The sequence below is a fragment of the Sphingobium sp. MP9-4 genome (assembly GCF_005281675.1).
GTDB lineage: Bacteria > Pseudomonadota > Alphaproteobacteria > Sphingomonadales > Sphingomonadaceae > Sphingobium > Sphingobium yanoikuyae.
In genome coordinates, this window is sequence record NZ_LUFI01000021.1 from 1 (window position 1) to 57385 (window position 57385).

At 64.5% G+C, this 57385-nt stretch carries 53 protein-coding genes, 2 tRNA genes and 1 pseudogene (1 of these 56 cut by a window edge); 18 read left to right on the plus strand and 38 right to left on the minus strand.

Translation table 11 applies throughout. The annotated features are described in order from the left end of the window. Window positions 1-295 precede the first annotated feature (295 nt). The 5 genes from A0U87_RS04880 to A0U87_RS04900 all read right to left on the minus strand — a co-directional run bounded on the left by A0U87_RS04880 (window position 296) and on the right by A0U87_RS04900 (window position 4958). Window positions 296-1150, minus strand: coding sequence for a hypothetical protein (locus A0U87_RS04880; protein ID WP_017498995.1), 855 nt, complete (start codon window positions 1148-1150; stop codon window positions 296-298). A gap of 104 nt (window positions 1151-1254) precedes the next feature. Then, window positions 1255-1848 (minus strand): histidine phosphatase family protein, encoded by a 594-nt coding sequence (locus tag A0U87_RS04885; protein ID WP_048939347.1) that lies wholly within the window; start codon window positions 1846-1848, stop codon window positions 1255-1257. Then, entirely contained in the window at window positions 1845-2645 is an 801-nt protein-coding gene (gene kdsB, locus A0U87_RS04890; RefSeq protein WP_048939348.1) for a 3-deoxy-manno-octulosonate cytidylyltransferase, read from the minus strand. The genes A0U87_RS04885 and kdsB overlap by 4 nt, the downstream gene beginning before the upstream one ends. 8 nt (window positions 2646-2653) lie before the next feature. Further along, window positions 2654-3661, minus strand: coding sequence for a KpsF/GutQ family sugar-phosphate isomerase (locus A0U87_RS04895; protein WP_004208270.1), 1008 nt, complete (start codon window positions 3659-3661; stop codon window positions 2654-2656). 298 nt (window positions 3662-3959) lie between these two features. Beyond that, entirely contained in the window at window positions 3960-4958 is a 999-nt protein-coding gene (locus A0U87_RS04900) for an NAD-dependent epimerase/dehydratase family protein (protein WP_048939362.1), read from the minus strand. A gap of 172 nt (window positions 4959-5130) precedes the next feature. Between A0U87_RS04900 and A0U87_RS04905 the strand changes: the two genes are divergently transcribed. Next, on the plus strand, window positions 5131-6267 hold the full coding sequence (locus tag A0U87_RS04905; RefSeq protein WP_048939349.1) for a GNAT family N-acetyltransferase: 1137 nt from the start codon (window positions 5131-5133) through the stop codon (window positions 6265-6267). Further along, complete coding sequence (locus tag A0U87_RS04910; protein ID WP_048939350.1) at window positions 6264-7136, plus strand: cupin-like domain-containing protein; 873 nt, start codon at window positions 6264-6266, stop codon at window positions 7134-7136. Before A0U87_RS04905 ends, A0U87_RS04910 begins: the two co-directional genes overlap by 4 nt. On the opposite strand, the gene A0U87_RS04915 is transcribed toward A0U87_RS04910, so the two are convergent. From A0U87_RS04915 to bla, 3 genes are read right to left on the minus strand one after another with little or no spacing between them, the layout of a single operon-like run. Beyond that, window positions 7114-8184 carry a GNAT family N-acetyltransferase gene (locus A0U87_RS04915; RefSeq protein ID WP_048939351.1) on the minus strand — a complete coding sequence of 357 codons (1071 nt, stop codon included), beginning with the start codon at window positions 8182-8184 and terminating at the stop codon, window positions 7114-7116. The genes A0U87_RS04910 and A0U87_RS04915 overlap by 23 nt on opposite strands. A gap of 53 nt (window positions 8185-8237) precedes the next feature. After that, window positions 8238-8603 (minus strand): DUF962 domain-containing protein, encoded by a 366-nt coding sequence (locus A0U87_RS04920; protein ID WP_048939352.1) that lies wholly within the window; start codon window positions 8601-8603, stop codon window positions 8238-8240. A 31-nt stretch (window positions 8604-8634) separates the two neighbouring features. Further along, a complete protein-coding gene (gene bla, locus A0U87_RS04925) occupies window positions 8635-9702 on the minus strand; it encodes a class A beta-lactamase (protein ID WP_048939363.1) in 1068 nt (355 codons plus the stop codon). Window positions 9703-9798: 96 nt separating this feature from the next. On the opposite strand from bla, the gene ung reads away from it, so the two are divergent. Further along, entirely contained in the window at window positions 9799-10491 is a 693-nt protein-coding gene (gene ung / locus A0U87_RS04930; RefSeq protein ID WP_004208277.1) for a uracil-DNA glycosylase, read from the plus strand. Further along, window positions 10488-11564, plus strand: a complete 1077-nt coding sequence (locus A0U87_RS04935) for a biotin carboxylase (protein WP_048939353.1) — start codon at window positions 10488-10490, stop codon at window positions 11562-11564. The genes ung and A0U87_RS04935 overlap by 4 nt, the downstream gene beginning before the upstream one ends. Window positions 11565-11655: 91 nt before the next feature. On the opposite strand, the gene rpoZ is transcribed toward A0U87_RS04935, so the two are convergent. After that, a complete protein-coding gene (gene rpoZ / locus A0U87_RS04940; protein ID WP_004208279.1) occupies window positions 11656-12000 on the minus strand; it encodes a DNA-directed RNA polymerase subunit omega in 345 nt (114 codons plus the stop codon). An 87-nt stretch (window positions 12001-12087) separates the two neighbouring features. On the opposite strand from rpoZ, the gene A0U87_RS04945 reads away from it, so the two are divergent. After that, on the plus strand, window positions 12088-13317 hold the full coding sequence (locus A0U87_RS04945; RefSeq protein ID WP_048939354.1) for a phospholipase D-like domain-containing protein: 1230 nt from the start codon (window positions 12088-12090) through the stop codon (window positions 13315-13317). Here the strand turns inward: A0U87_RS04945 and A0U87_RS04950 are convergent. Continuing rightward, on the minus strand, window positions 13277-15328 hold the full coding sequence (locus A0U87_RS04950) for an FUSC family protein (protein WP_137405261.1): 2052 nt from the start codon (window positions 15326-15328) through the stop codon (window positions 13277-13279). The two genes, A0U87_RS04945 and A0U87_RS04950, sit on opposite strands and share 41 nt — an antisense overlap. Window positions 15329-15683: 355 nt before the next feature. Here A0U87_RS04950 and A0U87_RS04955 point away from each other — a divergent pair, with 355 nt between their 5' ends. Further along, the gene (locus tag A0U87_RS04955) at window positions 15684-17117 is read left to right on the plus strand and encodes a M20/M25/M40 family metallo-hydrolase (protein WP_137405262.1); all 1434 of its coding nucleotides are present in this window, start codon (window positions 15684-15686) and stop codon (window positions 17115-17117) included. Window positions 17118-17180: 63 nt separating this feature from the next. On the opposite strand, the gene A0U87_RS04960 is transcribed toward A0U87_RS04955, so the two are convergent. The 6 genes from A0U87_RS04960 to ald all read right to left on the minus strand — a co-directional run bounded on the left by A0U87_RS04960 (window position 17181) and on the right by ald (window position 22756). Then, window positions 17181-17573, minus strand: a complete 393-nt coding sequence (locus A0U87_RS04960) for a hypothetical protein (RefSeq protein ID WP_004208283.1) — start codon at window positions 17571-17573, stop codon at window positions 17181-17183. A gap of 175 nt (window positions 17574-17748) precedes the next feature. Continuing rightward, window positions 17749-18312 (minus strand): hypothetical protein, encoded by a 564-nt coding sequence (locus A0U87_RS04965; protein ID WP_026108717.1) that lies wholly within the window; start codon window positions 18310-18312, stop codon window positions 17749-17751. After that, complete coding sequence (locus A0U87_RS04970; protein ID WP_048939357.1) at window positions 18305-19657, minus strand: HAMP domain-containing sensor histidine kinase; 1353 nt, start codon at window positions 19655-19657, stop codon at window positions 18305-18307. Before A0U87_RS04970 ends, A0U87_RS04965 begins: the two co-directional genes overlap by 8 nt. Then, entirely contained in the window at window positions 19650-20348 is a 699-nt protein-coding gene (locus A0U87_RS04975) for a response regulator transcription factor (RefSeq protein WP_048939358.1), read from the minus strand. The genes A0U87_RS04970 and A0U87_RS04975 overlap by 8 nt, the downstream gene beginning before the upstream one ends. A gap of 102 nt (window positions 20349-20450) precedes the next feature. Then, window positions 20451-21281, minus strand: coding sequence for a sulfite exporter TauE/SafE family protein (locus A0U87_RS04980; protein WP_004208288.1), 831 nt, complete (start codon window positions 21279-21281; stop codon window positions 20451-20453). A 359-nt stretch (window positions 21282-21640) separates the two neighbouring features. After that, window positions 21641-22756: an alanine dehydrogenase gene (gene ald / locus A0U87_RS04985; RefSeq protein WP_048939359.1), complete on the minus strand. Its 1116-nt coding sequence runs from the start codon at window positions 22754-22756 to the stop codon at window positions 21641-21643. A 175-nt stretch (window positions 22757-22931) separates the two neighbouring features. Between ald and A0U87_RS04990 the strand changes: the two genes are divergently transcribed. Continuing rightward, window positions 22932-23399, plus strand: a complete 468-nt coding sequence (locus tag A0U87_RS04990; protein ID WP_017498975.1) for an Lrp/AsnC family transcriptional regulator — start codon at window positions 22932-22934, stop codon at window positions 23397-23399. Here the strand turns inward: A0U87_RS04990 and A0U87_RS04995 are convergent. Beyond that, a complete protein-coding gene (locus A0U87_RS04995; RefSeq protein WP_048939360.1) occupies window positions 23396-24298 on the minus strand; it encodes a peptidylprolyl isomerase in 903 nt (300 codons plus the stop codon). The genes A0U87_RS04990 and A0U87_RS04995 overlap by 4 nt on opposite strands. A 138-nt stretch (window positions 24299-24436) precedes the next feature. On the opposite strand from A0U87_RS04995, the gene A0U87_RS05000 reads away from it, so the two are divergent. From A0U87_RS05000 to A0U87_RS05010, 3 genes are all read left to right on the plus strand, one after another. Further along, window positions 24437-24527, plus strand: a tRNA-Ser gene (locus tag A0U87_RS05000). Between the two features lie 121 nt (window positions 24528-24648). Then, complete coding sequence (locus A0U87_RS05005; protein WP_313039313.1) at window positions 24649-26004, plus strand: integrase arm-type DNA-binding domain-containing protein; 1356 nt, start codon at window positions 24649-24651, stop codon at window positions 26002-26004. A 37-nt stretch (window positions 26005-26041) separates the two neighbouring features. After that, a complete protein-coding gene (locus tag A0U87_RS05010; RefSeq protein WP_137405275.1) occupies window positions 26042-26263 on the plus strand; it encodes a hypothetical protein in 222 nt (73 codons plus the stop codon). A 366-nt stretch (window positions 26264-26629) separates the two neighbouring features. Here the strand turns inward: A0U87_RS05010 and A0U87_RS05015 are convergent, their stop codons facing one another. Beyond that, on the minus strand, window positions 26630-27253 hold the full coding sequence (locus A0U87_RS05015) for a hypothetical protein (protein ID WP_137405263.1): 624 nt from the start codon (window positions 27251-27253) through the stop codon (window positions 26630-26632). A gap of 233 nt (window positions 27254-27486) precedes the next feature. On the opposite strand from A0U87_RS05015, the gene A0U87_RS05020 reads away from it, so the two are divergent. Together A0U87_RS05020 and A0U87_RS05025 are read left to right on the plus strand one after the other, a co-directional pair. Then, window positions 27487-27960 carry a hypothetical protein gene (locus A0U87_RS05020; RefSeq protein ID WP_137405264.1) on the plus strand — a complete coding sequence of 158 codons (474 nt, stop codon included), beginning with the start codon at window positions 27487-27489 and terminating at the stop codon, window positions 27958-27960. Beyond that, window positions 27960-28691 (plus strand): hypothetical protein, encoded by a 732-nt coding sequence (locus tag A0U87_RS05025; RefSeq protein WP_122928232.1) that lies wholly within the window; start codon window positions 27960-27962, stop codon window positions 28689-28691. The genes A0U87_RS05020 and A0U87_RS05025 overlap by 1 nt, the downstream gene beginning before the upstream one ends. 61 nt (window positions 28692-28752) lie before the next feature. On the opposite strand, the gene A0U87_RS05030 is transcribed toward A0U87_RS05025, so the two are convergent. Then, window positions 28753-29016, minus strand: a complete 264-nt coding sequence (locus tag A0U87_RS05030) for a hypothetical protein (RefSeq protein WP_122928233.1) — start codon at window positions 29014-29016, stop codon at window positions 28753-28755. 243 nt (window positions 29017-29259) lie between these two features. Between A0U87_RS05030 and A0U87_RS05035 the strand changes: the two genes are divergently transcribed. Further along, window positions 29260-29336: transfer RNA gene (locus A0U87_RS05035), tRNA-Met, on the plus strand. A gap of 35 nt (window positions 29337-29371) precedes the next feature. Here the strand turns inward: A0U87_RS05035 and A0U87_RS05040 are convergent. From A0U87_RS05040 to A0U87_RS05050, 3 genes are all read right to left on the minus strand, one after another. Then, complete coding sequence (locus A0U87_RS05040; RefSeq protein WP_137405265.1) at window positions 29372-29776, minus strand: hypothetical protein; 405 nt, start codon at window positions 29774-29776, stop codon at window positions 29372-29374. Window positions 29777-29914: 138 nt separating this feature from the next. Then, window positions 29915-30601: a glycoside hydrolase family 19 protein gene (locus A0U87_RS05045; protein WP_137405266.1), complete on the minus strand. Its 687-nt coding sequence runs from the start codon at window positions 30599-30601 to the stop codon at window positions 29915-29917. A 17-nt stretch (window positions 30602-30618) separates the two neighbouring features. Next, on the minus strand, window positions 30619-31041 hold the full coding sequence (locus A0U87_RS05050; protein WP_137405267.1) for a hypothetical protein: 423 nt from the start codon (window positions 31039-31041) through the stop codon (window positions 30619-30621). Window positions 31042-31134: 93 nt separating this feature from the next. Between A0U87_RS05050 and A0U87_RS05055 the strand changes: the two genes are divergently transcribed. Beyond that, on the plus strand, window positions 31135-31344 hold the full coding sequence (locus A0U87_RS05055; RefSeq protein ID WP_048938495.1) for a hypothetical protein: 210 nt from the start codon (window positions 31135-31137) through the stop codon (window positions 31342-31344). Between the two features lie 17 nt (window positions 31345-31361). Here A0U87_RS05055 and A0U87_RS05060 read toward each other — a convergent pair whose 3' ends face one another. From A0U87_RS05060 to A0U87_RS26635, 3 genes are read right to left on the minus strand one after another with little or no spacing between them, the layout of a single operon-like run. Then, the gene (locus A0U87_RS05060; protein ID WP_122928238.1) at window positions 31362-32123 is read right to left on the minus strand and encodes a hypothetical protein; all 762 of its coding nucleotides are present in this window, start codon (window positions 32121-32123) and stop codon (window positions 31362-31364) included. Between the two features lie 11 nt (window positions 32124-32134). Then, a complete protein-coding gene (locus tag A0U87_RS05065; protein ID WP_137405268.1) occupies window positions 32135-34168 on the minus strand; it encodes an SGNH/GDSL hydrolase family protein in 2034 nt (677 codons plus the stop codon). Continuing rightward, entirely contained in the window at window positions 34165-34779 is a 615-nt protein-coding gene (locus A0U87_RS26635) for a sigma factor (RefSeq protein ID WP_240626725.1), read from the minus strand. Before A0U87_RS26635 ends, A0U87_RS05065 begins: the two co-directional genes overlap by 4 nt. A gap of 179 nt (window positions 34780-34958) precedes the next feature. Between A0U87_RS26635 and A0U87_RS05075 the strand changes: the two genes are divergently transcribed. The 3 genes from A0U87_RS05075 (at window position 34959) to A0U87_RS05085 (ending at window position 39224) form a co-directional block, all read left to right on the plus strand. Continuing rightward, entirely contained in the window at window positions 34959-35465 is a 507-nt protein-coding gene (locus tag A0U87_RS05075; protein ID WP_048938492.1) for a sigma-70 family RNA polymerase sigma factor, read from the plus strand. A gap of 129 nt (window positions 35466-35594) precedes the next feature. After that, window positions 35595-36572 (plus strand): FecR domain-containing protein, encoded by a 978-nt coding sequence (locus A0U87_RS05080; RefSeq protein WP_048938491.1) that lies wholly within the window; start codon window positions 35595-35597, stop codon window positions 36570-36572. 135 nt (window positions 36573-36707) lie between these two features. Further along, entirely contained in the window at window positions 36708-39224 is a 2517-nt protein-coding gene (locus A0U87_RS05085; protein WP_048938490.1) for a TonB-dependent receptor, read from the plus strand. 231 nt (window positions 39225-39455) lie between these two features. Here the strand turns inward: A0U87_RS05085 and A0U87_RS05090 are convergent, their stop codons facing one another. From A0U87_RS05090 to A0U87_RS05150, 13 genes and pseudogenes are all read right to left on the minus strand, one after another. Further along, a complete protein-coding gene (locus tag A0U87_RS05090) occupies window positions 39456-40697 on the minus strand; it encodes a TolC family protein (protein WP_048938489.1) in 1242 nt (413 codons plus the stop codon). Then, window positions 40694-40993 carry a DUF3240 family protein gene (locus A0U87_RS05095; RefSeq protein ID WP_048938488.1) on the minus strand — a complete coding sequence of 100 codons (300 nt, stop codon included), beginning with the start codon at window positions 40991-40993 and terminating at the stop codon, window positions 40694-40696. The genes A0U87_RS05090 and A0U87_RS05095 overlap by 4 nt, the downstream gene beginning before the upstream one ends. After that, window positions 40990-44061, minus strand: coding sequence for a CusA/CzcA family heavy metal efflux RND transporter (locus tag A0U87_RS05100; RefSeq protein WP_137405269.1), 3072 nt, complete (start codon window positions 44059-44061; stop codon window positions 40990-40992). The genes A0U87_RS05095 and A0U87_RS05100 overlap by 4 nt, the downstream gene beginning before the upstream one ends. A 6-nt stretch (window positions 44062-44067) precedes the next feature. Beyond that, on the minus strand, window positions 44068-45168 hold the full coding sequence (locus tag A0U87_RS05105) for an efflux RND transporter periplasmic adaptor subunit (protein WP_048938486.1): 1101 nt from the start codon (window positions 45166-45168) through the stop codon (window positions 44068-44070). A gap of 55 nt (window positions 45169-45223) precedes the next feature. After that, window positions 45224-46243, minus strand: a complete 1020-nt coding sequence (locus tag A0U87_RS05110) for an ATP-binding protein (protein ID WP_048938485.1) — start codon at window positions 46241-46243, stop codon at window positions 45224-45226. Continuing rightward, the gene (locus tag A0U87_RS05115; protein WP_048938504.1) at window positions 46240-46917 is read right to left on the minus strand and encodes a response regulator transcription factor; all 678 of its coding nucleotides are present in this window, start codon (window positions 46915-46917) and stop codon (window positions 46240-46242) included. The genes A0U87_RS05110 and A0U87_RS05115 overlap by 4 nt, the downstream gene beginning before the upstream one ends. Before the next feature lie 63 nt (window positions 46918-46980). Then, a pseudogene (locus A0U87_RS05120) lies at window positions 46981-47319 on the minus strand (ArdC-like ssDNA-binding domain-containing protein); the annotation flags it as partial. A 544-nt stretch (window positions 47320-47863) separates the two neighbouring features. Beyond that, a complete protein-coding gene (locus tag A0U87_RS05125) occupies window positions 47864-49357 on the minus strand; it encodes an alpha-N-arabinofuranosidase (RefSeq protein ID WP_240700506.1) in 1494 nt (497 codons plus the stop codon). Between the two features lie 112 nt (window positions 49358-49469). Then, window positions 49470-50336, minus strand: coding sequence for an NAD(P)-dependent oxidoreductase (locus A0U87_RS05130; protein ID WP_234415729.1), 867 nt, complete (start codon window positions 50334-50336; stop codon window positions 49470-49472). Continuing rightward, window positions 50333-51511 (minus strand): L-rhamnonate dehydratase, encoded by a 1179-nt coding sequence (locus A0U87_RS05135; RefSeq protein WP_137405271.1) that lies wholly within the window; start codon window positions 51509-51511, stop codon window positions 50333-50335. Before A0U87_RS05135 ends, A0U87_RS05130 begins: the two co-directional genes overlap by 4 nt. After that, window positions 51508-52767: an MFS transporter gene (locus tag A0U87_RS05140; protein ID WP_240626726.1), complete on the minus strand. Its 1260-nt coding sequence runs from the start codon at window positions 52765-52767 to the stop codon at window positions 51508-51510. Before A0U87_RS05140 ends, A0U87_RS05135 begins: the two co-directional genes overlap by 4 nt. 10 nt (window positions 52768-52777) lie before the next feature. After that, complete coding sequence (locus A0U87_RS05145) at window positions 52778-54460, minus strand: beta-xylosidase (protein ID WP_137405272.1); 1683 nt, start codon at window positions 54458-54460, stop codon at window positions 52778-52780. A 26-nt stretch (window positions 54461-54486) separates the two neighbouring features. Then, window positions 54487-57171 carry a TonB-dependent receptor gene (locus A0U87_RS05150; protein WP_240700503.1) on the minus strand — a complete coding sequence of 895 codons (2685 nt, stop codon included), beginning with the start codon at window positions 57169-57171 and terminating at the stop codon, window positions 54487-54489. A gap of 183 nt (window positions 57172-57354) precedes the next feature. Here A0U87_RS05150 and A0U87_RS05155 point away from each other — a divergent pair, with 183 nt between their 5' ends. Continuing rightward, on the plus strand, window positions 57355-57385 hold the beginning of the coding sequence (locus tag A0U87_RS05155) for a FadR/GntR family transcriptional regulator (protein ID WP_017498927.1). The gene runs 698 nt beyond the window's last position; the window shows 31 of its 729 coding nt (coding positions 1-31); the start codon lies at window positions 57355-57357; the stop codon falls past the right edge of the window.

The following is a 57385-nucleotide window of genomic DNA, read 5'->3' on the forward strand; positions in this document are numbered from 1 at the left end:
CAAACAGTGCGGCTCAATCTTCGCCCATTGGGCGTCGGTCAGTACAAAGCGATCCATCCGCAGTGTGAATCACATCTGCTGGTAAATGGGAATCCTAAATCCCCACAGGCCTTAATTTACCGCTTGCATCCGATGGAGCGACCACAGATACTATTCCGCTAACCACCCATCGTGCCCATTCAGCTGGCATCATGTCGCGGCCGTCCCATATCTGGGGTAGTCGTCTCACGGCTCCGAATGTTGTTTGCTCCGCTCCAGGGACGCTGGCCTTCGGCTTAGCCGGCTGGGAAGCCCGCTATTTCTTCGGGAACAGCAGGGTGAAGATCATGCGGATGCCCCATTCGGGGCCGCCGTCGGGCGAGACGGCATAATATTTGCCGCCAAGGCCCACCTGCACCGCCTGATCGCCGACCTTGGTCAGTTGCGTGACGGTGAGATTGACCGGGATCAGCCAGTCCTTGCCCTTCCAGTCATAGGCGGCTTCGGCATTGATGCCATAGGTGGTGGCGTGGGACGTGGTGTGGCTGAAGAAGGGCTGCATGAAGCTGGCGCTGACGTCGGAACGGTCGTCCTTGCCGGCGATCGACCAGATATGATTGCCGAGGAAACCGACCGTGTTCTGGCCCATCTGCTTGAGCAGCACGACGGTCGGGCCGGCGCCCCACTTGTCCCCGCCCAGATAGCGATCGGTTGCCGAGGGATAGAGGATGGCGGGGCCCACGCCCCAGATGATGCCCTTATTCTCCTTGGGCGAGAAGAAGAAGCTCTGGGTGATATCGCCAAGGCCGAAGGCATCCGTGCCCGGTCCCTGATAGCTATTCTGCGCGACGACCGGCACGATGGTGCGCACGATCATGTTCCAGTCCTTGCCGACGCTGATCGGCACCACCGGCTGGATATTCAGCGTCGACTTGATGCCATCATCCCCGGCGCCGAAGTCGAGATTTTCCTGGAACGGCACGCTGATCAGCGAGGCGACCGGGTTGGACAATTGCAGCGCCAGATCCTGGTCGCTGCCGCCCGCCGGCGGTGGGCCGGAGGTGATGGCAGGCGCTGCCGGCGATCCCGCATCCTGCGCGATCGCCGGCAGCGGCGCCATGGCGACCAGGCCTGCGAGCCAGGCGATCTTGCGATGATATCCGGTCTGCATGGCCAAGCGCCTTCCCCTTTCGAACATTCTGCGCGGGGACAGAATGACCCGATCAAGAGCGGGGGCCAATCGCGGGCTTTGCGGAGATCGGCCGGGAATAATCCTTAGGGGCGCTCGTCCCAGCGCAACAGCCGCACCTGGCCCGGCGCATCGACGACCAGTTCGCCAAAGGCCCCGGTGCGCAGCTTGAGCTGGCCATAAGCGAGGCCCAGCGCCAGCACGGCGAAGCGGGCGGCGCCGTTGCTGGTGACCAGCAATTCCGTCCCCTCCCCTTCCGCGGCGAACCAGGTGCGCCAGGCAGCGATGCGTGCGGGGGCGTCGACGGTCCAGCCATCGGGCGCGATCCCGTCCCGGTCCCAGGCGGCGATCGCCGCTTCGCCGAGCCGCGCAACGACGGTCGCCTCGGGCTGCCCCTCGTCCGGGCCATGGTCGATCTCGTCGAGCCAGGGCAGGATGGCGTCGATCGGATGGTCGAGCGCGGCCGCGATCGGCGCCGCAGTCTGGCGCGCGCGCTGCAACGGGCCGCTGTAGAGGCGCACGGCGCCCAACGACCGAGCCGCGAAATAGCTGGCGAGACGCTGGGCCTGGGCCATGCCACTGTCGACCAGCGGAATGTCGGTGCCGGCCCCGACCCGGCGCGCATCGGCGCTGGAGGCGAAGGTGTTGCCGTGGCGGATGACGAAGATGCGCCGGCTCATGACAGGGCCGGCGTCGGGTCTCCATGGGCGGCAATCAGCGCCTCGACCCGCTGGATATCGGCCTCGGTATCGATGCCGCTGCTGTCGAAAACGGGCAGATCGACCGGGACGGTCATGATATCGATGCCCAGTTCCAGCAGCCGCAACTGCTCCAGCCCTTCCAGATTTTCGAGCGCCGTGGGCGGCGATGCCTCGAACCGGGCAAGCGCGTCATAGGCATAGCCATAGAGGCCGACATGACGCCAGACGGGGGATATGGGACCGGCTGCGCGCAGCCTGTTCTCGTCGCGGATGGCGGGAATGATCGTCTTGGAGAACCAGAGCGCCCGGCCATCCGCACCGCGCGCGCAGGTCGTGCCGCTGAAGGGCGAGCGTTGCTTATGCTCGCGCAGCGCATCGAGCGCGGCCCAGTCGAGCCCGATCACCGGGGTCGCGACCTGCGCGCCGGCATCCAGCGCCTCGATCACCGCGCCCAGCGCTCCCTTGGGCTGGAAGGGCGAATCCCCCTGGAGATTGACGACGAAGTCGGGCTGGGTGGCCTGCGCGCGGGCAGCAGCGAGCGCGCGGCCGGAGCCGGTAGCGATCGCGCTGTCGGTCATCACCGCGTCGCAGCCGGCGGCCTGCGCATGGGCTGCAATCTCGTCATCATCGGTGGCGACGACCAGAGCGACGCCGGCGCGCGAACCGATCGCCGCGCGCGCCATGGCGATCGTGCGATGCAGCAGGCTGCGCCCCGCAATGAGGCGCAGCGGCTTGCGCGGCAGGCGGGACGAACCCGCCCGCGCCGGAATGACCACCAATATGGTCAGGCGACCCCGGCGTGCAGCAGATCATGCATGTGAAGCGCGCCGACCAGATCGCCATCCTCGCACACGAACAGCAGGGTGATGTTGCGATCGTGCATGATGCGCAGCGCTTCCGACGCCAGTTCGTCGGGACCGATCGACTGCGGCGTCACGGTCATGAAACGGCCGACCGCATCGGTCAGATTCTGCTTGCCGGTCACGGCCCGGCGCAGATCGCCATCAGTGAAGGCGCCGATCAGTTGGCCACCCTGGTCGACGATGGCCGTGCCGCCAAGGCGCGCACGGGTCATCTCGATCGTGGCGTCGAGCAGCGAGGAATCCTCGCACACCCGCGGCACGTCGCTGCCCGCCGACATCAGTTCGCGCACCTTGACGAGCTGTGCCCCGAGACGGCCATTGGGGTGGAATTTGTAGAAATCGTCGGCCGAAAAGCCGCGCATTTCCATCAGCGACATCGCCAGTGCGTCACCAAAGGCCATCTGCAAGGTGGTCGATGTGGTGGGCGCCAGCATGTTGGGGCAGGCTTCGCGCACCGCCGGCATCAGCATGCAGACATCGGCAGCCTCGGCCACGGTGCTCTGCGCCTGCGCCGTCATCGCCAGCAGCGGGACGCCGAAGCGCTTGCAATAATGGATGATCGGCCCGAGTTCGGTGGATTCACCCGAATGGGACAGCATCAGCACGACATCGTCCGGCGTCACCATGCCCAGATCGCCATGGCCGGCATCGGCCGGATGCAGGAACAGCGCCGGCGTGCCTGTGGAGGTGAGCGTCGCCGTCATCTTGCGCGCGACGATGCCGCTCTTGCCGATGCCGGTGACGATCACCCGTCCCCGGACATTGATGATGATACCGACGAGCCGCAGGAAGGCGGCGGAAAATTCCCGGTCGGAAAATTTGGCTTCGAGTGTATTGAGCCCCCTGGCTGCCAGGGCGAGACTGCTGCACGCCGTCTCCACAATATGCGCACCCGAGCCGAAAGGAACGATCTTCGAAACTGTCGACACGCTTCTTGCCCTTTTTTCCGCGTATCGCCGCCGACATGCTCCGGCTGACGCCCGCGGTGTCGATGCGCCTTGCCAGCGCAGCGTCCATCCCTTGTTCCGCGACCCCAGGCCGATTTCGCAATCAGCACCCTGCAACTGTCTACGCCGTTTCAGGCACTTATGGCAATCCATTTCGCAAGTGCGGCAAGGGGCACTGAAGTCGGAAGGCAGGGGGAATGGGGCAGAAATACAAGATGAAATGAGCTAAATTATCGACAAGCCGAGGAACTTTTCGACAGCTCGACATATGCCGCAACACTCAGAGGCGATGATAGTCGCGATACCAGTTGACGAATCGGGGCACGCCCGACTCGATCCCGGTGGTGGGCGCAAAGCCGATATCCTGGGCAATCGCACTGATGTCGGCGAAGGTCGCCGGCACGTCGCCCGGCTGCATCGGCTGGAAGTCCAGCTGCGCCTTGCGCCCCACAGCCTCCTCCAGCACGGCGATCAGGTGCATCAGTTCCTCGGGCCGATTATTGCCGATATTGTAAAGCCGATGCGGCGCCCGGCTGCCGCCCGCCTTGAGCGCGCCGTCGTCGCCCGGCGGGGAATCAAGGCAGCCGATCACCCCGGCGACGATGTCGTCGATATAGGTGAAGTCGCGCTGCATCCGGCCATGGTTGAAGACCGGTATGGGTTCGCCGGCGAGGATCTTCTGGGTGAAGATCCACATCGCCATGTCGGGCCGGCCCCAGGGACCATAGACGGTGAAGAAGCGCAGTCCCGTCATCGGCACGCGGAACAGATGGGCATAGGTCTCGCTCATCAGCTCGTCCGCCCGCTTGGTCGCGGCATAGAGGGAGACCGGATGATCGGTGCGATCCTCCACCCGGAAGGGCAGCACCTCATTGCCGCCATAGACGGATGAGGAGGAGGCGTAGACCAGATGACGCACCCGCCGTTCCCGCGCCAGTTCGAGCATGTTCACATGGCCGGCAAGGTTGGAGCGGACATAGGCATGGGGGTTGATCAACGAATAGCGCACGCCGGCCTGGGCGCCGAGATGGACGATCGCCTCGATCGGATGATCGGCGAGCAGCGCCTGAAGTGCGGGCATGTCGGCAAAGTCCAGTTCGGCGAAGGTGAACAGCTTGCCATGGCGCTGTTCGAGCGCCGCGATCCGGTCGCGCTTGAGCGAAACCTGATAATAGTCGTTGAGATTGTCGATGCCGATCACGGCACGCCCGTCGGCCAGCAGCCGGTCCGCCACCGCCATGCCGATGAAGCCGGCCGCGCCGGTTACCAGGATCGTCAAAGCGTCATCCTCCTTGATCGGGCCGACAGGCGGGTCGCCGCCAGAGCCATGGCGGTTCACAGACAATCCGACGCGCGATGTAAAGCCCTTTCCCTCATAAGCCGTTCGATACAGGCTTCCATGCGGCGGAATACTTAGGCATTCCCTAATCTTTCCCGGCTAAGGCGAGGCGATGGACATGGCAGCGCACCCATCTCCCCCCTTTGCATCCGACAGCCTGGCGCTGACGGACCCGCGCGCGCGCTGGGCGACCCTCGCCGCAGATGCGGCCGAACCCAATGCCTTCTATGCGCCCGACCTGTTGGCAGCGGCGATCGACCATCTGGCCAGCAATGGTGACGTGCGTCTGATCGAGGCGCAGGCGGATGGCGATCTGATCGGCCTTTTGCCGGTGACGGTGCAGGCGCGCCATGGCCGCTTGCCGATCGGCTGCGTCGCCAACTGGATGCACGACCATTGTTTCTTCGGCGCGCCGCTGATCCGGCGTGGTCAGGAGATGGCGGCGTGGCGCAGCCTGCTGGCGCAACTGGACGAGGCGGAATGGGCGCCCCATTTCCTGCATCTGCGCGCACTGGATGCGGCCGGCGCCAATGCCGCCGCGCTGGAAGCACTGTGCGTCGAACAAGGGCGCGGCCGGCGCGAGGTGCATCGCCATGACCGGGCAATGCTGCGATCCGACCTGTCGGCCGACGCCTATTGGGAAACCCATGTCCGCGCCAAGAAGCGCAAGGAAATCCGCCGCCTGCAGAAGCGACTGGCGGAACTGGGGACGGTCGAGCAGCGATTGTTGGACGATGGCACGGACCTGCCGCGCTGGTGTGGCGACTTTCTGGCGCTGGAGGCGTCCGGATGGAAGGGCCGCGAGGGCAGCGCATTGGCGAGCAGGCCGGATGACATCGCCTTCTTCCGCGCCGCCTGCGCCGCGGCCTTTGCGGCGGGTCGGCTGCATTTCCTGCGCATCGACCTGGATGGCCGGGCGATCGCGATGCTGGTCAATTTCCGCCATGGCGACGGCGCCTTTTCCTTCAAGATCGCCTTTGACGAGGAGATGGGCCGCTTTTCACCCGGCGTGCTGATCGAGATAGCCAATCTGCACGCAGTGCAGGATGATCCGGCGATCGGCTGGATGGACAGTTGCGCCGCCGCCGATCATCCGATGATCGACAGCCTGTGGGCCGAGCGCCGCAGCATCGTCCAATATCGTATCGCCCTGCAGGGCAAGGGCGCGACGCGCCTGCGCCGGGCAGCGGCCTTTGCATTGGCCGGCGGGGTCGAACGGATCGCCAGCCGCATGAAAGGACAGGAATGACCGTGCATAGCCCGATGGCGCCCGCCACCGACGCGCCGCATTTTTCGGACAGCGCGCGCGCCGCCTTTGCCGCCGCCTATCCCGACCAGCCGACCAAGCTGACGCATCAATTGGTCGGGCATGCGCTGCTGACGCTGGATGCGCTGGCGACGCTGGCCGAGCGGATGCCGGCGAGCGCGGTCGAATATAATCTGGGCAAGCTGCCGCTGGGCGTGCGGCCGGAGGATACGCCTTCCAATGGGCTGAGCCTGGCCGAGACGATCCGCACGATCGAGAGCAATGGCAGCTGGGCGGTGCTGAAGAATGTCGAGCGCGACCCGGCCTATGGCGCGTTGCTGGACGCGGCGCTGGCGGAGCTGGAGCCGATCGTCGCGCGCAGCACCGGACCGATGCTCCACCGCGAGGCCTTCATCTTCCTGACCTCCCCCGGCAGCGTCACCCCGTTCCACATGGACCCGGAGCATAATATCCTGCTGCAGATCATGGGGGCCAAGGTGATGACCGTGTTCCCGGCGCGCGACGAGGAACTGGTGCCGGCGCAAAAGAGCGAGGAATTCCACAATGGCGGCCATCGCAACCTGATCTGGCAGGACGGGTTCAAGGCGCGCGGCACCCCCTTTCCGCTCAGCCCCGGCGAGGCCGTGCATGTGCCGGTCAAGGCCCCGCATTTCGTGGAAAATGGCCCGGCCGTATCGATCAGCCTGTCGATCACCTGGCGGTCCGACCGCAGCGTGGCGGAGGGCGAACTGCACAGTTTCAACGCCCTGCTGCGCAAGCGCGGCCTGCCGACCGGCACGGTGAGCGAACGCCCCGAGCAACAGGGCATTCGCCGCTTCGTCTATCGGGTCATGCGGAAGCTGGGCGTTTAAGGATCCTGCGCGCCAGCGCCTCGGCCTCCAGCCGGGGGCTGAAACGCTCGACATGCCACCATTCCAGCGCTTCCTCGCGCGTGGAGAGGCTCTGCTTGTAGCGATCCTTGCCGGCGAGCAGCGAATAGAGCCGGAAATCCTGCGCGGCATAATGGCCGACGGCGGCGGCGTGACAGAGCAGGCCCGGCTTGTCCTTGGCGGTGCGTGGCTGGGCGAAGGCGGACTGATAGTTCATCGCCTGCCCGTCCTGCACGAAATTGACCAGCAGGCCGACCGGGCCGCCGGCATCGGCAAAGCGCAGCAGTTCGACCGCGCCCGATGGCAGGCCGCGGGCCGCGATGGTGGCGACGAACTGGCGAAAGCCCTGATCGTCCCAGGCATTGTCGGCATGGCGCCCCATGTTGAGCGCGGCCATCTCGTCCAGCCAGGGGGCGATGTCATCCAGCGTGCCGACCGTGACGTCGGGCAGCGGCCCGCCATGATCCTTCATCGCGCGGCGAATCTGGCTGCGCGTATTGCTGCTGAGCAGCGAGAGATAGTCGCCATCGGCGGCGCGCACGGCATCGAGATCGACCTGGTAGACGGGCGAGGCATCGACCCGCAATTTGCGGCGAGCAGGCAGGCCCAGCAGCGGCGAATCCGGGGCGATGCCGCTCAGCCGCAATACACGCCAGTCTCGGCGCCGGGCGATGGCGTCGATCGCGGCAGCGACGGCCGCCGCCTCCTGCCCGCGCGCGGCGAGCAGGCCATTATATTCGACATAGGGCCGGTCGATCACCGGATCGCCCGACTGGTTGAGGCTGAGCGTCGCCACCGGGCCGAGCAGGCGCGGGCGCATCGCATGGCCGACCAGCGCCAGCGCGACATCCTGTCCGCTTTCATCGGTGACAGCGAGCAGTTCGGTTCGCACGCCATAGCTGTCGAGCCAGGCCCCCACCCAGGTCCAGCGCAGGAAGAAGGACGCATCGCTGCGCGCCTCCAGCGCCTGCCAGCGGGCGGCCAGCGCCGACCGGTCGGTCGGCAGGGAGAATGTCGCGGTGAGCCCCATCGCGCCCCTCTTGTGACAGAGCGGCGGCGGGAATCAAGCGGGTGTGCTGTGGATCACACTCGAATGCGACGCTGCGGATCGACCGTGCCGTCGGCGCGGATGCCGGCCCGAACCAGATCGCGGCGCATATGGCCGGTCAGGAAGCGCTGGAGCATCACGAAATCGGCGCGCAGCGACCAGAGTGGATAGCGGAAGGTGGCGGGGCGATTGCGCTCGATAAGCATATGGCTGACCCAGGCGAAGCCATAGCCGGCGACCGGCAGCGCAGCGGCCAGCCACCATCGCCCCGTAATGGCCGCAGTGGCCGCGATGCCGACCACCAGGCTGGTCCCGGCATAATGCATGGCGCGCGTCGCGGGCCGGGCATGTTCCTGCAGATAATAGGGCCAGAAGTCCCGGAACCGGGTGATCTGGGTCATAAGGGGCATCCTCTCTGTTATGCCCCATCTTTTATACGTGGACGTTCAACTTGTTAAGCGCCACGCGCCGCTTGGGCGCAAAGAGGAAATAATCATAGGCCGCACGGGCGGCCTGGGCCATGATCTGGTCGCGCGAGACATGGCCCCGGCTGTCCTTCATCACGAACACGGTGATGGCGAAGCGGCGGCCATCGGGTAGGCCGATGATGCCGACATCATTGCCGACGCCGTTGAGCGACCCGGTCTTGTGCGCGACCGGGGTGCCGGGCGGCAACATGCCCGACAGACGCAGCTTGCCGGTCTGGCAATGGCCCATGATGGTGAAGAGCAGTTGCGTGCTGTCCGGCTTCAATGCCTTGCCCGATTCATAGGCGACCAGCAGCTGGTTCATCGCCAGCGGCGTCGCCGTGTCGCGCGGATCGAGCATGAAGTCCATGTTCGGCAGGTCGCGCACGTCGCGCCGCTGGATCATCGGATCGGCGCGGCGGGCGGCGCCGGCATTCTGCTGGAAGGTGCCGGACTGGGGATTGATACCCATGGCGCGGTAGAGAAGATGCGCGGTATCGCTATCGACGCGCAGGCCATGGATGCCGAGGCCGGCGACGAAATCGCTGACCGCCTTCGGCCCGCCGGCGCGGGCGACCAGCACGTCGGTCGCATTATTGTCGCTGCGCGTCAGCATCAGGTCGAGCAACTGGCTGACCGGCAGAGTCGCGCCGGGGCGCGAGAACATCCAGGCGATGCCGCCCTCGCTCGCCAGCGCTGGATCGAGCGCGAGCCGGTCGTCGAGCTTCAGGCTGCCGGCATCGACCAGCGAGAGGATACGGCCCGCGACCGCGACCTTGTAGGCGCTGGCCATGGGGAAGAGGGTGTCGCCATTGCGCGACTGGACCTCGCCGGTCTGCAGATCCTGCACCGCGACACCGACCGTGCCGTCCGACAAAGCGGCAAAGCGATCAAATTCCGCCAGGAGATGCGCCTCCGCCGTCAGCAGCACTTGCGGCCGGGGCGGCGGACCGAAGGCATCGGCGCTCGGCAAGGGCGCAAAGAACAGGCCAAGGGCGGCGCAGCTGGCGCCAATTTGACGGAGAGACGGCATGGCCCGTCTGTCGCCCATCATGGGTCGGGTGGCAAGATATTTGATCGGCTTTTCCCGCGGTTGACGCAGGCATGCCGGGGGTTCATCACGCCCGCCATGAACGACACCATCAAGCTGCACGAAAGCTGGCGCGCGCCGCTGCGCGACCAGTTCGCCAGCCCCCATATGCAGGGCCTGAAACAGTTCATCGAAGCGGAAAAGGCGGCGGGCAAGCGCATCTTCCCCAAGGGGAATGAATATTTCCGGGCGCTGGACCTGACGCCGCTGGACCAAGTGAAGGTGGTGGTGCTGGGGCAAGACCCCTATCATGGCGAGGGCCAGGCGCATGGCCTGTGCTTTTCGGTCCAGCCCGGCGTGCGGACGCCGCCCTCGCTGGTCAATATCTACAAGGAGCTGGAAAGCGACCTCGGCCTGCCGCGCGCGCGGCACGGCTTCCTGGAGCATTGGGCGCGGCAGGGCGTGCTGCTGCTCAACAGCGTGCTGACGGTCGAGATGGGCCGCGCCGCGTCGCACCAGGGCAAGGGCTGGGAGACGTTCACGGACGCGATCGTCCGGCTGGTGGCGCAGAAGGAGGAGCCGGTCGTGTTCCTGCTGTGGGGCGCCTATGCCCAGCGCAAGGCCGGCTTCGTCGATTCCGGGCGCCATCTGGTGCTGAAGGCCGCCCATCCTTCGCCACTGTCGGCGCATAACGGCTTTCTGGGCTGCCGCCATTTCTCGCAGGCCAATGACTTTCTGGAGGCCAAGGGGCGCGGCGCGATCGACTGGCGCCTGCCGGAGGTGGTGGCATGAGCGGGCCGGCGGTCGCCCTGCTCTATCAGGCGCTGCCGCCGCCGGTGATCGACGGGCTGCGCAAGGATGCCAAGCCCGGCGGCTATTCCGACGGTGGGGCCGATATCGGCTTTGCATTGAAGGGGCTGGGCCGCACGGTGGTAACGCCGGTGCCCGCGCCCGATCCGGCGCAGGCGATGCAATGGGTATTCCCCGACACGGCCGACGGGATAGCAGCCGCGATCGCGGCGGGCGCCGACACGATCTGGGCCAATAGCGTGCTGTTCGAGGGGCATCCGATCGAGGCCGTGATGGGCCAGGTCGCGATCGTCGGCCAGACCCCGGCCGCCACGCAGAAATATGACGACAAGTTCGCCACCAACCGGATGCTGGAACAGGCCGGCTTGCCGGTGGCGCGCGGTTTTTTGCTGGCTGATCGGCCGAGCCAAGGCGTGCATGCGCTGGCCGATGTCGGGCAACTCCTGACCGATCTGGCCATTCCCTTCCCGCTGATCGTGAAGCCCGTGCGTGGCCGGGGCAGCCAGGGCGTGACGCTGGTGCGCGATGCCGATGCGCTGAACGCCGCGGCCCGCAGCCTGATCGACGAGGGCAAGTTCGGCACGCTGCTGATGGTCGAGGAATTTCTGGACGGCGAGGAAATGACCATTACTGTCCTGCCGCCGGCCGCGCCGCGCCCGTCAGGCGAAAGGGGCGACCGCCATTTCGCGCTGCGCCCGGTGCTGCGCTTCGACCAGAAGGACGGTGTCGCCCCCTATAATGGCGATGTCGCGGTGACGCAGAACAGCGTCGCGATCGGCCCGGAACGGATGACGGAGGCGCCGGTGCTGGCGATGCTGGATGCCTGTGTGAAGGCGGCCGAGCTGGTGGAATCGCGCGCGGTGATCCGCATCGACTGCCGCGCCGATACCAGCGGCCAGTTTAAGCTGTTCGACCTCAACATGAAGCCGAACATGACCGGTGCGGGCCGGCCGGGGCGCGCAGACCAGGATTGCCTGTCGGCGATCGCCGCGCGGGCCGATGGCTGGTCCTATGCCGACATGCTCGACGCGATGCTGGCGACGGCCTGGAAATAACGCACCAGAATCCGGTGCCCAGAATCATTGAGGCCCGGTCCCGCTTGCGCGGGCCGGACCCCTTCCCTCTCCAAACCGGAAAGTGGAAAAATCAGCCGTCGTAATCGCCGCCGATATTCTGGTTGCGCGGCGGAGCCGCTGCGGTCAGGCGCAGGGCCTCCGCCGACTGGGCGATCGAACCGATTTCATCGGGCGTATCGTCGTCGTCAATCTGGACCTTCTGCAGCGACGCAACGACCGAATCATGCAGGTCGGCGGGCAGAATGGTTTCCTCGGCGATTTCGCGCAGGGCGACGACCGGATTCTTGTCGCGGTCACGCTCAAGCGTCAGCTCGGCGCCACCGGAAATTTCACGCGCGCGCTGGGCGGCGAGCAGGACGAGATCGAAACGGTTGGTAACCTTGTCGACGCAATCTTCGACGGTGACGCGGGCCAATCGGGCCTCCTGAAAAATCAATAGGGAATCTTGAACTTGGCGCCTAGCAGTGGCGGCCTGTCGAGTCAATGAAAAGCCCATAAAGCCATGGCGCGCCGCGGCAAAGCGGCGCATGAAGGGGCCATGGCGTCGCGACAACAGCAAGCCCCGACCAGCCCGATCAGCGTCACGCTGAACGGCAACCGACTGACCGTCATCGAAGAAGGCGCGGCGCTGCGCGATGCGCTGGTCAGACTGATCGACGGCGCGCGCACGAGCCTGAAACTCTATTATTATATCTTCGCCGACGATGGCAGCGGCCGGCTGATCTGCGAGCGGCTGGTGGCGGCGCGGGCACGCGGCGTGGCCGTGACGCTGATGATCGACGGCTTCGGATCGTCCGATACGCCCGACAGCCTGTTCGCCCCGCTGATCGCGGCGGGCGGCCATTTCGGCCGGTTCGGGACGCGCCGGTCGACCCGCTACCTGATCCGCAATCATCAGAAGATCGCCCTGGCCGACGACAAAAGGCTGATGATCGGCGGCTTCAATGTCGAGGATGGCTATTTCGGCATACCCGCCGACGATTGCTGGCGCGACCTGGGGCTGCTGCTGGAAGGGCCGCAGGCCGAGGCGATGGCGCGCTGGTATGGCCAGCTATGGCGCTGGGTCACGAGCAAGGGGCAAAGGTTCCGCACCCTGCGGGCGATGGTGCGGCACTGGCACCCATCGCTGCACCATGATCCGGCCGATCCGTTTCGCTGGCTGATCGGCGGGCCGACCCGGCGGCTGAGCCCCTGGGCGCAGGTGGTGAAGCATGACATGGACCGGGCGCAGCGACTGGACATGGTCGAGGCCTATTTCTCGCCCGGCCGGGGCATGATGAAGCGGATCGCCCGCGCCGCCCGGCGCAAGGGCGCGCGCCTGATCCTGCCGGCCCTGTCGGACAATGGCGCGACGATCGCGGCGGCACGGCTGCTCTATGGTCCGCTGCTGCGACGCGGCGTCGAGATATATGAATATCAGCCCTGCAAGCTGCACATGAAGCTGATCGTGATCGACGATGCGGTCTATATCGGATCGGCCAATTTCGACATGCGCAGCCTGTTCCTCAACCTGGAGCTGATGCTGCGGGTGGAGGATGCCGGCTTTGCCGAGGCGATGCGCAGCTTCATCACCCAGCGGACGGGCGAGAGCCGGCAGATTTCGCTGGAGACCTATCGCACCAGCCGCACCGGCCTGACGCTGATCAAGCAGTGGATCAGCTATCTGCTGGTCGGCGTGCTGGACTATACCGTCACGCGGCGGCTGAATTTTCGCGATCCCGACGCGGACTGAGCGGAATATCGGGCGCGATGTTGCGGCGCAGGCTGGTGAGCGCCAGCAGCGCCAGCCGCCGATCATCGACCGCGCCGTTCCGGCCGATCGTGGCGAGCGCCGTATCGATGGCCCGCACCAGCGGAGGATCGGGATCGGCCTGCCCCCTGGCGCCAAGCCGATCGAAATGCTGGCGCACCCGCCCCAGCACGACATCGAGCAGCCGGTCGTCGCGGGCATGGGCGCGCACCCGGAAGCGGTGGAGATCGTCGAGCGACATGCCCACGCGCGTGTCGCGCAGGATATCGAGCAAGGGCGCGGTGGTGTCGCTGCCCAGTTCGGCAAGGCGCGGGGTCAGCAGGCCGATACGGTCGAGCATGGTGTTGATCCATTTGACTGTATCGGGCTGCTGGCGCGGATCGGTGCGCAGGGCAAGATCGCGCCAGCCCGCCCGGAGCAGGCGCAGCGCGGATTGTTCGGCGCCCACGGTGCGAACCATCTTGAGCGCCCAGACCGCGAGCAACGCGCCCAGCATCTGGGCGATGGCGGCATTGGCGAAACTGTCGAACTGCCCGGTATAATAGCCATCGAGGCCCATCAGGCCGGGCAGCGAGAGGATCATGCCGATCGCCATCGCCGCCAGCCGCCGCCGCACCATCATCGCACCGACCAGCAGGAAGGCCGGCGCCAGCACTGCGACCAGAACCGGAAAGTCGGACACGCGCGGCAGGATGGCAAAGGCATAGGGCGCGGCCACCAGCACCGCGCAGCAGGTGCCCTGCCACACTTTCCAGGCAGCAGGCGCGGGATCGTCCATATTGCTGAACAGGGCACAGATGATGCTGGCGATGACGACCGCCCCTGCCCCGGCCGGCCAGGCCGACAGAATCCAGAGCAGGCAGCCGATCAGCACGGTGAGGCTGGTCGCCAGCGCGCCGCGCAGCGCTAGGCCATAATCGCGATGCAGGACGCGGCGGCGGGCGTTGCGGATCGCTTCCCGCGCGGGCGGTGACAGGGGGATGCGATCGGCGCCCATCGCCGCCTGCAACTCGCGGCAGATGGCATGGACGGCGACCAGTTCGGCCAGCCGGTCGAGCATGCTGAGCTGCAATGCCGCGTGCCAGGCGAAGGGCAAGCGGCAATCGGGTTCGCAGGCACGGGCGCGGGCGCGCAGCGCTTCAGGCGAGGCCCCCTCCCCGTCCGGCGCGCCCAGCCAGGCGACGACATCATCCAGCAGGACATGGACCGCCGGCGGCAAGGCATCGGCCCGCTGCAACTGGCGACAGCGATCCTCGACCGCGCTGGCCAGCGGCAGCAGCAGGCAAAGCTGCGTCTCCAGCGCGCGCAACACCCCGGCCTTCAGCCGCAGCGCGCTGCTTTCGAACGGCAAATGGGTGGCAAGCTGGTGCAGTTCGTGGATATCGGTCGCCAATTGCCGGCGGTCGCGGGTCACGACCGCATCGCCATGGTCGACCCGCAGGGAATCGCGCGACCAGCGTTCCGCGTCGATCATGATCGCATCGATCCGCGCCTGGAGGCGAGCCGACACGGTGCGCGGGAAGACGAGGCTGTGGACCAGCGTGGCCGAGGCGATGCCGATGCCGATTTCCTGGGCGCGCAGGCTAGCGGCGGTGAAGATCGTCGCCTGCGCCTCGACCGCCGGGAAGGCGACGATGCCGGCGGTATAGCCCGCCAGCAGGAAGGTATAGGCGCGCGGGGTCCGGTCGAGCAGCGCGACGAAGGTGCAGAGCCCGAGCCACAGCGCCAGCGCGAGCGAGAGAAGTTCGGGGGCATTGCCGAGCAATGGCACCAGCAGGATCGCCACGCCCGCGCCGATGACGGTGCCGAGCAGGCGGAACATCGCCTTGGACGACACCGCGCCGGCGAGCGGCTGGGCAACGATATAGGCGGTGATGATCGCCCAATAGGGCCGGTCCAGCCCGATCCGCAGCGCGATATAATAGGCCAGCATCGCCGCGATAAAGGCCTTGAGCGTGAACAGCGCGTCATGGCCGCCGTAGCGATCGGCCATCCAGCGCGCTTGTGGCAAGGCAGGCGTCACGCGGCACATCCAGCATCATCGGGCGGGGCCAGGCAGGGCGGCGACGCCGGTCGGGAGAATGAAAGCCGGACGCGTCGGCCCGCCACGCCGGATCGGGCGCGCATTGCTGGAGCTTCAGGCAAACCCTCTATGCGCCTGTCCATGTGGCGAAACAATATGAGCCCAAGGCACAGCCATTGTGCATGATATGCACAACCAAACAGGGCCAGCGGGCATCAATCATCCCCTTGCCGCCGCCCCCGGCTTTCTGCACAGTCGCGCCGCCCAGCCGGGCCAGGGAGACGCATTTCCAAGCGTCGCACAATCAGAACAAGGACATCGCCCCATGCCATCCCGTCGCTTAGTTGCCGCCTTGCCCGCCGCCGCGCTGCTGGCCGCCAGCCTCAGCCCGCTGCACGCCGCTACCGCGGCCGACACGCAGGCCCGCGCCGGCGAAGCCGCCTTCCGCACCCTCTACAAGGAACTGGTGGAGACCGATTCGAGCTGGCCCAATGGCAGCTGCACGCTCGCCGCCGAACAGATTGCGACGCGGCTGAAGGCGGCGGGCTATGCCGATGGCGATATCGCTGTCGTGGTCGATCCGGCCCATCCCAAGGAAGGCAATCTGACCGCCGCGCTGCGCGGTTCGAACGCCAAGCTGCCCGCGCTGCTGCTGCTCGCCCATATCGACGTGGTCGCGGCCAAGCGCGCGGACTGGAGCCGCGATCCCTTCACCCTGATCGAGGAAGGCGGCTATTTCTATGGCCGGGGCACGTCGGACGACAAGGCGATGGCGGCGAGCTTCGCCGACGCCATGATCCGTTTCAAGCAGGAAGGCTACAAGCCCAAGCGCACGATCAAGATGGCGCTGACCTGTGGCGAGGAGACGGAGAAGGCACTGAACGGCGTCGAATATCTGCTGAAGAACAAGCCCGATGCGATGGCGGCCGGATGGGCGCTCAACGAAGGCGGCGGCGGGTCGCTGGACGAAAATGGCAAGCCGGTCAGCCATGGCGTGCAGGCGGGCGAGAAGGTCTATCAGGACTTCACCTTCACCGCGACCGCGCCGGGCGGCCACAGTTCGCGCCAGGAACCGCATTTCAACGCGATCGGCTGGATGGCGCAGGCGCTGGCCAATGTGAACGCCTATGATTTCCCGGTGAACCTGACCCCGGCGGCCAAGGCCTATTTCGGCGCGTCGGCGCCGCTCTATCCCAAGCTGTCGCAGCCGATGGCGGCGGTCGGCGCGGGCAAGGCGACCGAGGCGGACTATGCCGCGATCTCGGCCGCCAATCCGAGCTGGAACGCCACCCTGCGCACCACCTGCATCCCGACGCTGATCAATGGCGGCCATGCCCCCAATGCCCAGCCCCAGTCGGTGACCGCGAACGTCAATTGCCGCATCATTCCGGGCGAGGATGTCGAGGCGGTGCGTGCCAAGCTGGCGCAGGTGGGCGGCGACGAGAAGGTCAAGGTGACGCTGGCCGATCCGCCGCAGCCCAAATCGTCGGCGCCGCAGCTGACGCCGCAGATCATGGCGCCGATCGAGGCGCTGACCAAGGAGATGTGGCCGGGCGTGCCGGTGATCCCGCGGCTTGCGACCGGGGCGACCGACGGGCGCTTCACCAATGCGGCGGGCATCCCCACCTATGGCGTGTCGGGCATGTTCGCCGACCCCGATGGCCAGGGGGTCCATGGCCTCAATGAGCGCATCCGGGTCAAGTCGCTGCTCGACGGCCGCGCCTTCCTCTATCGCCTGACCAAGGCTTACACACAGTAATGCGAAAAGGGCTGGCCCGGATAACCGGACCAGCCCTTTTTACTTGGGCCAGCGCCGCGCGGATCAGCGGCCGCTGCTGCCCAGCACCCGGACTTCGCCGACCGGATAGCCCTTCTCGGCCATTTCCTTGGCATAGTCGCCACGGGCATCGGCCAGTTCGGTGCGATATTCCTCCCAGGCGTCGCGATTATCCTCCGCATCGCTGGAATGGCGCAGATCCTTGGTCAGTTCCTTGCGCGCCTCGGCCAGGTCGGTCTGATAATTGAACCAGTAGTTGTTCTCCACGCCGGCGATCGGCGCTTCATAGACAAGCTGGTCCTCGACCGACGCCAGCTGTTCCTCATAGCTCACCGGGCCTTCACCCGGAGCCGGGCCACGCGCCTGGGGCTGGGCCATGGCGGCGATCGGGGTCATGCCGACCATGGCGATGGCGGTCAGAAGCATCGAACGGTTCATGACGTTTCTCCTCTTTCCTCATCGAACCTGCGGCAATAACGCACCGGGACCGGCATTTTGCGCCTGAACGGATGTGCAGAATGGACGAAGCGAGGCGCGGCGGCGGTGGGCCGCAGCGCCAAAAAGGGCCGAATATCGGGCTTTTCCGCCCTGTTTTCAGGCAATTGGGATCAGATCAGCGGATCACCAGATAGAAGGTCGCCGGCGCGCTGCCGCCATTTTCTATCTCGATCGCATAGCGTTCGGTGAACAGCGGTAGCCAGGCGCAATCGGCCTGCGGCGCGGCGACCGGCTTGGCGCACAGCGTGCCGCCATCGGCATTGCGCACCCGGACCGACAGGGATGCCGCCATGCCGGTGGCGCGCGCCACCGAAATCTGCGCGCGCTGGCCGGCAAGGAACAGCTGGCGCAGCGTCACCCGCCCGCCCGCCGCCAGAGACCCGCGGCGATAGGCGGGGCCGAGCGCGCGACCGCGATAGACTGGCCCTGCATGGACGGCGCCGCCGGCCTGCGCCTGCTGCGACCAGAGGGTGGACAGGTCATCCTGCCCCTCGGCCGGGCGCGCGCCGAGCAGCTTGAGAGTGTCGGCCGCCGCCGCGAGTGCGGCTTGATCGCCGCGCGCCTGCGCCAGATCCCCCTCCGCCAGGGTGCGCATCAGCGCATCGGTCGGCATCGGCTCCTCGACCACCGCGACCGGACCGACGCCCAGCATCAGCAGGGGCAGGAAGAGCCTAATCATCCGCCATCTCCGGCTGCACGACGAAGCGGGCGCCGGGCGCGGCATCCTCGACATGGATGGTCAGGCCATGGCGTTCGGCAATCGCACGGGCCAGCGCCAGCCCCAGACCATGGCCGCTGCCGGGCGACGGATCGAGCCGGACATAGCGGTCGAAGACCAGTTCGCGCGCATCGGCCGGGATGCCCCGGCCATTATCCTGCACGATGATGAGCGGGCCCGGCGCCAGGCTGAGCAGCACGCTGCCGCCGCGCGGCACATATTTGAACGCATTGTCGAGCAGGTTGGACAAGAGCCGGGTGATCTGCATCGGATCGGCGCGGAAAGATATGCCCGGCGCCACCATCGCGTTGAAGGCGATGCCCAGATCCTCCGCGCTGGCGCCATAAAGGTCCGCCAGATTGTCGGCAATCTCGCTGAGGTCGACATCGGCAAGGCCCCGGCGATCGCCGCGCAGCGCCTGGGTGCCGGCAATGTCGAGCAGGGAATCGAGCAAGCGCACGACGCTGCGTATCTCGTCGCGCGACCGCCCCAGGGTGCGCAACAGCCCCTCATCCCCAGTCCGTTCCATCGCTTTCAGGATACGCGTGTCGAGATGCATCAGCGGGGTGCGGATCTCGTGCGCGGTCTGATCCGACACGGAGCGCTGGGCCTCCATCAACCGCTGCACCTGATCCAGCATCGCATTGGTGTTGGCGGCCAGTTCAGCCAGTTCGTCGCTCGCCCCGGTGGCGCGTGCGCGCGCACCGATATCGCCGGCGCGCACCGCGTCGAAGACATGGTTGATCCGTTCGACCCGGCGTCGCAGGCGGCGCGCCGCGAAATGGCCGGCGGCAAGGCTGAGCAGGGCGACGATGGCCCCGGCGATGGCAAAGGCGATGGCGAGCCGGGTCTGCAGCGCCCGCGCCCGAACATTGCTGCGCCCGACGATCAGCCGGGTGTCGGGGCCAAGCAGCGTCGCCCGCGCGAACATGCGGTCGCCGCCCGGCAGGCGAATCAGCCGGGCCTCGGACACTTCGGACGCCAAGGCGGGCCAGTGATCGATATTGCCCGCCACCCGGCGCCCGGCCGCATCGGCGAGCAGATAATAGGCCTTTTCGCTGTCGCCGCGCTCCATCGCCAGCCGATCGGCGATCCGCGCCCTCAATTCCGCCTCGCCGCTGCTGACATAGATGTCGGCCAGGCCCGCCAGATCGGTATCGACCTCTCGCCCCAGCATCACGCGCCCGTCGGTCTCGACGATCCGTTCGACCACCAGGAACAGCACCAGCGTGGACGCCAGGCTGACCAGCAGGGCCGACAGCGTGACCCGGCCGAAGACCGAGCGCAGCAGGCCGAACCTAGCCATGGGCGGCGATCAACCGATAGCCGGTGCCCCAGACCGTCTCCAGCACGACGCTATCGAACCCTTCCTCCAGCTTGCGGCGCAGGCGGCCGACATTGACGTCGACGACGTTGGTCTGGGGATCGAAGCTGAGTTTCCACACATGGCGCAGCAGCATTTCGCGCGTGACCACTTCGCCGGCATGTTCCATGAGGTAGCGGAACAGCGCGAATTCCTTGGGCGACAGCGGCACATGGCGGCCCGCGCGATGGGCGGTGCGCGCCTTAACATGGCATTCCAGGTCGCCAAACAGCAGCACCGAATCCTGCTGCAACCGCCCGGCCCGGCGCCACAAAGCGCGCACGCGGGCGACCAGTTCGTCCGGCTCGAAGGGCTTGGCCATATAGTCATCGACGCCGCTTTCCAGCCCCTCGACCCGATGCTCGCTGCGGCCGAGCGCGGACAGCATCAGCACCGGCGCCTCGATCCCGGCGACGCGCATGCGCGTCACCACGTCGATGCCCGAAAGATGCGGCAGGGTGCGATCGAGGATGATGACATGATAGCGGCCCGATGCGGCGCGCTTGAGCCCTTCGGCGCCATCCTCGGCCAGGTCGACGACCATGCCGGCGCGGGCGAGGATTTCGGCAATATTGGCGCGGGCCGCCGGGTCATCTTCCACCAGCAGCACGGAAATCGGGTCGGTTTGCGCCATCTTCACCGCCTGTCAGATAGCGCGAACGGCCGCCAGTGACAAAGCCTGTTAAGGCGGTCACTGGCGGCCGTTAAGAAATACAGCCGGATTATCAGATCATTATCAGATCTTGAGCCCCGCGCGCAGCATCAGCGCACCGATGATCAGCAGATAGACGCCGAAAATCTTCTTCAGCGGCCCGGCGGGCAGGCTGTGGGCGGCGGCCACGCCCAGCGGCGCGGTCAGCATCGACATCGATGCGATCGCTATCGTCGCGGGGATGTTGATATAGCCCAGCGAACCCCAGGGCAGGCCGCCTTCGCGGAAGCCGATGATGGCAAAGCCGATGGTGGTCGGGATGGCGATCAGCGTGCCGATGCCCGATGCGGTGGCGATGGCGCGGTGGATGGTGCGGCCGCACAGCGTCATCGTCATGATGGCAATGGTGCCGCCGCCGATGCCCAGCAGCGAGGAAAAGGTGCCCAACCCGCCTGCAATGCCGATGCGCGCCAGCCCCGACGGCATCTGGTCGCTGATCACCTTGCCGTTCAGCACCGGGATCAGGAAGTTGAGCGACATCAGGATGACGCCTGCGCCAAAGATCATCTTGAGCGTCCGGCCATCGACATGGCCCGCCAGCACGACGCCCGCGCCGCAGCCCAATATGATCCAGGGCGCCCATGTCTTGAGGACGTCGAACTCCACCGCCCCGCGCTTGGAATGCGCCAGCAGCGATCGGATGGAGGTCAGGATGATCGTCGCAGCCGACGTGCCGATCGCGACATGGGCGATGCCGTCCTTCGTCCCGCCCAGCAGCGGCAGCACGACCAGCAGCGCCGGCACGACGACGAAGCCGCCGCCGATGCCGAAGATGCCGGCGGCAAAGCCGGCGAGCAGGCCGGCGGCCAGCATGGCAACCAGTGGCACGAGCCAGGTCATGATATCACCGGACATCAGCACGCCCCTTTCTGCAGTGCGCGACCGGCGCGCATGATGGAGCGATCGCCTTTTTGGATCAAGGCGGCGAATGTGGGGAAATCGACCATGATGTTAAACCATGCCTCTCTTCGGCGGAACCAGGATGCATGGGGGGCATGTGGTCATGTCCCCCTGCCCGACTAGACGAACGAGGTCTTGGAACCCGCAAGAGAATCCATGGCGTTTATTTGACAATCGGGAAACAAAGCCCGGCGACGCGACGTCGCGCCAGACGAAAAACGGCGCAAAATAAAAGGACGCCAGCCCCGCAAGGGAGGGCTGGCGTCCTTTTGCCCGGCGCCTGTCGGGGACGCCGGGAAACAGGGGCGGCGCGATCAGGCGATCGCGTCTTCCGCCGGGGTGTAGGGCAGGCCCAGATCGTCGGCGACGGCCTTGTAGGTGACCTTGCCGTCCCAGACATTGAGGCCCGCGAGCAGGTGCGGATCGCGGCGCAGCGCGTCCTTCCAGCCCAGTTCGGCGATGCGCAGCGCGTGCGGCAGGGTGACGTTATTGAGCGCATAGGTGCTGGTGCGGGCGACCGCACCGGGCATGTTGGCGACGCAATAATGGACGATGCCGTCGATGATGTAGGTCGGGTCGGCATGGGTCGTGGCATGGCTGGTTTCGAAGCAGCCGCCCTGGTCGATCGCGACGTCGACCAGCACCGCGCCCTTCTTCATGGTCTTGAGCATGTCGGCGCTGACCAGCTTGGGCGCGGCGGCGCCCGGAATCAGCACCGCACCGATCACCAGATCCGCCTCGGCCACGCATTCGGCCAGGTTTGCGCGGTTCGAGAAACGGGTCTTGGCGCGCGCCTCGAAATACATGCCGAGCTTTTCGAGCACTTCGGGATTGCGGTCGAGAATGGTGACGTCGGCGCCAAGGCCGGCCGCCATCTGCGCCGCGTTGAAGCCGACGACGCCGCCGCCGATCACGACGACCTTGGCCGGCAGCACGCCCGGCACGCCGCCCAGCAGCACGCCGCGGCCGCCATGCGCCTTTTCAAGGGCTGTGGCACCGGCCTGGATCGACATGCGGCCAGCGACCTGGCTCATGGGCTTCAGCAGCGGCAGGCCGCCGCTGGCGTCGGTCACGGTTTCATAGGCGATGCAGGTCGCACCTGAGGCGATCAGGTCGCGGGTCTGCTCCGGATCGGGCGCGAGGTGGAGATAGGTGTAGAGGATCTGGCCGGGGCGCAGCATCGCCCGCTCGACAGCCTGGGGCTCCTTCACCTTGACGATCATCTCGGCGCGCGCGAACACTTCGGCGGCCGTCGCGATGATGATGGCGCCGGCCCGCTCATAGAGCGCGTCATGCGCGCCAATGCCCTCACCCGCGCCGGTCTCGACCAGAACCTCATGGCCATGGGCCGTCAGTTCATGGACGCTCTCGGGGGTCAGGCCGACGCGATATTCGTGATTCTTGATTTCCTTGACGGTGCCGACGATCATGAGACGCTCTCCATTTTGCAGCGGGATGGCCCATCCTGAAAGGACAACGCAGCCCCGCCGGTTGTGGCCCCATCATATCGCCAAGCAGGTGGCGATTGTTCCCTGATTTGCGCTTGCGATCGCCCGCATGCAGGACGATATATCGCAAAATCTTATTTCATCGGGATGACATTGCATGGATCGGTTCGACATCGCGTTGCTGGAGGCGCTGCAGAGCGATTCCCGCCGGTCGATGAACGAGCTGGGCGAGCAGATCGGCCTTTCCTCCTCCGCCTGCCATCGCCGCATCCGCGCGCTGGAGGATGCCGGCATGATCGAGGGCTATGCCGCCCGGCTCGATCCGGCGGCGCTCGGCCTGACACTCCAGGCCTTTGTCGAAATTTCGCTGACCAGCCAGAGCCGCGAGGCGATGGAACGGTTCGAAACGGCGGTCGCGGGCTTCCCGGAAATATTGGAATGCCATCTGATGGCGGGCCAGGCCGACTATCTGCTGCGGGTCGCCGCCGCCGACCTCAAGGGCTTCGACGCGGTCCACCGCGATTGCCTCGCCCGCCTGCCCGGCGTGTCGGCGATCCGCACCAGCTTCGCCATCCGCCGCATCCGCGACTGGCGCGGCTATCGGCTGCGCGATCTTCCTATTTAGGGCGCCAATCGCACCGGCACCGGCGCATTGCACAGATCGACGCCACCCGCCGGCCGGTCGTAGAAATCATCCTTGCGGTTGGCGCGCAGCCGCAGATAGTCGGCGAAGCTGGCCGAGCCGGTATCCATCACCTGGACATGTGGCTGCTCCGCCTGCGGCAGATCGCTTGCGAGGCGCACCGAGACGATCGGCAGCTTGCGCTCGGCATCGGTGTAGAAGCCCAGATCACCGCTGCCGCGCGGCAGGCTGGTGAGGGCCGTCATCCCCTCGACGATGCGACCGACGACGGCGATGTTCCGATCGAGCTGGCGCGGCGCCTGGCCGATGACGGTATAGAGTTCCGCGCCCGTGCCGGCGTCGGGCGACATGTTGCGGCCGACGCCGATCATGCCATAGCAGTGCGGCAGCCAGGCCGCGTCCCCGTCGATCGCCACCGGCCAGCCATCGATGAAGCCGGTCGCGCGCGCATAGGGATCAGGATAGGGCAGCGGCGTCAGCTTCGCCTTCATGCCTCCAAGCGACTGGGCATAGTCGGCCGGACTGGTTGGCGCGAGGCCGGCGGGCAGCGGCTTCTTTTCGGTCGCGTCGCCCCATTGGACGACATAATTGTCCTGCACCCGGTTGATGCTCGTGCCGTCCCACCAATGGGCGGTGGCGAGCGCGCGGATATTGGCGACATGGCGCGGACCGAATTGCGGCGCCAGCTGGATCAGCACGCGCTTGCCCCCCTCGATCGTCATCACCAGCAGATCCTGCGCCGGGACGGCACGCCAGGCACTGGCCGGCGCCTGCGCCACGACCGCGCTGGGCGTGGCCGGCGGATCGGCCGCATCGGCAACGGCAAGGGGCAGGATGGCGATGAAGGGCGCGAGCAGCGCGGCACGGCGGGGAAGGGTCATGACCCGATCAAACAATTGCCGCGCAAGAAAGTAAAGCATCCCCTTGCCTAGTGCGTTGTCGCGCGATAGGGAGCCGCCTCCAGTGCGATGGAATATGAACCCGATTCACGCCGCTTACAGCGACGATGGGGTTTCTGCGGAGCGGTGGCCGAGTGGTCGAAGGCGCTCGCCTGGAAAGTGAGTATACGTCAAAAGCGTATCGAGGGTTCGAATCCCTCCCGCTCCGCCAGATACCCCTATTCAACCCATTTCAAATAGCATCAAAGGGGCTGATTTCAGCCACCCTTCCTGTTATGTTCTCTCTCATGTTCTCTCACCTGTCAGCGTCCAAACGCGGGGTATCAGGGGGCATGATCTGGGGTATCAAATTCAGGATCGGGGTATCGATGCTCACCGACGCACAGGCGCGAAAGGCGGCGCCGAAGGAAAAGCCATACAAGATGGCCGATTCTGGCGGCCTCTATCTCTACGTCGCGCCGACAGGCCTGCGGTCGTGGCGCATGAAGTTCCGCTTCCAGGGGCAGGAGAAGCTGCTGACCTTCGGGCCCTACCCTGACGTGTCCCTCTCGGAGGCGCGGCAGAAGCGCGACGACGCACGCCGGCAAATCCGCGAGCATGTCGACCCGTCCGGCGCCAGGGCAAAGGCGAAGGCTGTGAAAGAAGCCGAGCGGCTGGAGCGGGCGGGCAAGCTATCCTTCGAGGAGGTCGCCCGCGCTTGGCATGAACTGCAGGCTCCGCGCTGGGCACCGGTGCATGCCGATGACGTGATCAACAGCCTGGCCCGCGACGTCTTTCCCCACCTTGGCGAACTCGCCCTAGATGAGATCGATGCGCCGACGGTACTAGGGACGCTGCGGAAGGTGGAGGGCCGCGGATCAATCGAGACCGCGCGACGCCTGCGGCAGCGCATATCATCAGTCTTCTGCTACGCCATATCGGAGGGCATCGCCAAGGACGATCCTGCCGCGATCGTGACGAAGGCGCTCAAGCCCCTGCCCAAGAAAGGCAAGCAGCCGGCGCTGACCGAACTCGTGGACCTTCGCGGCGTTCTGGTCGCGGCAGAGGCGTCGGGCGCATCGCCGGTCACGAAACTGGCCTCGCGGCTGCTTGCGCTGACCGCCGTGCGTCCGGCCGTCGTGCGGGGCGTGTCGTGGGATGAGTTCGAGGGGATCGACTGGACCGGCGATGCGGTCGGGCCGGGCTTGCCGATCTGGCGCGTGCCAGCCGCCCGGATGAAGCTGATCCTTGATCGAAAGGATGAGGAAAGCTTCGAGCACATCGTGCCCCTTCCCTGGCAGGCCGTCGACATCCTGCGAGAGGTGCGCCGGCTGACCGGTCGCGGAAGATTGGTATTTCCGGGCCAGCGGCATGCGCATCGCCCATTGAGTGAGAACGCGATCGGCTATCTCTATAACCGGGTCGGGTATCACGGGCGGCATGTGCCGCACGGCTGGCGCGCGGCGTTCTCCACAGTCATGAATGAGCGCGCCGACCGAGTTTGGCGAGCATCCGGGCACCGGGGTGCATCACCTGACCGGGCCATCATCGACCTGATGCTGGCGCACGTCCCCACTAACAAGGTGGAGGCGGCCTATAACCGGGCCGCCTACATGCCGCGACGGCGCGAGCTGGCGCAGGAATGGGCCGACATGCTTATGGAGGGAATGCTACCGGCCGGCAGCCTGCTGGATGGCCCGCGCCGATGATGATATTGTCGTGCCGAAAACTTACGGAGAATCGCCCATGGACACCAACGAGCAGGGCGAGGCTTTCGGAGCTTGGCTACTAAAGCAGGCCGGCCGCGATGACTGGATCGGCACACTGGCGAAGAAGGCCAAGAACGATCCGAAGTTTCAGAAATCTCTCACGCCGGACGATCTAAGGAAGCGCCTTCATGACGCGGGCGCCGAGGGCGACAGCTTTGAAGCGCTTGATGACGCTGAAGCCGAGTGGTTGAATGCATGAACGGGATCGCAAATGCGGTGTGCGTCGATGATACCCCACAGGCCGTGAAACAGCGGTGCCGAGAGGAAGGAATCCATTACACGCTGCTTTCCGAAGGCATGCGATTTGGCACAATAGTGGTTTGTCGGACGGCAGAAGATGCTGCCCGCGTTTTGCAGGTTTATGGCGATCTCGCCCATAAGCGAGTGAAGGGCGACCACTGCTAGACGACTGGGATATCTGTGCCGCCACGAGGCAGGCCATCAAATAGCATCGCGCGAAGGCTCTGGGTTTGTCACGCGGCGCATTGGCAAACTAGCGTCAGAGGGGATTTGCCTGGGTGCGGATGGGGCCACATTCCAACCCCTTCCGCACCTCGACTCCTCGTCAGTGTATCGTCGCCCCCATTTGTTCCAGCCAGATTGAGGATGACTCATCGACTAACGTGTCGAGCAGTGTAAGGCCATCATGCCCGGGAAGATCGTTATCCAGGGATTTCGTGGTGAAGGCATTTGCATACTTTTGCAGCGCCTGATTTCCGAAGCGGCGCCCCTGCTCCTCAATGGCGTTGATCGGCACGTTTCCTTCGATCACCGCCAGCATCAACTCTGCCGCGGCGTCAGCAGCAATGTCAAAAGGCAAGCCGTAACCGACGGCCTTGACAACCCGCTTCTGCAACGAATGGATCTGATCGTGCCTCTGCCTCTCAGTCATCGCCCGTGTGCCGGGGCGAGGTTTCACACTATGGCGCTGACGCCAATCCTTAATCACCGTTGTTGAAACGTTTTGGCTTTTTGCGATCGCTCTCTTACCCCATCCAAGTTCGGTCAGAAGATGGCGCATAGGAGCCAACTGCCTTCCGTTCGAAATTTTAGGCACGTTACTTTTCAATGAGTGACTCTTGCGCCACTGCGCAATTGCGCTCCGAGTAACGTTTTGAATGGCGCTGATTTTGGCATCCGAGAGACCGTTTTTATACAGCTTCCAACGCTCTTCGATCATCGTTTCCATGTTTCAACTCCCGGCCGGCTGAATGCCGGCCCAGCCATCGATGCCGAACCCAACTGACCTGTTCACGAGGTTTGGGACTTTGCGGCTCGTGATGAGGACAAAGCGCGCGCTTCATCTTGAAAAGGTGTTTTTGCGACGACAGGCGGATGCGGCTTGACCGAATCGACCGCTGACGTTGAACATCGATTAAGTGGGCGCGCGAATTTAGCTGTGGATAAGTGGGGGCTAAGCGGTTGACGGCAGAAGAGATTGAGGCGTTCTTTTCCGATCGGGAGAAGCGCTTGCCTGCCGCGCCTGCTTGGCGCGATCATTCGTCTCGCGTGGGTGAGCAGAAGGCTCGCCTCCCAATAGAAGCCAATGGTGCAATCTCTCAAATTGAGTTGGAAATGACCTTGAAGTCATCCGACCGAGAATATTTGGTTGCCGTTCTCATAGCGCCGCCTTGCATCGCAAGAATGTGCATAGGATTGGACGTAGAACACAACAATCGCATCACTGGTGAAGCCATAGAGGGTGCTCATTTTCATGATTGGTCGATGAACAGGCATCTGCCAGCTAGGGTCGCAGCGAGTATGCCGTACTGCGTTCCGCTGCCCGCCGAAATCGAGGGTAGGGACGCGGCATTTACTTGGTTTTTAGATCGGGTTGGCATAGAATCGCCGGGCTGGCTTCCGGTGCGTTGGCCGGACCAAGGAGGACTTTTCTAATGGATTGGCAGGAGATCAGGGAAGCGCTTTGCAAAGCGCGCGCCTTTAAGCCAGTCCATGACGGGTTTAGCGTCAAAGCAGACACCATGATGCCTTCCGGGGCTGTTATACGGGTCCACATCCAGTTGCGCGATGGCAAGCTGTCGATCCACGACAACGGGGCTGCCTTTGATGAATTGGCGCGGCACGGTGGGGAACTGAAATCTAACGGCGGCGTAAAGCGAATGCTGGCTGAAACTGATTTCCAGTTGATGCCGACTGGGGAGATTTTCAGGCATGATATCGACCCATCCCAGGTCGGCGTCGGCGTTGCGCTGGTAGCGGACGCTTCCTTGCGCGCAGCTGCGTTCATGCTCTCACATGCGAAGGTGAAGACTGGCCTGCCGCTAGACGTGAGACTGAAAAACTCGATGCTGACACGCTATCCAACTGGCCGCACCGATTTCAAGGTTGACGGAAAGGCGCGATTGCAAAAGTTTGATTTCGGCCTCCAGACGGAGAACGAAGTCATAGTGTTGGACGCTGTAAGTCCCGACCTGTCGTCTGTGAATGCGGCGATCGTGAAGAGCCTGGACGCGAAGCAGGCGCCTGAAATCCGCGCGCGCCCTATCTTGGTCTACGACGACGACCAAGACCACTGGCCCGCTGACGCAATGAACCTACTTGCTATGGCTGGCGAACGGGTTTCGTTTCGGTCCCTCGATGTAGGTCAATTTCGCTTAGCCGCTTAAGAAATCCCGTGTCCAAACCCCACCCCGCCCGACCACCTCGCGGCGGGGTTTTCATCTCCAATCAATGCCCCTCAAGCATCACGTCGATCATCGCCTGCCAGATCCGATGGACTGAATCACTGGGGTCGGTTCCGCCCTCGAACACTCCCGCCTCGATCATCGCCGGATTCGGGTTCCGGATAGAAGTCAGAACAGCGCGAACCATTGCCGTTGCGCTTAAATGGAAGTCCCCCTCCGGGTCATAAAACGCCTGATGACTGGTGGTCTGCCGTTGCACCTCAGCGACGAGAGCATGGCTGGCTTGTTCGATTTGGGGATGTGTCATTCCGTACTATAGCACGGTCAACCATGCAGGTCGGATTTATCTCTGATTGGACCAGCCTGCGCGACCGCTATGTGCGGCCGGTCGCGCAAGTTTACTCGGGCGATAAGCACCTGGTCTGCGAGCAGCTGCTGCGCGGGTATGCTGTGTATGAGGCCAAATGGGACAACGGCCAGCGGTTGGCGCGTGTGTGCAAGGCGGCCCGATAGGGTTTCCCTTGCCGCCGGGGATCTGGTATAAGCACTTCGCAGGGTGGAGCAGTCCGGTAGCTCGTCAGGCTCATAACCTGAAGGTCGCTGGTTCAAATCCAGCCCCTGCAACCAGATTAGGCCGCCGCCATCGCAAGCGTGGCCGTCATCTAAACCAGCCCTTCATCCACCTTAATCCCTGCCGACCGCAGTTGATGGACGACCCCGTTCAAGCTGGCGGTCGTGCTCGCACTTCGGCCAAGCTCATTCTCGCTTTCGCTGGAGTCGCAGAAGGTGTGCAGCGGCCATTGCTCCCGCATATATGGACGCAGGCAGCGCAAAGCTAAGCGAACGGCATCCGTCTTGATTGCCTGCTGCGAGCCGTCATCGCGAGCACTGGCAAGGATCTGAAGCGACAATTTGATGATGGCGGTGTCGTTCTTGTTTAGCGTCGGCATGCGCGGAACATAATGCGAACAGCGTTGATTCGCATAGACGCCGAATCGTCCGCGCTGGTTGCTATGCCTCGCCGGGGTCGCTATCCCCGCCAGACCCCTGGCGCGGTCCATCGTCATAGCGGCGCGTGTCAGGGGCACGCTTTCCCCGATCCCTGACCACATCTGCGACGATCTGCGGCCCGTACTCGACAGCCGCGGGCCTGATGATCTTCTTCCATCCGAAGCGCGCGATGGAGATCAGGATCTTGCCGACGTTCATACGCCCAGAACCTTCTTCAACTTCGCGAGATAGGCGCGCTCCTCAGCCAGTCCGCCGGTACCGCCCTGGACCAGACGGCACACGGCGACGACATCGTCGCGATCGGCGGTAGCGTTGATCTTGCGAGCATCCCAATAGGCGCAGGCGACCAGCAGGCCGGTGTGAGGCTCGGACACCAGATCCGGCTTCGCGACGACATCGATGCCGGTCAGGTCCTTCGCCTGGCGGTAATTGTCCTCGAACGTCAACTGGGTCGGGCCCCGCCCGCGATGGAGCCAGCCGTCATTGACATTGTCATTGCCATAGCGGCCGCCATAGACCTTGTTCGCCAGCGCCTGCGGCTTTCCGGCATAGGGCTGCGCGTCGGCGATCGTCGGGAAGCGGCTGGGCCAGACCTGGACGATCCGCTTGGCGGAATAGTTCAGATCTTCTTCCATGACGCGGAAGCCGCGCGTCTCGACCGCCCAGCGAGCCAGCGCGTGCGCCAGGCGCAGCGGGGTGACGATAGCATAGCGCGGGAACATCTCAGCCGCCGCCTTGCCCAGATCGCGCGTAAGCGCACTGGCAGCGCCGCCGGTGTAGGAGAAGAGGCCGCCATAGCTCAGCGGCCCGAAGTCGCCATCGATCCGGCCAGAATAATGGCCAGCCGCTTGCAACCGGAGTTGCACCGGTTTCGTGTCCATGAATGCTCCTATTGATTTCAGGATTGATGATCAGCGGGCAGTGCCGGACGGGCCGCCACGGCCTTTGCGCTTTCGACCTTCTGGACTGCCTGCCGCAGTTCGCCGCTGCTCTCGATCACTTCCTTGGCGACGTCGCGCAGCGTGACGGCCTCGACCTGACGCATGAAGCGCTCGGTGTAGAGCTTGATCACCCGGTCGGCGCAAACGGTGACGAAGGCTGTCACCATCGCCGCCGCTTCGCCTTCTGCTCCGGCCTGTCGGCACAGCGAGTAGGAAATGAGCGCCACCAGGGGCAGGATCAGCAGATCGGCGACCACCAGCCGCGCCTGCACTTTAATGCCGCGTTTGATCAGCATCGCATATTTGGCGGCAAAGCCGAACGTCAGGCCTATCCAGATCCAGCTATATTTGGCCACCACGGCCTCAAACACAGGACTCACCGGCACTATACCCCTTTGAAAATTGGAAAGCCCGGCGCAGCATGAAACCCGCCACCTGCGTGGCGTGTTGGCATAGGACGCAAGGAGGATGCTTTGACCCGCGAACGAACACAGGAACTGAGCGACGAGGAATGGAACGCCCTGCTGGAGCGCGATCGCGCCGAGCAGGAGGCCGATCCCAACAATGCGATGAACAGCCCGCTGGGCCTGGACGAAGAAGCGCGCAATAACCTGACATTCGTCATGGTCACCGCGGCCTTCCTCGTCATCAGCCTGCTGGTGGGTGGATGGTATTATCTGTGATGCGAGGCGCGTCGCGCTCAGACGTTGGGCAGGTTGGCCACGACGATGCCCGAACGACGCCCCAGCATCGCCAGCAGCTTGCCGCGATCGGCATCGGACAGGACCGCATTGAAGATCAGCAGATCGCCGATGTCGCCGGTCATCGGCTGGCTGCCGTCACCAAACGCGCCGATGCCAATGCCTGCGGGCGTTGAGTGCCCTGCGCCGAAAAGCACGGTGCCCCCGCTGGTGAAATTGTTGAGGCCAAGGCGCGCGGTCAAGGTGGAGCTATTGAAGTCAGCCCATGCCACGCTTGCCGCCGCCGGTATTACGCCCTGGGCGACGGCCGCGACGGTGCTTCCGGTGTTGAAATTCAACTGAAGATACCCGGATCCCTGAGCCCCGAAGGACATGCGCGGCGAGCTGTTGGCCGGGGCGGCCAGGAGTTGCTGGGAACCCACCGGGTTATCCATCACGAAGGAAGTCGCGACCGTGAAGCTGGCAGGCATGGTCAGCGAGCCGAGCAGTCGCGCAGCCGCACCATTGATCCGGATGGTCGGCCGCGAGCCGAAGGCCATGGACGGCTTGGCGCCGGTTTCAACGGTGCCGGGGGTCCGGTAGCTCAGCGTGTCCTTGGCCAGATCATCCCAGATATTATCCATCTCCCGGATGGCCAGACCGCTGCCGCTGATCCACGCGACAAGGTTCGGGTGATCGACAAAATAGGCTTCATCCGGGTCCGATGGCGTGAACCGCACAAGGCCGTTGGGAAAGGCAGGCGAGCGAAGAGGGCGAGGCATGGGAGATCCTTTCAGCCGAGAACGATGGAGGTGAGCGCCCGGCCGATCATGCCGAGCTCGAATACGCTGTCATGATTGAAGAGGTTGGAGCCGCACATGTCGCGAGGGTCGAGCGGTCCCAGGCGATCGACGCCGAACACCGAAGCTGTATCGATGAAGGGGGCGGCGAGATAATCCGCAGCGGCGGCTATTTGCCGATTTTCTACGACCCATCGATCCAGAATGTCCGCTGAATAGGTCGCATTGGGCCGGGCGGGCGCGATAAACACAGGGTCGATATTTGCTGCCCGGCAGGCTTCCCCGATCGCGATCAGGTTGGCGATCGTGTCGGCCCCGGCAGACCCCAATTCATTCATTCCGAATTCGATCACGGCCAGATGCGCACCGCTGCCGGTCAACCCGGCCAGGCGCGCCGGCACCGTCCCGCCATTGTCGGTGTTGCCGCTGGTGGTCCCGCCGATCCCGAAATTGAGATATTCGACGATATTGGGATAGCGCTGCTCGATCGCCGCCTTCAGCGTCCAGTTCCAGCCTACGCGTGTATGGACCTGTCCAGCGCCGTCACCATGATCGAACAGCGGCAGGGTAGCGATGAACGCGGCATCCTGCGCCGCCATGAAGCCGCTGTCGGCCATGCGATCGCGCTGCTGCCCGTTCGCCGCATAAAGCGATGCCGCCACGCCGCCCAGATTCGTCCGGCTCGTCCCGTAGCCGGCAATCCGAACCGTGCCGCCATCCCGCAATGCGCGATGGAAGTTGCCGAGCACCTTCGCGCGGCCCCGCTGGATGATCGCCGGCGCCTGAACCTGCGACCGTTCCTGATCCTGCCAGCGCCAGATTGTCATGCCGGCGGCGGTGACGCGCACAATCAGCAGCGGATATTTCCCGGCCGATCGCGCCGGCAGATATTCGGCGACATCGCGGTTGCGCGCGGTCCCCTTCTTGACGCTCAGCGCGCCGTTGATGTCCGTCTCGATCAGGTCGTAGCGCACTTCCGAATAATCATAGTCGACTTCGACAGCCAGCGCCGATCCCGCCGCAGCCCGCTGGATCGCACCCTGCTCGGCGTTGAGCAGATAATCGGTGCCCAATACCAGAACGGCATCGGTCGCCGCGTCGCGCACCACGACGGTGGATGCGCGCGCATGGGCGAGGCGCCCCGTTCCGGCAAGCGCGAAGCTAGCCGCCGCCGCGTTCGCCACATAATTGATCGTTACAGCTTCGCCGACAATCGAAGCAGAGGCGATCGGATCAATCGAGACACTGCCGATCGGATAGATTGCCCGGCCGGCGGAGCGCAGCGCAGTGCGCCCGGCCTGCAGCGCGACGACATTGCCGGTGACCGACCAGATCACGTCTTCGATCTCCAGCGCGGTCGCCGGCATGCCTTCACGGCGCACCGAGCGCATGGAGCCGGTCATGTCGATGGACAGGCTCTGCACCGCGCCCGTGCGCTTTCGCATGAGATCCCTTGCCGCGATAGCGCGCAGGTCCGCGCGGCCCTCAAGGCGGCTTTCGGCATTACCAACCATTCGGATAACGAATGCCCGCACAGAGGCGACGATGGCGCCGACATAATCGAACCCGCGATTATCGGCACCCAGGCGCTTTTCACCCTCCGTCGCAAGCTCGGTTTCGGCCTCGTCGATCCTGCCGCCGAGAGCATTATCGCGGGCGACAGACTGCCCATCAACCCCGTTCAGGTTGCTTTGCAGGGTGTTGAGACCGGTGTTCACGTCGCCCGCATTGGCTTTGGTCGCGATCGCGGTTTCGGCGGCGTCGATCCTGCCGCCGAGAGCATTATCGCGGGCGACAGACTGCCCATCAACCCCGTTAAGGTTGCTTTGCAGGGTGTTGAGACCGGTGTTCACGTCGCCCGCATTGGCCTTGGTCGCAAGCTCGGTTTCGGCGGCATCGATACGCTCGCCATGTTCTTCTACCGTCGGTCCGAGCGCGACGGCGACCGCCACATCCGCAGCCTGTTCGGCGGTCAGCCCGGGACCGCGCAGGCCGCGAACCTGACCGCTGAAATATTGAAAGCTCATGGCAGCGTGACCCCCGGTTCGAGAAGGAAGCGACCGAGCGCGAGCTTGTCCTGCAGCGCGTCGGCATAGGTGATGACGATGTCGTAAGAATAGGCGTCGGCTTCGCCCGGCTCGGGCTCGTTCAAGCCTGTCGGGAAAGCCTCAAGCGCTGCCTGTGCGATCTGAGGCAGAAGGCGCATCGTCACGGCCAGACGCTGGCGATCGGACAGTTCGGTATCGGCTCCAACCATGTCAGCCGGGATTTCCTCGGAGAGCGTATCGGCGGCGTGGAACAGGGCAGCATATCTGCCGTCCGCCCTGATGCGATCCTTCGCCAGATTGGCTGCCAGCCTGAACAGATAGGCCCGCTTGTTCAGGATTGGCGGATCATCCTCGATACGCTGCACCCTGAACCAGAGGCTTTGCGTGACGTCTTCCGCTGCCGGCCGATCGCGCAATATGCTTTCGACAAGTCGCAGGAGCGACGTGCGCTCTTGCAGGAGCAGGCGCGTAAGGGCGGCGGCGTTGTTGAGCATCGCTATCTGCCGACGCATTACGTGCATTGATAATCGTTCGCAACAACTCATGTGCCGCTTGTTCATGACTACTATCGGGGCGGCGCGTTCAATCATATGCCCCGTTGTTCCTTGCTTTTTGGCTGATGGGCAGGGGCAGTGGTTGGTAACGACTCAACGTCCGCGGCGGGATGGATTGCAGCGATCAGGCTCTTCCTCTATGCGCCTTTTTGAGAATCGATCGCAAATGCTCTTCGCCGGACGGGCCTTGCGCATGTTCGCAGGAGCCGCGGGCGTTGAAACAAGCGACTATAGCAGCGCGATTATATGCGGCGCAGCGCCCGGCGCTGGTTGACTATGCCGCCAGCATCCTGGGTGATCGGGCCAGGGCCGAAGATATCGTACAGGATGCCTGGATATCGTTCGCATCGATCGAAGATCAGAATGGGATCCAGAATCCCGATCTCTTCCTGCGGCGGATGATCCGCAACCTGGCGATCGACGCCCTGCGCCGGACAAGGCGCTATGATCGGATCGCAGGCGGCGATATGGAAGAGGCCGAACGCACGGTGCAGGACAATGCGCCAGGAACGGAGCAGGCCCTGATCGCCCGTCAGGAACTGGCTCGGGTGCAGAGGGCTTTGGCGCGCCTCCCCGAACGCCAGCGGCTGGCCATAGAGATGCACCGCATCGGCCGTTACAAGCTGCGGGAGATTGCGGAGCGGCTGGGCGTGTCCATTCCCTTTGTTCATGGCCTGATCGTGAAGGGACTGGCGGCTTGTGACGACTATCGCGATGAGTGAACGGCCCATGCACCTTTTCCTCCGTCCGCTTAAATTCCGCGCAGGCCGATCGTCTGTGGTCCTGTGGAGGAGCGCCATGCCCGGTCGTTCGATTTTTCGGGCGTGCCGGATTGGCGATGGAGGTGGTCTGTGACGGAAGAAAGCTTGCGCCTTGCGGCCGCCGACTGGCTCGTCCGCCTGCAGGAGCGCCCCGACGACGCAGCATTGAAGGATGCCTTCGACGACTGGCTGGATGCCGATGCCGGGCATGTCATCGCCTGGGCCAGGATGGCGGAAACGGCCGATGCCATCGCCGATGGCGAACCGGCGTTTCGGGACAGGTGGGATGCTGCTCCCGGCGTCATTCCGCCATCGCGTCCGGCGCCCGAGGCCCGTCATGCGGGTTGGCGGTTCCATGGCCGGCGCAGATTGACCATCGCGGCTGTGGCGGCAGTCTGCGTGGGCGTCTTGGCTGGGCCATCGTTGCTGCTGCACCTGCGCGCCGATCATCGCACCGGCGCGGGCGAAACCCTGATGGTAGCGATGGACGACGGCAGCCACATCCGCCTGGGTCCGGACAGCGCCATCGCGACATCCTTCGACAAGGGGCATCGCGACATCCGCCTCCTGTCCGGGCAGGCATGGTTTGAGGTCCGACCGGACAAGGCCCGGCCTTTCCGGGTCATGGCGGGCCATGTCACCACTAGCGTGCTGGGCACCGGCTTCGACGTGCGGATGATCGGCACGGCGACGTCGGTGGCGGTGCGTCACGGTCGCGTGCGGGTGGAGGCCCTGGGCACGCCGGCGCGGGAACTGACGGCCGGCCAATGGGCCATGGCCGCCGCCGACACTGCGCTGAAAACCGGGACCGAACAGCCCGACCTTATCGGTGCCTGGCAGAGCGGCGATATTCTGGCGCGCAGACTGACCATAGCCGCCGCGATCGACGAACTGCGCCCATGGTTTGGCGGCCATATCATCGTCACCGACCCCAGTCTTGCAGCCCGCCCGATCAGCGGCATCTATCATGCCAATGATCCGGCGAAGGCGTTGGAAACCATGGTCCATCCCTATGGCGGGCGCGTCACCCGGATCACGCCATGGCTGCTGATCGTTTCCGGCCGCTGACCGCGCGGGAAAGATTTTCGACGGAAAATTACGGTCGCTGGTTAAAAGCTCCATCGCTCAGGCGTCCAGCGAGGGAGAGGAGTTCTTGCGAGGCAATAGCATGTCAGCAACCTCCTCGTGCAGTTGGAGGCAGAATTGACGGACGTTAGCATATTGGGGCAAAATTTCGGGCGCGCGCTGGCCATCGGCCTGCTCGCATCAACGGCGACGGGAACGGCCCTGCTGTCGCCCGCCATGGCGCAAACATCACCCAACAGCGCGCAGCGCCGCATCAATGTGCCCGCGCAGCCATTGACCGATGCCGTCATCCTGTTCGGCCGCCAGTCCGGGGTCGAGGTGACGGCCGGATCCGACCTGTTGAACGGCAAGATCAGCAGCGCAGTTGCCGGCAATTTCGCCCCGGCCGAGGCGCTGAGCCGCCTGCTGAGCGGCACCGGCCTGACCTTTCGCTTCATCGGCCCCAAGTCGGTCGAACTGCACCCCGCTCCGCAGGCTGCCAATGGCACCGTGCAGCTTGGTCCGGTGCGGGTCGAAGGCGCGGATAGCGGCAGCGGTTCGGGCAGCTTCGCCGGCATCACCAGCGATCCGGTCGCGACTGAAGCCAGCGGTTCCTACACCATTCCCGCGATGAGCACGGCCACGAAGCTGTTGCTATCCCCACGTGAAACGCCCCAGTCGCTGACGGTCGTCACCCGCCAGCGGATAGAGGATCAGGGCCTTGCCACGTTGAGCGACGTGGTGCGCGCCACGCCCGGCCTCTATCTCACCAAATGGGGCGGCGAGCGCTATCGCTTCAATGCCCGCATGTTCCAGCTCGAAAACCTGATGATCGATGGCATGCCGGTGCAATATGAGGAGGCGGCGCTCTCCACCGGCATTCTCGACATGTATGACCGGGTGGAGGTCGTGCGCGGCGCGGCGGGACTGATGGAGGGGGCTGGCACACCCGCCGGATCGATCAACCTGGTCCGAAAGCGGCCCACGCGGGAGACGCAGGCGATCTTCACGCTCAGTGCAGGAAGCTGGAACAATTTTCTGGGAACGATGGATGTGGGCGGCGCCGTCAACAGCGCAGGCACGCTGCGCACCCGTGCCGTGGTAACGTATCAGGACAAGGACAGCTTCATCGACGATTACCATAATCAGCGCATGTCGCTTTATGGCATAGTCGAGGCGGATCTGGGTTCTTCTACCCTGCTGACCGTGGGCGCCAGCTACAGCAATGAGGATAATCCCGGCGTCGACTGGAATGGCCTTGGCACGGCCGCAGACGGCAGCTTTCTGGACATAGCCCGCTCCACCCGCATGAGCCCCAGTTGGTCCTATTGGGACAAGAAGAGCGCGACCTATTTCGCCAATCTGGACCATGAATTCGGCAATGGTTGGAAGGCGCGGCTGGCCGCCACCGCAATCCAGAGCGAGATGTCGATGATCGGCACCTTCCTGTCCTATGCCACCTCCACGGCCGGTGAAACGCGCTTCAATCTGGGCGGCGCGGCGCTCGCCTATCATTATGATCGCGACCAGTTGAGCCTCGATGGTTATGCCTCCGGTCCGTTGACCCTGTTCGGCCAGACCCACGAACTGGTCGTCGGCGGCAGCTATCGCAAGGCGACATGGGACGATATCGGCGCACCCACCGATTTTACCGCCGTCAGCTTCGACCCGCTGGACTGGGACCCGCGTTCCGTGCCCACGCCCACCATCACCGGCGACTGGACCATGTATCTGCGTGATCAGAAGCGCGAGCAGATCGGCGTCTACTCCACCGCCCGGTTGAGCGTGGCCGAACCCTTGACGCTGATCCTGGGCGGGCGTTTCGACTGGTTCAAGCAGGAACTGGCCAATGGTTGGGCCGGCGCCATCTACAGCACCGCCGATTACAAGGTGAAGGGCCAGTTCACCCCCTATGTCGGCGTGGTCTATGATTTCCACCGCAACCACTCGCTCTATGCCAGCTGGACGCGGATCTTCAATCCGCAGAACAACCTGACCCGGACTGGCGCGATCATCGCTCCGCAGGAGGGCGCGAATTACGAAGTGGGCGTCAAGGGCAGCTATTGGGACGGCCACCTCAACACCAGCCTGGCGCTGTTCCAGATCGAACTGACCAACCTGCCTATGGCACTGCTCGCCTCGGAATGCGCTGCCGGTCTCACCGCCTGCTACGCCCCCTCCGGCAAGGTCCGCAGCCGCGGCGTGGAGTTTGAAGTGTCGGGCGAACTCGCCAAGGGCTGGCAGCTTTCGGGCGGCTATACCTACAACACTGCAAAACATCTGAGCAGTTCGAGCTATAATCCGACCGGTATCTATACCGATGGTACGCGCTATGGCACGAACCTGCCGCGTGGGCTGTTCAAGCTTTCGACGACCTATAATCTGCCTGGTGCCTTCGACCGCTGGACGCTGGGCGGCACGTTGCAGGCACAGAGCAAGATCTACAGCGCGCCCTATGGGGGCCTCGTCCAACAGGACGGTTACGCGCTGCTCGACCTGTCGATCAAATATGCCGTATCCAGCCGGGCGACGGTGACGGTCAATGTGAACAATGTTTTCGACAAATATTATTACGAGAATGTCGGGGCACCTACCGGCTCCAACTTCATCGGGGCACCACGCAACGTCCTGGCGACGCTGCGCTACAAGATCTGATCGTCGCAGCATGTGGCGCGCTGCTGGCGGCGCGCCACATGCTGCCGGATCATCTGCTTACAATGGCGGCCATCTTTGAAGGAAGGAATATAATGGGGGGAGGCCGGCTACGGTGCGCAGCGATGACGTTATGATGACGATGCCTTCTGCCACTTGCCGAAATCCTAGACCGTCCAGAACATGGGATTGCGCAGCCAGTCGTCGATGGCAGATTCGCGCCCATTGTAGACTTTAATCCTCATGCCCTTCCTGCGACGTCCAGACCTCATGCGCGTCGATCTGGATGCGCAGGATGGCGCGCAGCAGGGTGGCGCGGGCGTCAATTTCCTGGCGGCGCGTCTCGTTCGCCTGGCGGCGGGCGAGCAGCGTATCGGCGAGGTCGATCTGGCCCAGCTCATAGCCTCTCTTCGTCCGGGTCGCGGCGGCGGCGGCGCTGGCGGCAGCGCTTTCCATACTGCGCCAGACCGCTTCGCGGGCGCGGACATTGCTGAGATCGGCGGCGGCGGTCGCCTCTATCTCGCGCCGCACGCGGGCGAGTTCCAGTTCGGCAGCACTGGCGTCTGCGGTTGCCTGGTCATGCGCGGCGCGGCGATAGCCACCGCCCAGCGGAATCGAGCCGACCAGACCGACGCCCTTTTCCAGCCCGCCCCGTTCGCTGAAGACGCGCACGCCGAATGACGGATCGGCGATGCGATCGGCCGATGCGCGGCGGGCGACCATGGCCAGCCGCTGCGCCTCTCGCTCCGACGCGCGAATTTCATGGCTGCGCTCGATCACCAGATTGCGCAGATCCTCCAGCGCCGTGGCGGGCATGGCCGGATCGGCAAGCAAGGGCGCCTCTTCAGGCAGAGTAAGGCCGGGAAAGCCGGCGGCGAGCTTCACCCGCGCCTCATCCCGCGCCGCGCGGGAGGTCGCGGCCTGCGCTTGCGCCTGAGCCAGTGCGGCTTCAGCCTGGTCCACGTCCAGTAGCGACGCGTCACGCAACTGGGCACGGCGGCGCACGGCCGCCATGTCCTGCGTCAGGCTGGCAGCGGAATCGAGGTCGGTGCGATGCTGGGCACTGGCGACCAGCCAGTCATGCCAGAGATCGGAAAAGGCGAGCGCGGTCTGGTGCCGCACATCCTCCATCAGATTATGCGCCACCTCGACGCCCAGTTCGCCAGCCTTGCGGTCCAGCGACGCCTTGCCGGGCAGGCGGAACGGGCGGGTGAGGTTGACGTCATATTCGCCATAATCGCCCTCCCCCTCGGCCGAGCGGCGGGAGACCGTGCCCTGGAAGGTAAACTCATGGCTGCCCCGGCGGAGCATGGCGGCGCCGGCCTCGGCCGAGCGCACGCGCGCCTGTGCTGCGGTCACGGCGGGATGGCTATCGAGCGCTTCGACCACCAGGGGTTCGGGCGGCAGGTCGGTGCGCTGGGCGAAAGCCGGCGTGGTAATGAGGGCCGTGGCCGACAGGAGAAGCACGCGGATCATGCGATGCGCCCCCGTGCCGCGACCAGGCAGGCGTGCCAGCGGACCGGATGGCCCCGCCGCGCATCGGTGACGGCGGCGACCAGCGGGGCGACATCGTCCGCCGGCACGATCAGGTCGATCGCCGCCCGGCGCAGCGTGCCGCGCACCTGCTCGCCCGCGCCGGCATCGCCAAAATCGCGGCCCAGCACCTGCTCGTCGCGCAGATGGAGCGGTGCCGGGGTGCGGCCGCGCAGGGCATCGGCCACGCCGTCGCGGTCGATCGCGGCGCAATAGAAGGTCAGCAACATGTCGGTCATGATCGGGCTTCCGTGGCGCCTTCACCGAAGCGCTCGAACAAAATGGGCAGAAGGATGAGGGTGAGCAGGGTCGAACTGACCAGCCCGCCGATCACCACGATGGCGAGCGGCTTCTGGATTTCCGACCCCGGCCCGGCCGCGAACATCAGCGGGACCAGGCCGAAGGCGGTGATGCTGGCGGTCATCAGCACCGGGCGCAGCCGACGTTCCGCGCCCAGTCGCACGGCCTGGGCCATGCTCTGCCCCTCCTCGCGCAACTGGCGGAAATAGGCGACGAGGACGAGGCCGTTCAGCACCGCGATGCCGAGCAGGGCGATGAAACCGACCGAGGCAGGCACGGAGAGATATTGGCCCGATACCCAGAGCGAGATGATGCCGCCGACCATGGCGAAGGGGATGTTGGCGAGGATCAGCAGCGACGCGCGCATCGAGCGCAGGGTCATGAGCAGCACCAGCAGGATCAGCAGCAGCGCGGCCGGGATGACCAACATCAGCCGGGCGGAGGCGCGCTGCTGATTTTCGAACTGGCCGCCCCAGACCATGCGATAGCCGGCGGGCATCTTGATCTCGCGATCGACGGTGGCGCGCGCCTCATCGACATAGCCGACCAGATCGCGGCCCGAGACGAAGGCCTGGACCAGCGCGTAGCGCGAGCCATTTTCATGGTCGAGCTTGACCGGCCCCTCGGTGCGCTCGACCCGCGCCATGTCGCTGACTCGCGCGACGGTGCCGTCCGGCGTGCGCAGCGGCAGGTCGGCGAAGCGGGTCGCGTCACTGCGGATCGTCTCGTCGCCCTTGACCAGGATCGGTACGCGCTTCTGCCCGTCGGCGACGACGCCGGCATGCACGCCCTCGATCTGGGCACGCAGCGTGTCCTGCATCTGGTCGATCGGCATGCCGAAACGGCCGGCGGCGGCGCGATCGATATCGAGCTGGAGATAGTCGACATGATCGTTGGCGACGGTCATCACCTCCGAAGCGCCGCGCGTCTTCGACAATATCTTCTGCACCTGTCCGGCAAGGTTCGACAGGGTGGCGAGGTCCGGGCCGAAAATCTTGACGGCAAGGTCGCCGCGCGATCCGGTCAGCATTTCCGACACGCGCATCTCGATCGGCTGGGTGAAGGTCGGTTCGATGCCGGGCAGCTTGTCGAGCGACTTGCGGATTTCATCGACGACGAATGCCTTGTCGCCGCGCCATTCTTTCTGCGGCTTCAGCACCACGAAACTGTCGGTCTCGTTCGGGCTCATCGGATCGAGGCCGATCTCGTCCGTGCCGACGCGGGCGATGATTTGCGCTATTTCGGGCACATCCTTCATCAGGGACTGCTGCACCGCCGTGTCGCCCAGCACCGACTGGTCGAGATTGATGGTCGGCAGCTTGGCGGTCTGGACGATCACCGATCCTTCATCCATCGACGGCATGAAGGTCTTGCCCACCGCGCCATAGGCCAGGCCCGCCAGCACCAGGCCGAGCGCAGCCAGGCCATAGACCAGCCGTTTGCGGCCAAAGGCACCGTCGAGCAGCGCCCGATAGCGCGGCGTCAGCTTGCGCATGATCCAGGGTTCGCCATGATGGCCGGGCTTGAGGCCGAGCGAGGCCAGCACCGGGACCAGGGTGAGCGCGATCAGCAGCGATCCCGCCAGCGCGAAGATGATGGTGAGCGCAACCGGGGCGAACAGCTTGCCCTCCAGCCCTTCGAGCGAGAGCAGGGGCAGGAAGACGAGCGCGATGATGACGATGCCGGCCGATACCGGCACCACGACTTCGCTCGTCGCGCGGAATACGGTGTTGAGGCGTGGAGGGCCGTCCTCCTTCGCATGGTTCAGCCGTTCGACGATATTTTCGACCACCACGACCGCGCCGTCGACCAGCATGCCGATGGCGATGGCCAGGCCGCCCAGGCTCATGAGGTTGGCCGACAGGCCCATGCCGCGCATCATCAGGAAGGTGACGAGCGCCGCCATCGGCAGGGTGGCGGCCACGATCGCCGCCGCGCGCCAGTCGCCCAGGAACAGGATCAGCAGGATGATGACCAGGATGGTCGCCTCGATCAGCGCCTTTTCGACCGTGCCGACGGCGCGGCCGATCAGGTCGGATCGGTCATAGAAGACGGCGATCTTGGTGCCCTGTGGCAGGGTCTTTTCCAGTTCGGCGACGCGTGCCTTGACGCCATCGACCACGGCGCGGGCATCGGCACCGCGCAGCGCGATCACCAGCCCCTGCACCGCCTCACCCTTGCCGTTGGCGGTGACCGCGCCATAGCGGGTCAGGCTGCCGGTGCCCACGGTCGCGACATCGCCCATGCGGACGATGCGGCCATTGCGGGTGGCGATCACCATCGACTGGAGGTCCGCTTCCGACTGGATCGCGCCGACCGCCCGGACGATCAGCGATTCCTCGCCCTGCGACAGGCGGCCGGCGCCGTCATTGCGGTTGCCGCGCTCGATTGCTTCCTGAAGATCGGCAATGCTGAGGCCCGCGCTGGCGAGCGCGATGGGATCGGGCCGCACTTCGAAGGTGCGGACATAGCCACCCAACGCATTGACGTCGGCGACGCCGGGCACGGTGCGCAGCGCCGGCCGGATCGTCCAGTCGAGCAGGGTGCGCTTTTCCTCCAGGCTCAAAGGCCCTTCGATCGTGAACATGAAGATGTCGGACAAGGGCGTCGAGATCGGCGCCATGCCGCCCGATACCGCCGGCGGCAGATCGCCCATCACGCCCGACAGCCGTTCGGCGACCTGTTGGCGTGCCCAGTAGATGTCGGTGCCGTCGACGAAATCGATGGTGATGTCGGCGATTGCATATTTGGCCGAGGAACGCAGGATGGCCTGGCCCGGAATGCCCAGCATCTCCATCTCGATCGGGGTGATCACGCGGCTTTCCACCTCCTCCGGCGTCATGCCGGGGGCCTTGAGGATCACCTTGACCTGGGTCTGGGCGATGTTGGGATAGGCATCGACCGGCAGGTTGACGAAAGCCCAGGCCCCCAGCACGGCGGTCAGCAGGGCGAGCGCGATGACGATCAGGCGATAGGAGAGCGCCCAGGCAGCCAGCGATTTGAGCATCCGGCCTTACTCGCCCATCGCCAGCGGCTTGAGCGCGCTGGTGCCGGCGACGACGACCTGCTCGCCCGGCTTCACGCCGGACAGGATCAGGACATGGTCGCCATCCTTGCCGCCGGTCCTGACCGGACGTGCAACGACACCGGCGCGGGTGCGCACGAACAGCGTGTCGCCGCCGGGCAGCGTCGTGACGGCGGCGGCGGGCACCATGGCGGCACCGGCCGGCGCCGGGCCGAAGATCGACAGGCTGGTGGCGCGGCCGGCCATGGCACCGGGGCCGGCCGGCAATTTGGCCTTCAACGTCACCGACCGGGTCGCCGGATCGATGGTCGATCCGACCGCCGTCACCGTGCCGCGCAGATCATCGCCCAGCGCCACGGTCATGCCGGGCTTCACCTGCCCCGCCAGCCGCTCGGGCAATTGCGCCTGCGCCTCATATTGGCCGGCCGCATCGATCACATAGGGCGCGGTGGTGCCATCGACGACGCTGCCGGCATGGATCGCGGCGCTGGTCACGCGACCCGCGATCGGCGCGGTCAGCGTGTAGGTGCCGCTGGCGCCCGATCCGTTCACCATCGTCAGGATGCGGCTCTTTTCCGACACGTCCGCGCGGGCCTCGCCCAGCACGGCGCGGGCCTCGTCCGCGCGGGCGCCGGCAATGATGCCTTCGCGCTCCAGTTGCGACAGGCGGCTGGCGCTCGACTGCGCCACGCCCAGCCGTGCGCTCGCGCGATTGAGGTCCGCGCCCATGGACAGGACATCGCGGCTCGACACGATGGCCAGCGGCTGGCCGCGCCGCACTTCCTCGCCCTCGACCACCAGAATGCGGGTGACGACGCCGGGGAAGGTGGCGGCGACCGCGACACGGGCGTTGGGCGGCGGCGCGATCAGCGCGGGCACGACGGCGATCGGCGCTTCGGTGGCAGCGACGGCCGCGCCGAATTTCAAACCCAGCCGGGCGATATTGTCCGCCGTCAGCGGGATCGATCCGTCCGTCGGTTGCGCCGCAGCGCTGTCATTGGCGGGCGTGGCCTGCTCCCCCGAACAGGCAGCAAGCGACAGGAGAGCGAGGGCGCCGGGCAGGCGCACGAATCGGAATAGCGGGACCATGGCCCTGCCCTATGGGATCAAACTGACGAGACCCTGACGAGGGGTTTTTGGACGATCAACGTGGCGGCGCGAAATCCAGCACCAGTTCCTGTGCATCGGCCACGCTGGAGAGGGTGCCGCCATGCGCGGCCATGATGCGGGCGACGATCGCCAGCCCCAGCCCGGCGCCTTCGCTGCTGGCATGATCCGCGCGGCGATGGCGCTGGACCAGTTCGGCCAGCCGCTCGGGCGTCAACCCAGCGCCGCCGTCCTTCACCCGCAAGCGCGGGCCGGGGCCAGCGATCACCGTGACGGCGCCACCGGGCGGCGTCACCCGCAGCGCATTTTCGACGAGGTTGCGCAGCGCCGCCGCGACCGTCTCGCGCTGTCCCATGATCGGCGCGACATCGCCGACGCGGGTCAGCGACAGGCTCTTGTCGGCCGCAATCGCGCCGGGCGCCATCAGGCTGACGATGTCGGCGCCGACATCCTCCAGCCGGACGCTGTCGCGGATCGACTGGGCCACGCTCTGCGCCTCGACCCGCGCGAGCAGCATCAACTGGTCGATCAGCCGGCGCATCGCGATCACCTCGGCGCGCAGACGGGGCGCGTCGGGATGGTCGAGCCCGTCCAGTTCCAGCGCCAGCACGGCGAGCGGCGTGCGCAGTTCATGTGCGACATCGGCGGCGAACGCTTCATGGTCGCGCGCCGCCTGGTCGAGTTGGCCGAGCAGGCGATTGACCGCCTGGGCGAAGGGCACGGCCTCGGTCGGGAAGGCGGCATGATCGATCAGCACGCCGCGCTGATGACGTTCGGCCACCTGCAACTGAGCGACCGCCTCCCCCAATGGCGCCAGCGCCTTTCGGATCACCATCAGGCTGGCCATGCCCATCGGGATGATCAGCACCAGGATCGGCAGGATCACATGCTCGAACAATTCGCGGAAGGCATGGCGGGCGGCCGCCGGGTCGCCCAGCGCGGTGAAGCTTTGCCGATGTTCGTTGATGATGAAGACCAGCAGCAGCGTGGTGCCGATGAAGCCCACGATCGACAGGCCGATGAAGAGGCGACGGGCGATCGAGCGACGCGGGGTCATGCCGCCGGCTCCCGCAGCATATAGCCGACGCCGCGCACGGTATGGAGCATGCCGCGCGCGCCAGCCTCCTCCAACTTGCGGCGCAGGCGCGATACCGTGGCCTCGACCGCATTGGGGGTGACAGGTTCGGCAAAGGAATAGAGCGCGCTTTCGATGCTTTCCCGGCGGACCACGGCGCCGGCCTGGCGCAGCAGCAGTTCCAGCAAGTCGGTCTCGCGGCGCGACAGATCGATCGCCTGTCCAGCACACAGCGTCATACGCCGCGCCGAATCGACCAGCAGCGGACCGAAGCGCAATTCGGTCTGGGCACGCGGCCCCGGACGGCGCATCAGCGCGCGGATGCGGGCGGCGATCTCGTCCACCTCGGCGGGCTTTACCACATAATCGTCGGCGCCGGCATCGAGGCCGGTGATCCGATCCTCCAGCGCGTCGCGCGCGGTCAGGATCAGCGCCGGCTGCATGAAGCCAGCCCGGCGCATGCCGCGCAGCCAAGTGATGCCATCGCCATCGGGCAGTCCCCGGTCGACAATTAGTACATCATGAACTTCCGCTGCGACGGCCTCTGTCGCAATGATCAGAGTTTCGGCATGGTCGCAATGGAACCCCCGCCGCTCGAGGCCGGCAATCAGCAATCCGGCCAGTCGACTATTGTCCTCAATCAGCAAGAGACGCATGATGAGTCTCATCCCGTTTCATCCATGGTGGATCAACAGATTTCTCTGGAAGTCGCCAAGTTTCTTGGCCCTCGCCGCCTTCTCCTGCTCATCCTTCGGCGTGAAACGGTCGGCATAGCAGACGCTGGTCCCTACCTCGCCCTTGCGGACATTGCCGCCCAGCGCCTGCGCCTGCCGATAGGCGATCCAGCGCTGCGCGCCATAGCCCCGCTCGAACAGACGGTCCAACAGGATCAGGATATTGATGCCTGAATAGCAGCGGCCTGTTGCCGCATTGCGGAGAAGCCCCGTGACAGTGAGGCTCGTGTCCCAAGGCTGCACCCATGGCAGCCGTCCCTCTTCCAGCTGTGCGATGATATGCTGCGTCACATCGTCATAGAGCGATCCATTACCCGTACCCATGTCCTTTCTCCTGCCTCTCCAGCACCGGCCGCCGGAATGGCGGGGATGGGCGGCAAGGAGCCGCACGGCAGGCCCGTGCCCATAGGGCGGGCTGCACCCGCAGGGCCGCAACGCAAGAGAAGGAGCCGGTGCAGCCGCGCTGGCAGCAGCCAGCAGCCCAAAAGGCTGCAATGCGTCAGCGACCGACCTATATGGGACGAGTTAGGCAAAGCCGTCTCGGAGGCGCCAGGGCGCCATAGGGCGTGGTCCGCCAGAGGCGGAGACGCCAAAAATAAAGATCCCATCGACAGAAAAATATGACATGATTCAAATATTTTCACGAACCTCATGAACATTACAGAAAGATAAATTCAGAGTTTTAAAACATTTTAATTTTATGATTGCCAGAGATGTACGTGTAAATTGTCGTGACTGCAGTTGAATATATTTGAAATAGTATATTTGATTTTAACTGATTTTATCCCGGCTATTAATTCCACCGCCATGCCAATACAATCAGTGAATTGTTGATAAATAGGAAATAATTGCAAAGGACATGGCGACATCAATTGCGCGTGACCTGCCCCAGCGTGAGCATCACCACACTGTGCTCGGGCAATGTCACGGTCAGAGCGCCTTGCGAGAGGGTCGCGCCACTGAACGGGACAGGCCTCACCACATCGGGCGATCCGAAATCATTGTGCGACTGGACACTCGGCGCGGTCAGGATACGCCCCTCGACCATAGAGGCGGTTACCCCCTCCAGTTTCGCGGTCACTGTCATCGGTCGATTGGGGTCGGTGTTGGTAAGGGCGATATGCACAATGCCTGCGCTGTCGCGCACCGCCGCTGCGCTGAGCGCAGGCATCGCCCATTGATCCCTGCTGTACCAGGGGGATGCCAATTCCAGGGGCAGGAAGGTCGCATCCTGGAAGGGCTTGTACATGTCGAACACATGATAGGTGGGCGTCATCACCATCTTGTCGTCGCGGGTCAGGATCATGGCCTGGAGCACATTCACCATCTGGGCGATGTTGGTCATGCGCACCCGGTCGGCATGGCGGGCGAACAGGTTGATGTTGAGCGCGGCGATGATCGCATCGCGCATACTATTCTGCTGATAGAGGAATCCGGGATTGGTGCCGGGTTCAACATCGGTCCAGATGCCCCATTCGTCCACCGCCAGGTTGACGCGCTTTTCGGGATCATATTTGTCCATGATCGCGCCATGCTTTTCCAGCAGTTCCTCCATGACCAGGGTGCTGGCAAGCGTGCGGGCATAGTCCGTTTCGGTGAATTGGGTCGCCGATCCCTTCACCTTGCCGCGCGTGGGATGGGTGTAATAATGCAGGCCAATGCCATCGATCGACTTGCCTGCAACGCGCATCATCACATCGGTCCAATCATAGTCGCGGCTGTTTGCCCCGCTCGCGATCTTGAGGATTTTCACGCCATATGGCGCCTTCACGAAAGTTGCGTAACGGCGTGTGATGTCAGCCGCATATTCGGCGCGCATGTTGCCGCCGCACCCCCATAGCTCGTTCCCGATGCCGAACATGGGAAGTTTCCAGGGCTTCTTGCGGCCGTTCTTAGCGCGCTCCTGCGCCAGCGTCCCGGCCGGTGCGGTCATATATTCCACCCACTCCGCCATTTCCGCCGGCGATCCATTGCCGACATTGCCCGACACATAGGCTTCCGCACCGATCAGTTCGGCGAAATCCATGAACTCGTGCGTGCCAAAGCTGTTGGGTTCAGCAACGCCGCCCCAATGGGTGTTGATCTTGACCGGACGCTTGCCGCGCGGGCCGACCCCCTCGCGCCAATGATATTCGTCGGCAAAGCAGCCTCCCGGCCAGCGGACCAGGGGCACCGACAATGCCTTGAGCGCCGCGACGACATCATTGCGATAGCCGCGCGTGTTCGGAATTTTCGATTCCGGCCCGACCCAGATACCGCCATAAATGCCATAACCCAGATGTTCGGCAAATTGGCTGAAGATCCGACGATCGACCCTCGCTCCAGGCTTGTCTGAATGCAGCGTAACGGTCGCGGCGGGCATCGCGGTTTCCTGCGCCGTCACCTGTCCACCGGACGTCAGGATCGTCGCTGCAAGCAGCGCGATGGACACCAACAAACGCTTCTTCATTACCCCTCTCCCAATCCTGCGCCTCTCACGCCTTTCTGAGCGGCTCCACGATCGCGGCGATGTCGCGGTCACCTTCGCCAACCAGATCCGCGTCGATGAAGCGCTGCCGTGCGGCCTGCGCAATGGCGGAAACAATCCCTACATCAGCCAGCGCCTGCGCCGCATAGCCCAGATCCTTTGCCATCAACGGGACCACGAAATGCGGGGCATAATCGCGATCGAGCATCCGACGGCCCACCCCCTTCACCATCGGACTGGCGGGGGCACCGTCAAAGAGGATGGACATGGCCTGCTCGATGTCCAGTCCATGTTTCTCGAACAGGGCGATGGCTTCGGCCAGGCTGGCCGCCTGCACGCCGCACAGGTAATTATTGGCAAGCTTGACCGTAGCGGCGCTGCCGACAGGTCCGAGATGGACAAGCGCCCCGCCCATGGCATCGAAGGCTGGGCGAGCGAGTTCGATCGCCTCCGCGTCACCGCCGACGAGGAAGCGGAGCGTACCCTGTGCCGCCTGATCCCGGCTGCCGGTCACCGGCGCTTCCAGGAAGCGCACGCCTCGGGCGACCGCTTGGCGGGCAAGGTCGAATACCCAGTCGCCGGTCAGGGTGCTGGATTCGATCGCGATCGCGCCGGCCTTCATGGCGGCAAGTGCGCCATCCTCGCCGGTCCAAACGGTTTTCGACACATCGTCATTGGCCAGCATGGCGATGACGATGTCGGCATGTTGCACCGCATCCGCCGGCGTCGCGGCCACGCGTCCGCCAGCCGCGCGCAACGCCTCGGCCTTGCCTGCGCTGCGGTTCCACATAGTCAGGTCGAAGCCGGCCGCCAGCAACTGGCGCGCCATGCCCCCCCCCATGATGCCCAGCCCCAATATTGCAATCTTCATCATCCGATCACCTTGAAACGCGAGAGTGCAGCTTCGTCGATTTCGAGCCCCAGACCCGGGAGATTATCGTCGAGATCGATATGGCCATCGACCGCCTGGGGCTCGCCCTTGAAGATGTACCAAAAGAGCTCGTTGCCCACCTCCACATCGACCATCGGGAAATATTCGGCGATGGGGCTGTTGAGGCTCGCCATCACCACATGATAATTGTGCATCTGGCCGGCATGGGGCACGACGGGGATGGAATAGGCTTCTGCCAGCGCCTGTATCTTGCGGGCAGCGGTGATGCCGCCGACGCGGTTGGTGTCGAACTGGAAGTAGTCGAGCGATTTCGCCTCGATCATCTGGCGGAAGCCATAGCTGGTAAAATCATGCTCGCCCGCCGCGATCGGCGTCGTGCCGAACCGGCGCAGTTCATGATAGCCGTTGATATCGTCGGGGATGATCGCCTCCTCCAGCCAGCGCAGGTTGAAGGGTTCGATGAGGCGCATCATGCGCTTCGCATAGTCGAGGCTCCAGCCCATATAGGCGTCCGCCATGATGTCGATTTCGTCACCCACCGTTTCGCGCACGGTGCGGATCAGTTCGACATTGCGTGCCATGCCCTCCGCCCCGTCGATCGGCCCCCAGCCGAAACGCAGCTTCATCGCCTTGTAGCCCTGCGCCTTGTAGGCGGCGGCTTCCTGCGCCAGTTCGTCGAGCGGGATCGAGTAGAGGCGGCTCGCATAGACCGGAATCTTTGCCTTGGTCCGGCCGCCCAGCAGGCGGAAGACGGGCTGTTTCGCCGCCTTACCCATCAGATCCCAGATCGCGATGTCGAGCGCGGAAATCGCAACCAGCGCCACGCCCTTGCGCCCGAACGCCATGGTCTTGCGATACATATGCTGCCACAGAAACTCGCTGTCCCACGGATCCTGGCCGATCAACAAGGGGGCAAGATACTGGTCGATCAGTTGCTTGGTCACGAACGGCGCGAGCGCGGCATTGCCGATCCCGACCAGCCCCTGGTCGGTGAAGATTTCGACAATCAGCCAGCCATGGAAGGTGAAGGTGCCCATGGTTTCGGGCGACAGCATTGGCGACACCATATCCATGGGATTGGTGCAGAAGTGCGGCGGCAGCGGCACGGTTTCGCCTTCCCACTGGACGACGCGGGTGCGGATTTCGGTGATTTTCAAGGGACGACCTTTCGAGTGAAGCTGAGAGGCGAAATGCGAGGAATCGAGCGGCAGATCAGCGCAAAGGCGATCAGGTGCAGGGTGGCAGCAACGGTCAGCACCGGCGCGTAGCCAAGCCCGGCGTCGAGTGCCCAGCCAGCCGCCTGACCCATGACGATGCCACCAAAGGCGCCACCAAGGCCGACCAGCCCGGCAAGACGTCCCAGGGCGCTGCGCGGCGCAAGGTCGGTCGGCAGGGTCATGACGAGGGTCGACCAGCTTTGCTGCCCGAAGAAGGCGAGGCTGAAGATGCCAATGACCGCTGCGACCGAGGCAGTCGCGGGCGCCAGCATGACCCAGGGCATGCAGGCGGCGCTCAGGCCCAGAGCGATCTTGCGGGCGGCATCGACCGAACGGCCGGCGGAAAGAAGGCGGCTGGAGAGCCAGCCACCGCACAGACTGCCGACACCCGATGCCGCATAGGGAATCCAGCCGATGGTCGCCGCCTGTTTCAGGTCGAAGCCATGCGCCTCGAACAGATATTTGGGCAGCCAGAAGAGGTAGAAATACCAGGCGCCGTCGCTCAGGAACTTGGCGCCGACAAGGCCACGCACTTCACGGCGGGCAAGGAGCATGGCCACGGTCGGCGCCAGTCCGGCGTCCTCGCCTGCGGAGACGACGTCCCCGGCGGGCGTGCGATAGGTCAGGAACCACCAGAGCGCCCAGGCGAGGCCGAACCCGCCGGTGATGAAGAAAACCCACCGCCAGCTCGACAGATCGAACCAGTGCCCGTAGGCTAGAATGCCCGCGATTAAGGGCGGTGCGACGACGGCGCCCACTGCCGTCCCGGCATTGACGAGGCCCATGGCGGCCGCGCGGCGTTCAGGCGGAAACCATTCGGCAATGGCGCGGGTGGCGGCGGGGAAGCCCCCGCCCTCCCCTATGCCGAGCAGCAGCCGGCTGACCACCAGCGCGGCGATGCCGCCCGCCACGCCATGGCTGGCGCACGCCAGCGACCAGAAGATCATGATCGCCAGAAAGCCGCGCCGCGTTCCCACTCGATCCAGCAGCCAGCCGCCACCCAGATACATGAGGCCGTAGGTGGCGAGGAAGGCGGAATCGAGAACGGCCTTGGTCTGGTTGCCGATGGGGATGTCGGCTTCGATATATTTGATCGCCCAGGGAAGCGTCTGGCGATCAAGGTAGGAGATGGCGATGGCGACGGTGATCATCGCCGCAATCGCCCAGCGTTCCCGGTACGGCTCCGATGCGGCCACAACGGCCATCCTATTGCGCGTCCAGGATCAGCAGGGCGACACCCTGGCGCGGAAGCGCAAGATCGATGCTGGCCGCGCCACGTGGGCCGGCGACAGCGACCGTCTCCGCCTTCATGACCGACGCGGCCTCCAACTGCGCATATTGATCCTGATCGGGCGACTGGGGCGAGCCCATCTTCTTCCAGGCGGCAAAGGCATTGGCATGATCGCCATCCACTCGCCACAGCGTCGCCGAGGACGGCGCAGCCTTCAGTCCCTTCAAGCCGATCTTCAGCTGCGCATCCGGCCCAGCGACATCATCGTCATGATAATGCCAGAGTAGCAAGGCCGCCTTGCCGTCCGCTGTGCGGGTGGCGATCGACCCAATATCGGCATCACCCTGGATGCCCTTCGTCATCGCCTGATCGAGCGGGATCTGCGCGCTGTTGACGGTTGAGAGCTTCGTTTCGCCAAGCTGCGCAAACATGCGGAAGACATTGAGAACCGGCAAGTCGACGCCATTGGTCGAGAGCTGGCGATAACCTGCGAACCAGGGCTGATCCTCGAACTCGAACGACCAGGACAGGACACCTTCCAGATTGACCTTTCTCCGTTCCGCCAATTCCCAGATGCGCGCGAAGCTGGCGGCGGTGTAGCTCGAATACATGGTGCCATTGCGATAGTCGTTTTGCGGTCCCGGACAGGCCGCGCAGCCTTCGGGATCGCTTTCGCCGATCACCACCGGCTTCCCGGCCAGCGACGGGATCGACAGCACTTTGGTAAAGCCGCGATCCGCTTCCCGCAAATGGGTCGCGATCCCCATGCGGACATGGCCATCGACAAATTCCGGCCGGCCCTTGGCATGGAAGGACAGGAAGTCGGTGGGCGTCCCGGTCTGGCCGGTCACATAATTCTTGCCGGACGACACATGCTTCAGGAAGCCGTCCATGAAAGCGCCGCCAGCGCCCGCAACGTCCGGACCACCGACCCGCGCGGTTGGCAGCGCGCGGCGCACCGCGCTGATCGCATAGTCATGCAGCTTGTAGAATTCCTCTGGCGAAGCGGTCCAGTAGAAGGGCGAGTTCGGCTCGTTCCAGACCTCGAAATACCATTTCTCGACCTCGGCCTTGCCGTATTTCTCGATATTGTGGAGCGTCCATTGATAGACCAGTTCCGCCCATTTCTCGTAATCCTTGGGGGGATAGGTCCAGCCGGTCGCGATCAGCTTGTAATCGAACCCGGGCCGCCAGCTATGCTGATAGGGCGTGCCGGCCGGCGCGGCTGACATGGCTTCGGGCATGAAGCCGATCTGCAGATAGGGCCGAACGCCGCGTGCCAGATAGGTGTCGATGATGCCGTCCACGACTTTCCAGTCATAGACCGGCTTGCCGTCCCTGGTTTCGGTATAGGCGTTGCTGCTGCCCCATTTGAAGGCGGCGGTGCCATCGCCGCTGCTCAACAGGTTATGGGCACGGAAATAGATCTCACCCTTCTTCAGTTCGCCCAGTTCGAGCAGCAATTTCCGGCCGTCCTTCATGGTCGCATAATTGGGCTCGTCCGCGCCGAAGAAGCGCCAGACGGGCGGCAGCTTGCCTGCTGGCTTGGCCGCGTCCACGCTGATCGCGACCTGCCGGGCCGGCGCTGTCTGGGCATGGGCCAGTTGCGGCAGCGCCAGCAGCACCGACAGGGACGCGATCACTCGGGAAATGGTCATGGAACATCCTCTCGATATGGGCTTGTTCAAAGCTTTGCCCGGAAACCAAGGGCGAAGGTGCGCGTGTAGAGAACGGTATCGCGCGGATAGAGATTGGGGTCGTTGAACGAGGTTTGATAGAGATTTTTCAGAATGTTGGTCGCGTCGAACACGACCGTAAACTGGGGATTGATCTCGTAGGACAAAGACAGGTCCAGATTGCTGATCGCGCCGTTCGTGATGAAACTGGGATTGACCCCGGTAAAATGCAGGCCGGCATTATATTTGTCGCGCCAGACATAGGAGGCCCGCCCGGAAAAGCCGCCCTTTTCATAGATGAAGGTGGCGGTGCCGGAATATTTGGACACATTCTGGAAGGGGATGTCCATATAGCCGGTGACGCCGGGCAGCGGCGAGAGCGCCTTGTTGTTGCCATCGATATAGGTGCCGTTGGCGCTGATGCCGATGCCGTCCAGCCACTGGGGCAGTCCCTTGGGGAAGAAGGTGAAGCCGCCCTCAATTCCCTGCAGGCGTCCCGAACCGGAATTTTCCGGGCGGGTGATCTGATAGACGCCATTGTCGGCGCCCAGATAATCGATGTCGAAATTGCTGGTAACCGACTGGATGAAGCCCTTGACGTCGCGACGGAAGATCGTGGCGGTGATCGAGCTGGAACGGTCGATATACCATTCGAGCGACAGGTCGTAATTGTCGGAGCGGATCGGTTTCAGATCGGCGTTGCCGCTCGTTCCCCGGCCGAACGGTTGCTGACCGGGTACCGGTGGCGTCAAAGTGAGCGCCGGATTGAGCTGTGTGAAGCTCGGGCGCGTGATCGTCTTGCTGGCAGCGAAGCGCAGGAAGAGATTGTCCTTTAGCTTGTAGCGCAGCGCCAGGCTGGGCAACACATCCGTGCTCTTGTTCCGGATCGTGACGGGTGAGGTGGCGCCGCGCAGAACCAGGAAGGCATTGGATGTGATGTCGGTGCGGATCACGCGCACGCCGACCTGCCCGTCCAGTTGTCCGACCTCGATATTGGCCTGGCCATAGCCGGCCTGGTTTTTCTCCTTGATGTCGAAATGCTGGGTATCCTGGAAAGCCGGATCGCCGGGCGCGAGACCGAATAATTGCCGCAGCGATCCGATATTGTTCAGCAGATAGTCGGTGCCCGGCGTTGCCCATTGCTCCACGAACTTGCCGGTTCCCGTATCGAATCCGCCAGGTGTCACCGTCATCAGCCCCGGCAGGCTGGCCGCCTTGACAGCATAGCATTTGACCGAAACCGCCGGACCGCAATTCACGGTCTGGGTGAAACTGTCCGACTGCGCATCGCGCTGGCTGATCCGAAGGCCCGTATCCAGCCCGGAAAAGATCAGGAAAGGCGCGCGGTAGGAGAGATCGCCCCGCCAGGCCCATTCCCTGCCGTCGCCGATCGTGCGCGTGGTGGACAGGCGAGACAGATAATAGCGGTCCGGATCGGCAATGTCGTCATTGGGCAGGGAGAAATAGGGGGTGCCCGATCCATCATTGAAGACGGCATCGGTGCGGGACGCGATGAAGTCGACGTCCAGATTATTGCCGACATCGGTGGTCTTAGACCTTGTGTAGGACAGTTCCGTCGCGGCCTTCCAGTCGTTGGCCTCCCAATCCGCACCGATCGCCCCTTGCCAGCGATCCGCCTTGTTTCGGTAGGCCGTGCCGAAATTGGCGACACGCCCGCCGCTGATGCTGAGCGATTCTACCAGCTTGGTATCGCCCACGAATGCGAGCGGCGAGCGCAATGTGCCATTCATCGACGTGAAATTCTGATTGCCGTTGCCGCGTTCGCGATAGCCGTAGAAAAGGCCGTCGGCATGAATGGTCAGGCGATCATCCGGCGCCCATTGCAGCGTGGCATTGACGGCCGGGCGGGTCCGGGTGCCGATCCGATCGAAGGCACCGATAACGTCGGTCCGAAACACGGCAGGGTCATTTGCGCCGTTACCGCGCGGGTCGAGCGGGACGCCCGGGGTGTAGGGCGCGCGGCTATTGTCGAGATTATAGCCGAAATATCCGCCGCTATAGACCGTGAAGTCGCGATAGCGGGTCTTGTGGTAGGAGACGCTCACCAATGCGCCAATCTCGCCGATGCCGGTCGACCAGCGATTGCTGATGAGCGCGCTGGCATAGGGATCGATCGTATCGGGCTGCTCGCTATAGACTTCGCGTCCGGCCAGCGCGACTTCCAGCCCCTTGAAGTCGAAGGGCCGGCGGGTGCGCACGTTGATGAGCCCGGCAATGCCGCCTTCCAGTTGATCGGCGGAACGCGATTTGTAGACGTCGACGCCGGCAACCAGGTCTGCCGGCACATCGGCCAGCGACAGGGAACGGCCGGTGGTACTGAAGATGTTGCGGCCGTTGACCAATGTCACGACGTCGGGAAGGCCACGGATCAGCACGGTCGCGGATTCGCCGCGCGCGCGGGGCGAAACCTGGATGCCGGGCACGCGCTGAAGCGCCTCGACCACATTGTTGTCGGGTAGCTTGCCGATATCCTCGGCAACGACAGAATCCACCAACTGCTGCGCATTGCGCTTGATGTTTTGTGCCGACGAAAGGCTGGCTCGCATGCCGGTGACGATGATGTCGACATCGCTCACGCCCGTCCCGCTCGCCTCCGCATCACCCTGTGCCACGGCCTCTTGCGCCGCCAGCAACGCGACCAATGAGATGGACAGCTTCATAGCACCTTTCATCACAGCAATCCCTCCGAGTCATTTTTATTTCTCATACTAGATTATGCGAATTAAAGGCGGTTTCAAGCGATATTTTGACGGAGTAATAGGGATATGTCGAAAATTTTCTATTTTTCCTCATACCAGTTCTGGCAAATGTCGGATCAGGCTTGACGATCGCAGCCGCAAATCGGACGAGAACCTATGACGCAAGCAGATGAGCACCCACTGTCCC

Bases quoted from the DNA above. Each gene is read 5' to 3' on its own strand.
- A0U87_RS04880 (WP_017498995.1), bottom strand. From the start codon at position 1,150: ATGCAGACCGGATATCATCGCAAGATCGCCTGGCTCGCAGGCCTGGTC.
- A0U87_RS04885 (WP_048939347.1), bottom strand. From the start codon at position 1,848: ATGAGCCGGCGCATCTTCGTCATCCGCCACGGCAACACCTTCGCCTCC.
- A0U87_RS04905 (WP_048939349.1), top strand. From the start codon at position 5,131: ATGGACATGGCAGCGCACCCATCTCCCCCCTTTGCATCCGACAGCCTG.
- A0U87_RS04910 (WP_048939350.1), top strand. From the start codon at position 6,264: ATGACCGTGCATAGCCCGATGGCGCCCGCCACCGACGCGCCGCATTTT.
- A0U87_RS04915 (WP_048939351.1), bottom strand. From the start codon at position 8,184: ATGGGGCTCACCGCGACATTCTCCCTGCCGACCGACCGGTCGGCGCTG.
- A0U87_RS04920 (WP_048939352.1), bottom strand. From the start codon at position 8,603: ATGACCCAGATCACCCGGTTCCGGGACTTCTGGCCCTATTATCTGCAG.
- bla (WP_048939363.1), bottom strand. From the start codon at position 9,702: ATGCCGTCTCTCCGTCAAATTGGCGCCAGCTGCGCCGCCCTTGGCCTG.
- ung (WP_004208277.1), top strand. From the start codon at position 9,799: ATGAACGACACCATCAAGCTGCACGAAAGCTGGCGCGCGCCGCTGCGC.
- A0U87_RS04935 (WP_048939353.1), top strand. From the start codon at position 10,488: ATGAGCGGGCCGGCGGTCGCCCTGCTCTATCAGGCGCTGCCGCCGCCG.
- A0U87_RS04945 (WP_048939354.1), top strand. From the start codon at position 12,088: ATGGCGCGCCGCGGCAAAGCGGCGCATGAAGGGGCCATGGCGTCGCGA.
- A0U87_RS04950 (WP_137405261.1), bottom strand. From the start codon at position 15,328: ATGGCCGATCGCTACGGCGGCCATGACGCGCTGTTCACGCTCAAGGCC.
- A0U87_RS04955 (WP_137405262.1), top strand. From the start codon at position 15,684: ATGCCATCCCGTCGCTTAGTTGCCGCCTTGCCCGCCGCCGCGCTGCTG.
- A0U87_RS04960 (WP_004208283.1), bottom strand. From the start codon at position 17,573: ATGAACCGTTCGATGCTTCTGACCGCCATCGCCATGGTCGGCATGACC.
- A0U87_RS04965 (WP_026108717.1), bottom strand. From the start codon at position 18,312: ATGATTAGGCTCTTCCTGCCCCTGCTGATGCTGGGCGTCGGTCCGGTC.
- A0U87_RS04970 (WP_048939357.1), bottom strand. From the start codon at position 19,657: ATGGCTAGGTTCGGCCTGCTGCGCTCGGTCTTCGGCCGGGTCACGCTG.
- A0U87_RS04975 (WP_048939358.1), bottom strand. From the start codon at position 20,348: ATGGCGCAAACCGACCCGATTTCCGTGCTGCTGGTGGAAGATGACCCG.
- A0U87_RS04980 (WP_004208288.1), bottom strand. From the start codon at position 21,281: ATGTCCGGTGATATCATGACCTGGCTCGTGCCACTGGTTGCCATGCTG.
- ald (WP_048939359.1), bottom strand. From the start codon at position 22,756: ATGATCGTCGGCACCGTCAAGGAAATCAAGAATCACGAATATCGCGTC.
- A0U87_RS04990 (WP_017498975.1), top strand. From the start codon at position 22,932: ATGGATCGGTTCGACATCGCGTTGCTGGAGGCGCTGCAGAGCGATTCC.
- A0U87_RS04995 (WP_048939360.1), bottom strand. From the start codon at position 24,298: ATGACCCTTCCCCGCCGTGCCGCGCTGCTCGCGCCCTTCATCGCCATC.
- A0U87_RS05005 (WP_313039313.1), top strand. From the start codon at position 24,649: ATGATCTGGGGTATCAAATTCAGGATCGGGGTATCGATGCTCACCGAC.
- A0U87_RS05010 (WP_137405275.1), top strand. From the start codon at position 26,042: ATGGACACCAACGAGCAGGGCGAGGCTTTCGGAGCTTGGCTACTAAAG.
- A0U87_RS05015 (WP_137405263.1), bottom strand. From the start codon at position 27,253: ATGGAAACGATGATCGAAGAGCGTTGGAAGCTGTATAAAAACGGTCTC.
- A0U87_RS05025 (WP_122928232.1), top strand. From the start codon at position 27,960: ATGGATTGGCAGGAGATCAGGGAAGCGCTTTGCAAAGCGCGCGCCTTT.
- A0U87_RS05030 (WP_122928233.1), bottom strand. From the start codon at position 29,016: ATGACACATCCCCAAATCGAACAAGCCAGCCATGCTCTCGTCGCTGAG.
- A0U87_RS05040 (WP_137405265.1), bottom strand. From the start codon at position 29,776: ATGACGATGGACCGCGCCAGGGGTCTGGCGGGGATAGCGACCCCGGCG.
- A0U87_RS05045 (WP_137405266.1), bottom strand. From the start codon at position 30,601: ATGGACACGAAACCGGTGCAACTCCGGTTGCAAGCGGCTGGCCATTAT.
- A0U87_RS05060 (WP_122928238.1), bottom strand. From the start codon at position 32,123: ATGCCTCGCCCTCTTCGCTCGCCTGCCTTTCCCAACGGCCTTGTGCGG.
- A0U87_RS05065 (WP_137405268.1), bottom strand. From the start codon at position 34,168: ATGAGCTTTCAATATTTCAGCGGTCAGGTTCGCGGCCTGCGCGGTCCC.
- A0U87_RS26635 (WP_240626725.1), bottom strand. From the start codon at position 34,779: ATGATTGAACGCGCCGCCCCGATAGTAGTCATGAACAAGCGGCACATG.
- A0U87_RS05090 (WP_048938489.1), bottom strand. From the start codon at position 40,697: ATGATCCGCGTGCTTCTCCTGTCGGCCACGGCCCTCATTACCACGCCG.
- A0U87_RS05095 (WP_048938488.1), bottom strand. From the start codon at position 40,993: ATGACCGACATGTTGCTGACCTTCTATTGCGCCGCGATCGACCGCGAC.
- A0U87_RS05100 (WP_137405269.1), bottom strand. From the start codon at position 44,061: ATGCTCAAATCGCTGGCTGCCTGGGCGCTCTCCTATCGCCTGATCGTC.
- A0U87_RS05105 (WP_048938486.1), bottom strand. From the start codon at position 45,168: ATGGTCCCGCTATTCCGATTCGTGCGCCTGCCCGGCGCCCTCGCTCTC.
- A0U87_RS05110 (WP_048938485.1), bottom strand. From the start codon at position 46,243: ATGACCCCGCGTCGCTCGATCGCCCGTCGCCTCTTCATCGGCCTGTCG.
- A0U87_RS05115 (WP_048938504.1), bottom strand. From the start codon at position 46,917: ATGCGTCTCTTGCTGATTGAGGACAATAGTCGACTGGCCGGATTGCTG.
- A0U87_RS05125 (WP_240700506.1), bottom strand. From the start codon at position 49,357: ATGCCCGCCGCGACCGTTACGCTGCATTCAGACAAGCCTGGAGCGAGG.
- A0U87_RS05130 (WP_234415729.1), bottom strand. From the start codon at position 50,336: ATGATGAAGATTGCAATATTGGGGCTGGGCATCATGGGGGGGGGCATG.
- A0U87_RS05145 (WP_137405272.1), bottom strand. From the start codon at position 54,460: ATGACCATTTCCCGAGTGATCGCGTCCCTGTCGGTGCTGCTGGCGCTG.
- A0U87_RS05150 (WP_240700503.1), bottom strand. From the start codon at position 57,171: ATGAAAGGTGCTATGAAGCTGTCCATCTCATTGGTCGCGTTGCTGGCG.